This is a genomic window from Nonomuraea solani (assembly GCF_900108335.1).
Classification (GTDB): Bacteria; Actinomycetota; Actinomycetes; order Streptosporangiales; family Streptosporangiaceae; genus Nonomuraea; species Nonomuraea solani.
The window spans coordinates 114,621-171,589 of sequence record NZ_FNVT01000021.1; the positions used below are offsets into that span (position 1 = coordinate 114,621).

52 protein-coding genes (2 of these 52 cut by a window edge) are annotated in these 56,969 nt (G+C 71.2%); 26 read left to right on the forward strand and 26 right to left on the reverse strand.

Annotation, left to right across the window (positions count from 1 at the left end):
- The 7 genes from C4V41_RS47940 to C4V41_RS47970 all read left to right on the forward strand — a co-directional run.
- Positions 1-916, forward strand: the 3' end of a protein-coding gene (locus C4V41_RS47940; protein WP_103962732.1) for a type I polyketide synthase. It extends 4,556 nt beyond the left edge of the window; only the last 916 of its 5,472 coding nucleotides appear in the window; its start codon lies beyond the left edge, outside the window; the stop codon is at positions 914-916.
- Positions 913-2,211, forward strand: coding sequence for a crotonyl-CoA carboxylase/reductase (ccrA, locus tag C4V41_RS47945; protein ID WP_103962733.1), 1,299 nt, complete (start codon positions 913-915; stop codon positions 2,209-2,211). Before C4V41_RS47940 ends, ccrA begins: the two co-directional genes overlap by 4 nt.
- Positions 2,212-2,303: 92 nt before the next feature.
- On the forward strand, positions 2,304-3,695 hold the full coding sequence (locus C4V41_RS47950; RefSeq protein ID WP_103962734.1) for an ATP-binding protein: 1,392 nt from the start codon (positions 2,304-2,306) through the stop codon (positions 3,693-3,695).
- Positions 3,692-4,882 carry a tetratricopeptide repeat protein gene (locus tag C4V41_RS47955; RefSeq protein ID WP_146104055.1) on the forward strand — a complete coding sequence of 397 codons (1,191 nt, stop codon included), beginning with the start codon at positions 3,692-3,694 and terminating at the stop codon, positions 4,880-4,882. The genes C4V41_RS47950 and C4V41_RS47955 overlap by 4 nt, the downstream gene beginning before the upstream one ends.
- A 308-nt stretch (positions 4,883-5,190) precedes the next feature.
- Entirely contained in the window at positions 5,191-5,391 is a 201-nt protein-coding gene (locus C4V41_RS47960; protein ID WP_103962736.1) for an EF-hand domain-containing protein, read from the forward strand.
- Between the two features lie 64 nt (positions 5,392-5,455).
- Complete coding sequence (locus C4V41_RS47965; protein ID WP_235030846.1) at positions 5,456-6,628, forward strand: helix-turn-helix domain-containing protein; 1,173 nt, start codon at positions 5,456-5,458, stop codon at positions 6,626-6,628.
- A gap of 87 nt (positions 6,629-6,715) precedes the next feature.
- A complete protein-coding gene (locus C4V41_RS47970) occupies positions 6,716-7,648 on the forward strand; it encodes a nucleoside hydrolase (protein WP_103962738.1) in 933 nt (310 codons plus the stop codon).
- A gap of 44 nt (positions 7,649-7,692) precedes the next feature.
- On the opposite strand, the gene C4V41_RS47975 is transcribed toward C4V41_RS47970, so the two are convergent.
- Both C4V41_RS47975 and C4V41_RS47980 read right to left on the reverse strand, forming a co-directional pair.
- The gene (locus C4V41_RS47975; protein WP_103962739.1) at positions 7,693-8,037 is read right to left on the reverse strand and encodes a hypothetical protein; all 345 of its coding nucleotides are present in this window, start codon (positions 8,035-8,037) and stop codon (positions 7,693-7,695) included.
- A 172-nt stretch (positions 8,038-8,209) separates the two neighbouring features.
- A complete protein-coding gene (locus C4V41_RS47980; RefSeq protein WP_103962740.1) occupies positions 8,210-10,324 on the reverse strand; it encodes an alpha-galactosidase in 2,115 nt (704 codons plus the stop codon).
- A 143-nt stretch (positions 10,325-10,467) separates the two neighbouring features.
- On the opposite strand from C4V41_RS47980, the gene C4V41_RS47985 reads away from it, so the two are divergent.
- Positions 10,468-11,598: an ROK family protein gene (locus C4V41_RS47985; protein WP_103962741.1), complete on the forward strand. Its 1,131-nt coding sequence runs from the start codon at positions 10,468-10,470 to the stop codon at positions 11,596-11,598.
- Positions 11,599-11,665: 67 nt separating this feature from the next.
- Here C4V41_RS47985 and C4V41_RS47990 read toward each other — a convergent pair whose 3' ends face one another.
- Genes C4V41_RS47990 through C4V41_RS48010 form a run of 5 tightly spaced genes read right to left on the reverse strand, consistent with a single transcriptional unit; the run spans position 11,666 to position 19,628 of the window.
- Positions 11,666-12,958 (reverse strand): hypothetical protein, encoded by a 1,293-nt coding sequence (locus C4V41_RS47990; protein WP_103962742.1) that lies wholly within the window; start codon positions 12,956-12,958, stop codon positions 11,666-11,668.
- A 53-nt stretch (positions 12,959-13,011) separates the two neighbouring features.
- Entirely contained in the window at positions 13,012-14,211 is a 1,200-nt protein-coding gene (locus tag C4V41_RS47995; protein WP_103962743.1) for a glycosyltransferase, read from the reverse strand.
- Positions 14,208-15,548 carry an MFS transporter gene (locus C4V41_RS48000; RefSeq protein ID WP_235030847.1) on the reverse strand — a complete coding sequence of 447 codons (1,341 nt, stop codon included), beginning with the start codon at positions 15,546-15,548 and terminating at the stop codon, positions 14,208-14,210. Before C4V41_RS48000 ends, C4V41_RS47995 begins: the two co-directional genes overlap by 4 nt.
- Entirely contained in the window at positions 15,545-17,956 is a 2,412-nt protein-coding gene (locus C4V41_RS48005; protein WP_103962745.1) for an MMPL family transporter, read from the reverse strand. Before C4V41_RS48005 ends, C4V41_RS48000 begins: the two co-directional genes overlap by 4 nt.
- Positions 17,949-19,628 carry a fatty acyl-AMP ligase gene (locus C4V41_RS48010; RefSeq protein ID WP_103962746.1) on the reverse strand — a complete coding sequence of 560 codons (1,680 nt, stop codon included), beginning with the start codon at positions 19,626-19,628 and terminating at the stop codon, positions 17,949-17,951. The genes C4V41_RS48005 and C4V41_RS48010 overlap by 8 nt, the downstream gene beginning before the upstream one ends.
- 188 nt (positions 19,629-19,816) lie before the next feature.
- Here C4V41_RS48010 and C4V41_RS48015 point away from each other — a divergent pair, with 188 nt between their 5' ends.
- Complete coding sequence (locus tag C4V41_RS48015) at positions 19,817-21,109, forward strand: MFS transporter (RefSeq protein WP_103962747.1); 1,293 nt, start codon at positions 19,817-19,819, stop codon at positions 21,107-21,109.
- Here the strand turns inward: C4V41_RS48015 and C4V41_RS48020 are convergent.
- The 3 genes from C4V41_RS48020 to C4V41_RS48030 form a co-directional block, all read right to left on the reverse strand.
- A complete protein-coding gene (locus tag C4V41_RS48020) occupies positions 21,091-21,558 on the reverse strand; it encodes a hypothetical protein (RefSeq protein WP_103962748.1) in 468 nt (155 codons plus the stop codon). The genes C4V41_RS48015 and C4V41_RS48020 overlap by 19 nt on opposite strands.
- Before the next feature lie 97 nt (positions 21,559-21,655).
- Positions 21,656-22,786 (reverse strand): NAD(P)/FAD-dependent oxidoreductase, encoded by a 1,131-nt coding sequence (locus C4V41_RS48025; RefSeq protein ID WP_103962749.1) that lies wholly within the window; start codon positions 22,784-22,786, stop codon positions 21,656-21,658.
- 39 nt (positions 22,787-22,825) lie between these two features.
- On the reverse strand, positions 22,826-23,452 hold the full coding sequence (locus C4V41_RS48030) for a hypothetical protein (protein WP_146104056.1): 627 nt from the start codon (positions 23,450-23,452) through the stop codon (positions 22,826-22,828).
- A gap of 93 nt (positions 23,453-23,545) precedes the next feature.
- On the opposite strand from C4V41_RS48030, the gene C4V41_RS48035 reads away from it, so the two are divergent.
- From C4V41_RS48035 to C4V41_RS48070, 8 genes are all read left to right on the forward strand, one after another.
- Positions 23,546-24,175, forward strand: a complete 630-nt coding sequence (locus tag C4V41_RS48035) for an IclR family transcriptional regulator (RefSeq protein ID WP_103962751.1) — start codon at positions 23,546-23,548, stop codon at positions 24,173-24,175.
- A gap of 91 nt (positions 24,176-24,266) precedes the next feature.
- Positions 24,267-25,436 (forward strand): homogentisate 1,2-dioxygenase, encoded by a 1,170-nt coding sequence (locus tag C4V41_RS48040; RefSeq protein ID WP_103962752.1) that lies wholly within the window; start codon positions 24,267-24,269, stop codon positions 25,434-25,436.
- Positions 25,433-26,200 carry a hypothetical protein gene (locus C4V41_RS48045; RefSeq protein WP_235030848.1) on the forward strand — a complete coding sequence of 256 codons (768 nt, stop codon included), beginning with the start codon at positions 25,433-25,435 and terminating at the stop codon, positions 26,198-26,200. The genes C4V41_RS48040 and C4V41_RS48045 overlap by 4 nt, the downstream gene beginning before the upstream one ends.
- A gap of 55 nt (positions 26,201-26,255) precedes the next feature.
- A complete protein-coding gene (gene fahA / locus C4V41_RS48050; protein WP_103962753.1) occupies positions 26,256-27,359 on the forward strand; it encodes a fumarylacetoacetase in 1,104 nt (367 codons plus the stop codon).
- A gap of 71 nt (positions 27,360-27,430) precedes the next feature.
- Positions 27,431-28,600, forward strand: a complete 1,170-nt coding sequence (locus C4V41_RS48055) for a L,D-transpeptidase (RefSeq protein WP_103962754.1) — start codon at positions 27,431-27,433, stop codon at positions 28,598-28,600.
- 73 nt (positions 28,601-28,673) lie between these two features.
- Positions 28,674-29,105 (forward strand): NfeD family protein, encoded by a 432-nt coding sequence (locus C4V41_RS48060; protein ID WP_103962755.1) that lies wholly within the window; start codon positions 28,674-28,676, stop codon positions 29,103-29,105.
- A 3-nt stretch (positions 29,106-29,108) separates the two neighbouring features.
- Complete coding sequence (locus tag C4V41_RS48065) at positions 29,109-30,185, forward strand: SPFH domain-containing protein (protein WP_103962756.1); 1,077 nt, start codon at positions 29,109-29,111, stop codon at positions 30,183-30,185.
- A gap of 196 nt (positions 30,186-30,381) precedes the next feature.
- Positions 30,382-31,782 (forward strand): MFS transporter, encoded by a 1,401-nt coding sequence (locus C4V41_RS48070; protein ID WP_103962757.1) that lies wholly within the window; start codon positions 30,382-30,384, stop codon positions 31,780-31,782.
- Position 31,783: 1 nt separating this feature from the next.
- Here the strand turns inward: C4V41_RS48070 and C4V41_RS48075 are convergent, their stop codons facing one another.
- Genes C4V41_RS48075 through C4V41_RS48085 form a run of 3 tightly spaced genes read right to left on the reverse strand, consistent with a single transcriptional unit; the run spans position 31,784 to position 34,155 of the window.
- Positions 31,784-32,365 (reverse strand): hypothetical protein, encoded by a 582-nt coding sequence (locus C4V41_RS48075; RefSeq protein ID WP_103962758.1) that lies wholly within the window; start codon positions 32,363-32,365, stop codon positions 31,784-31,786.
- Complete coding sequence (locus C4V41_RS48080; RefSeq protein WP_103962759.1) at positions 32,362-32,949, reverse strand: RNA polymerase sigma factor; 588 nt, start codon at positions 32,947-32,949, stop codon at positions 32,362-32,364. Before C4V41_RS48080 ends, C4V41_RS48075 begins: the two co-directional genes overlap by 4 nt.
- Positions 32,950-32,961: 12 nt before the next feature.
- Positions 32,962-34,155, reverse strand: coding sequence for a Gfo/Idh/MocA family protein (locus C4V41_RS48085; protein ID WP_103962760.1), 1,194 nt, complete (start codon positions 34,153-34,155; stop codon positions 32,962-32,964).
- 160 nt (positions 34,156-34,315) lie between these two features.
- Here C4V41_RS48085 and tdh point away from each other — a divergent pair, with 160 nt between their 5' ends.
- The 5 genes from tdh to C4V41_RS48110 all read left to right on the forward strand — a co-directional run bounded on the left by tdh (position 34,316) and on the right by C4V41_RS48110 (position 39,306).
- Complete coding sequence (gene tdh, locus C4V41_RS48090) at positions 34,316-35,416, forward strand: L-threonine 3-dehydrogenase (protein ID WP_200824745.1); 1,101 nt, start codon at positions 34,316-34,318, stop codon at positions 35,414-35,416.
- Positions 35,416-36,585 (forward strand): glycine C-acetyltransferase, encoded by a 1,170-nt coding sequence (locus C4V41_RS48095; RefSeq protein WP_103962761.1) that lies wholly within the window; start codon positions 35,416-35,418, stop codon positions 36,583-36,585. The genes tdh and C4V41_RS48095 overlap by 1 nt, the downstream gene beginning before the upstream one ends.
- A gap of 120 nt (positions 36,586-36,705) precedes the next feature.
- Positions 36,706-37,836: a LysR family transcriptional regulator gene (locus C4V41_RS65625; protein WP_103962762.1), complete on the forward strand. Its 1,131-nt coding sequence runs from the start codon at positions 36,706-36,708 to the stop codon at positions 37,834-37,836.
- A 61-nt stretch (positions 37,837-37,897) separates the two neighbouring features.
- A complete protein-coding gene (locus tag C4V41_RS48105; protein WP_103962763.1) occupies positions 37,898-38,443 on the forward strand; it encodes an RNA polymerase sigma factor in 546 nt (181 codons plus the stop codon).
- Positions 38,440-39,306 (forward strand): hypothetical protein, encoded by an 867-nt coding sequence (locus C4V41_RS48110; RefSeq protein WP_103962764.1) that lies wholly within the window; start codon positions 38,440-38,442, stop codon positions 39,304-39,306. Before C4V41_RS48105 ends, C4V41_RS48110 begins: the two co-directional genes overlap by 4 nt.
- Here the strand turns inward: C4V41_RS48110 and C4V41_RS48115 are convergent, their stop codons facing one another.
- From C4V41_RS48115 to lhgO, 6 genes are all read right to left on the reverse strand, one after another.
- On the reverse strand, positions 39,307-40,932 hold the full coding sequence (locus C4V41_RS48115) for a YfjP family GTPase (RefSeq protein WP_103962765.1): 1,626 nt from the start codon (positions 40,930-40,932) through the stop codon (positions 39,307-39,309).
- On the reverse strand, positions 40,929-42,698 hold the full coding sequence (locus C4V41_RS48120; RefSeq protein WP_235030849.1) for a dynamin family protein: 1,770 nt from the start codon (positions 42,696-42,698) through the stop codon (positions 40,929-40,931). Before C4V41_RS48120 ends, C4V41_RS48115 begins: the two co-directional genes overlap by 4 nt.
- Positions 42,699-42,727: 29 nt before the next feature.
- Positions 42,728-43,384: a response regulator transcription factor gene (locus C4V41_RS48125; protein ID WP_103962830.1), complete on the reverse strand. Its 657-nt coding sequence runs from the start codon at positions 43,382-43,384 to the stop codon at positions 42,728-42,730.
- Positions 43,385-43,449: 65 nt separating this feature from the next.
- Positions 43,450-44,862, reverse strand: a complete 1,413-nt coding sequence (locus tag C4V41_RS48130; RefSeq protein ID WP_103962766.1) for a sensor histidine kinase — start codon at positions 44,860-44,862, stop codon at positions 43,450-43,452.
- On the reverse strand, positions 44,862-45,554 hold the full coding sequence (locus tag C4V41_RS48135; RefSeq protein ID WP_103962767.1) for a response regulator transcription factor: 693 nt from the start codon (positions 45,552-45,554) through the stop codon (positions 44,862-44,864). Before C4V41_RS48135 ends, C4V41_RS48130 begins: the two co-directional genes overlap by 1 nt.
- A gap of 17 nt (positions 45,555-45,571) precedes the next feature.
- Entirely contained in the window at positions 45,572-46,762 is a 1,191-nt protein-coding gene (gene lhgO, locus C4V41_RS48140) for an L-2-hydroxyglutarate oxidase (protein WP_103962768.1), read from the reverse strand.
- Between the two features lie 70 nt (positions 46,763-46,832).
- Between lhgO and C4V41_RS48145 the strand changes: the two genes are divergently transcribed.
- Positions 46,833-47,192, forward strand: a complete 360-nt coding sequence (locus C4V41_RS48145; protein WP_103962769.1) for a hypothetical protein — start codon at positions 46,833-46,835, stop codon at positions 47,190-47,192.
- On the opposite strand, the gene C4V41_RS48150 is transcribed toward C4V41_RS48145, so the two are convergent.
- Together C4V41_RS48150 and C4V41_RS48155 are read right to left on the reverse strand one after the other, a co-directional pair.
- Entirely contained in the window at positions 47,193-48,197 is a 1,005-nt protein-coding gene (locus C4V41_RS48150; protein ID WP_103962770.1) for a hypothetical protein, read from the reverse strand.
- Positions 48,198-48,226: 29 nt separating this feature from the next.
- The gene (locus C4V41_RS48155; RefSeq protein WP_103962771.1) at positions 48,227-49,492 is read right to left on the reverse strand and encodes a polysaccharide biosynthesis C-terminal domain-containing protein; all 1,266 of its coding nucleotides are present in this window, start codon (positions 49,490-49,492) and stop codon (positions 48,227-48,229) included.
- 68 nt (positions 49,493-49,560) lie between these two features.
- Here C4V41_RS48155 and C4V41_RS48160 point away from each other — a divergent pair, with 68 nt between their 5' ends.
- Positions 49,561-50,529: an aldo/keto reductase gene (locus tag C4V41_RS48160; protein ID WP_103962772.1), complete on the forward strand. Its 969-nt coding sequence runs from the start codon at positions 49,561-49,563 to the stop codon at positions 50,527-50,529.
- Positions 50,530-50,630: 101 nt separating this feature from the next.
- On the opposite strand, the gene thpR is transcribed toward C4V41_RS48160, so the two are convergent.
- The 4 genes from thpR to C4V41_RS48180 all read right to left on the reverse strand — a co-directional run bounded on the left by thpR (position 50,631) and on the right by C4V41_RS48180 (position 54,572).
- Entirely contained in the window at positions 50,631-51,188 is a 558-nt protein-coding gene (gene thpR, locus C4V41_RS48165) for an RNA 2',3'-cyclic phosphodiesterase (RefSeq protein WP_103962773.1), read from the reverse strand.
- 92 nt (positions 51,189-51,280) lie between these two features.
- Complete coding sequence (locus tag C4V41_RS48170; RefSeq protein WP_103962774.1) at positions 51,281-52,504, reverse strand: MFS transporter; 1,224 nt, start codon at positions 52,502-52,504, stop codon at positions 51,281-51,283.
- Positions 52,505-52,527: 23 nt separating this feature from the next.
- Entirely contained in the window at positions 52,528-52,956 is a 429-nt protein-coding gene (locus tag C4V41_RS48175; protein ID WP_103962775.1) for a MarR family winged helix-turn-helix transcriptional regulator, read from the reverse strand.
- Positions 52,957-53,108: 152 nt separating this feature from the next.
- The gene (locus C4V41_RS48180) at positions 53,109-54,572 is read right to left on the reverse strand and encodes an NCS2 family permease (protein WP_103962776.1); all 1,464 of its coding nucleotides are present in this window, start codon (positions 54,570-54,572) and stop codon (positions 53,109-53,111) included.
- A gap of 59 nt (positions 54,573-54,631) precedes the next feature.
- Between C4V41_RS48180 and C4V41_RS48185 the strand changes: the two genes are divergently transcribed.
- Entirely contained in the window at positions 54,632-54,844 is a 213-nt protein-coding gene (locus C4V41_RS48185) for a DUF2530 domain-containing protein (protein ID WP_200824748.1), read from the forward strand.
- A gap of 115 nt (positions 54,845-54,959) precedes the next feature.
- Entirely contained in the window at positions 54,960-56,447 is a 1,488-nt protein-coding gene (locus tag C4V41_RS48190; protein ID WP_200824749.1) for an alpha/beta hydrolase, read from the forward strand.
- A 48-nt stretch (positions 56,448-56,495) separates the two neighbouring features.
- Here the strand turns inward: C4V41_RS48190 and C4V41_RS48195 are convergent, their stop codons facing one another.
- A protein-coding gene (locus C4V41_RS48195) for a sacsin N-terminal ATP-binding-like domain-containing protein (RefSeq protein WP_103962778.1) crosses the window boundary here: on the reverse strand, positions 56,496-56,969 show its 3' portion. The gene runs 2,604 nt beyond the window's last position; the window shows 474 of its 3,078 coding nt (coding positions 2,605-3,078); the start codon falls outside the window, past its right edge — the gene reads right to left on this strand; its stop codon occupies positions 56,496-56,498.

The window sequence follows — 56,969 nt, forward strand, 5'->3', positions numbered from 1 at the left end:
GGAGCCCGTCGCGCCGGATCTGCTGCCGGAAGCCCTCGACCTGCTCGCCCGCGAACTCGGCGGCCCACTGACCGTTCCGGCCGGGCAGGTCGGCGTGGCGGACCTCGCGGACGCCGTACGGGCCGCCGACGACGCCGGGGGCGAGATGATCCGGCCGCTGAACGGGAGCGCCGGTGGGAGGCCGCTGTTTCTCGCGCATCCCGCCGGCGGGACCACCGGCGTCTACGGGTTGCTGGCCGATCGGTTGCCCGTTCCGGTGCTCGGGCTTGAGCGGCTGGATGAGGGCGGGATACCGGAGCGGGCGGCTCGCTACGTCGAGGCGATCAAGGGTGTCTGCGCGGGGCCGTACCGGGTGGGCGGGTGGTCGTTCGGCGGGATTCTGGCCTTTGAGATCGCGCGGCTGCTCGGCCCCGACGTCGAGTTCGTGGCGATGATCGACTCGGGGCTGCCCGAGCCGGTGCGGCGGGAGGCTGCGGTTCAGCGATATGTGGATTTCACGGCATATCTGCGGGCGACCTATGGCGTGAACGTGCGACTCAAGCCGGAGGAGTTGCTCAACCTGCCCGAAAGGGCTCGGGCGGAGCTCGTGCAGCGGCGGATGGAGGAGGCCGGGGCTCTTGAGGCGTTGCCGGCGGCCATTTTGCGGCATCAGGTCACCTCTTTTCAGGACACCCAGGCCATCGAGAGTTATCGGCCCGTTCCTTATGACGGCAGGGTCGTTCTCTATCGGTCCACGGAACCCACGCCGTGGGCGGTGCGGGACGAGCGGTATGCGCATGAGGGGGATCCGGCGCGCGGGTTCGGGCCGTACTGCACGTGGCTGGAGGTCGTCGAGGTTCCCGGGTCGCACCATCTCAACCTGCTCGATCCCCCGCACTTCGAGGTCATCGCCGAGCATCTGAAGGGACTGCTATGACGCTGGCACAGGCAGTGGTGGCGGGCGCGGAGCCCGCCGAGCTGGAGCGGCTGGAGGTGCCCTCGGTCTATCGGGCGGCCCACCTGCGCAAGGACGAGGTGGGGACGTTCGAGCAGGACGCCGTGGACAAGGACGTGCGCAGGACCCTGCACGTCGGCGAGGTGCCCATGCCGGAGCTGGGCGAGGACGAAGTGCTGATCGCGGTGATGGCGAGCGCGATCAACTTCAACACCGTGTGGTCGGCGATGTTCGAGCCGATCCCGACGTTCGCGTTCCTGGAGCGGTTCGGGCGCACGGACCCCCGGCACGACCTGCCGACGCACGTGCTCGGCTCGGACGCGGCGGGGGTGGTCGTCAGGACCGGCCGCGCGGTACGCCGCTGGCGCGTCGGCGACCGGGTGGTCACCAGCCCCGCGTACGTGGACGGCGAGGACCCCGTCATCCAGCACGACGGCATGCTGGCCGCCGACCTGCGGGCCTGGGGCTTCGAGACGAACTTCGGCGGGCTGGCCGACTACGCCGTCGTCAAGGCCACCCAGTTGCTCGCCAAGCCCCGGCACCTGAGCTGGGAGGAGGCCGCCTGCAACATGTTGTGCGCCTCGACCGCGTACCGGATGCTGGTCGGCGAGCGCGGCGCGCGGATGAAGCAGGGCGACGTGGTGCTGCTGTGGGGCGCGACGGGCGGCCTCGGCGGCTACGGCGTGCAGCTCGTCAAGAACGGCGGCGGCATCCCCGTCGGCGTCGTGAGCTCGCCGGAGAAGGCCGAGCTGCTGCGCCGGATGGGCTGCCCGCACGTCGTGGACCGCTCGCAGTTCGAGGACCTGACCGACGAGAAGGCGTGGCGGCGGCTGGGGGCGGAGGTGCGGCGGCTGGTGGGCGAGGATCCGGCCATCGTGTTCGAGCACACGGGCAGGGAGACGTTCGGGGCCTCCGTCTATGTCGCCAGGCGCGGCGGCGCGGTGGTGACGTGCGGGTCGTCCACCGGGTACGCCCACGCCTACGACAACCGCCACCTGTGGATGAAGCTCAAGCGCATCATCGGCTCCCACGGCGCGAACTACCAGGAGTGCCACGAGGTCAACCGGCTCATCTCGCTCGGCCTGGTGCACCCCACGCTGTCGTCCGTCTACCCCCTGGCCGAGGCGGCGCGGGCGGCCAGGGCCGTGCAGCTCAACCAGCACGTGGGCAAGGTCGGCGTGCTGGCCCTGGCCCCGGCGGAGGGTCTCGGCGTCGAGGATCACGCGCTGCGCGAGCGGGTGGGTGAGGAGCGGCTGAGGTTGTTCCGTACGTCATGACCGCAGGCGCCCGGCCCCGGTCGATGCGATGATATTTCGATATCTTGCGTAGTTTGAGACCGACCGAAACCTGCGACAGAAGGGAACGGCACGTGTCCAACGATGCCGGCCTTCAGGCGCTCCGCGAGGCGGCGCGTCTATCTCCGGACAACCTCCCCCTGCGCCGGCACCTCGCCGGGCAGCTCCTGGCCATGGGCTACCTCGCCGACGCCGAGGCGGAATTCCGCGCGGCGCTCGTGCTCTCACCCAAGAACCCGGACATCCTGGCCGGGCTCGCGGAGGTCTTCGTCCGGCAGAGCGCCTTCGGTGCGGCACTCGCCGCGCTCGAACCGCTGCTGGAGACCCCCGGCTACCCGCCCAGGCTGGGCGTGCTGGCGGCCAGGGCGCTGATGGGCGAGGGCGACATGGGGCGGGCGGCGTACCGGTACTTCGAGGCGATCTCCAGGGACGCGTCCCTGGCCGACGCCGACCTCGCCGCCCGGCTGACCCCGGCCCCTCAACGACCGGCCCCTGCCCCTCAACAAGCGGCGCCTCAACAAGCCGCCCATCAACAAGCCGCGCCCCTCTACGCCGCGCCCCAGCAGGCGGCGGCGGATCAGGGCGGCACGGCCGAGGTCGAGCGCGCCGGGCTCACGTTCGCCGACGTCGCCGGGATGGAGACGGTCAAGGAGGCGCTGCGGATCAAGCTGCTGCTGCCGATCCAGCAACCGGACCTGTTCGCCGCCTTCGGCAAGCGGGCCGGCGGCGGCGTCCTGCTCTACGGCCCGCCGGGAGCCGGCAAGACCCACCTGGCCAGGGCCGCCGCCGGCGAGCTCGGCGCGGCGTTCGTCAACGTGGGCCTGGCCGACATCCTGGACATGTACGTCGGCTCCAGCGAGCGCAACCTGCACGCCACGTTCGACCTCGCCCGCCGCAACCGCCCCTGCGTGCTGTTCTTCGACGAGGTCGACGCCCTGGCCGCCCGCCGCTCCGACATGCGCCAGGCGCACACCCGGCAGCTCGTCAACCAGTTCCTGGCCGAGCTCGACGGCGTGGACCAGAGCGCCAACGAGGGCGTCCTGGTGCTGGCCGCCACGAACGCCCCCTGGTACGTGGACGCCGCCTTCCGCCGCCCGGGCCGCCTCGACCAGCCGGTGTTCGTACCGCCGCCGGACACCTCCGCGCGCGCCGCCATCCTGCGCATCCTGTGCCGCGACAAGCCGCTGACCGAGATGGACTTCGACGCGGTGGCGCGGGCGACCGAGCACCTGGTCGGCGCCGACCTGAAGGGCGTGGTGGACCGGGCGGTGGAGGCCAAGCTGCAGCAGTCGATCAGCGCCGGCCGCCCCATCCCGCTGACCACGCCCGACCTGCTGGCCGCCGCCAAGACCGTGAAGCCCACGGCCGTACGCGAGTGGATGGCCACCGCCCGCAACTACGTCATGCACGCCAACGACTCCGGCGCCTGGGACGAGCTGATGCCCTGGGTCAAGGGCAAGTGGTGACGGTCGCCGATCCGATCGAGCGGGCGCGTACGCTCCTGCGGATGCGCCGCCCGGCCGAGGCGGAGCGGGAGCTGCGCGGCCTGCTGGCCCAGGAGCCGCAGCACATCGGCGCGCACGCCCTGCTGGGCCTGGCCCTGATCGAGCAGCGCCAGGTCTCCGAGGCCCTCGACGAGGCCCGCGCGGCGGTGGGGCTGGCGCCCGACCAGTGGTTCACCCACTACGCGGCCGCCCAGGTGTACTACCGGGCCCGCCTGCCCGAGGAGTCCCTGGCGGCCGTCCAGGCGGCGCTGAACCTGCAGCCCGAGTCGGCCGACACGTGGGAGCTGCTGTCGCGGATCCACATGCTCAGGGACGAGTGGCCGCAGATGGCCGACGCCGCGCGGCGCGGGCTGAGCATCGATCCGCAGGACTCCGACCTGGTCAGCCTGCTGGCGCTGGCCTGCACGAACCTCGGGGACGCGCACCAGGCCAGGAACGCCGCCGCGCACGCCGTACGGCTCGACCCGGAGAGCGCCACCGCGCACTTCGTCGTCGGCACCGCGGCGCTGAGGTTCGGCGACCCGCGCGGCGCGGCGGACGCCTACCGCGAGGTGCTCCGTCTCGACCCCGGTTACGCCCGGGCCAGAGATCTGCTGGTCGCCGCGCTGAAGCAGCGCAACCCCCTGTTCAGAGGGCTGTCCAAGCTGCGGGGCAGGTTCCCCGGCGGGTGGCGGCTGATCTTCCTGCTGCCCGCGGTCCCGCCCGTCATCGCCGTCTTCGTCATCATGGCGGTACTGCACTGGGTGGCCTGGATCGCCGAGGCGTGGACCACGTTGCGGCTGGCCCGCGCCAGGGCCACTCAACTGCTCTTCGAAGGCCCCGAGGCGCGCGTGGCGCTGGCCTGCTGCGGCCTGGTGGTCGCGGGCGCCGCGCTGCTGACGCTGGGCATCGCGCTCGGCCAGGACGCGATCGGCACCGCGGGCGCGGCCGTCATGACGCTCGTCACCCCCGTCCAGGAGGCCGCGCACACCGGCGCGCCACGGGGACGCCAGGTCCTGTACGGCTGGGCGGGCCTGCTCGCCGTGGCCATCGTCGTCTCTATGGTCATCGGGTCGCCGGTGGTGGCGCTGCTCAGCGTGTACGCCGGCCTCGCCACGGTCTGGCTCGCCACCCTCGTCCGCGGCAGACCGGTGGGCTCGGGACTCTAGAGCAGTGTCCCGCCCATCACCTCGAACCTGGCCAGCCGGTCGTCGGGGTCACCGCCAACACGCCCGAAGAGGTCTTCGAGGCGGTGACCAGCGGACTCGGCGTGGTGCTCGTGGCGAAGGGGAACGCCACGCTGTACAACAGACCGGGAATGACCTACCGGCCCGTTACAGGGCTGCCTCCCGGGGAACTGGCGATTGCCTGGCGCGAAGGTGATATGAGCCCACAAGTCGTGGCATTCATCGACGCGTTGCGACATGTCACTACTAAGGTCTGAACGCGATATCGGACCACGCTGAAGGGCGACCCAATGAGCGACTACACGATCACCTTCGACCTGATCGACGCCGACAAGGACGGCCGGATCTCGGCGGTCGAGCTCGTCCGGCTGATGGAGGTGCTCGGCCAGCCCGTGACGCTGGACGCCGCCCAGGAAGGGGTACGGAAGCTCGACAAGGACGGCGACGGCCTGATCGACGTGGAGGAGTTCGGCGCCTTCCTCCAGAAGTGACAAAAAACAAGCGATTGCTCCACATACTCTTGTTGCCTGGGTCACAATGGCGGCAGGAGGGACGATGGCCATCAAGAGTGACATCAGCGAAAGCCGGACACCCGCGGACATCGTGAAAACGCTCAGGGCGGGCATCGGCCGGGTCTCAGAAGAGGTGATCGAGGAGATCCAGGCCCGGATCCCGGAATATGCCCGGCCCTCGGACGAGATCTACATCAAAGTCGTGCGCACGGCGGTCGAGCAGGCCATCGAGGGCTTCCTCGACCGCATCGAGAGCCCGGACGCCCCCTGGAACCCCGAGCCGTTCCGCATGATCGGCAAGGGGGAGGCGGCCGAGGGCCGCAACCTGGAGCCGCTGCAGGCCGCGATGCGGCTAGGAGCCCGGGTCGGCTGGCGGCGGCTGACGGAGATCGCCGAGCCGATGGGCCTGACACCCCAATCCCTGTACGACCTGGGCGAAGCCATCTTCGTCTACCTCGACCAGCTCGCCGACGCCGCCGCCGAGGGCTTCGAAGAGGCCAGGGCGCACGCCGCCGGCGAGATCGAACGCCGCCGCGGCCGCCTGCTCGACCTGCTCCTCACCCAGCCGCCCGCGAGCGCCGAGGCCATCTCCGATCTGGCCAAGGCGGCCGGCTGGCGACTGCCGAGGACCGTCGCCTGCGTGGCGCTCGACGACCAGCACGGCACCCGCCGCGTTCCCCCGCTGCCGCCCGACGTGCTGACCGGCCTGGGCCGCCCCACGCCGTGCCTGCTCGTGCCCGACCCGAGCGGTCCAGGCCAGGCGCAGATGCTGGAGCACACGCTGCGCGGCCACCGCGCGGCCATCGGCCCCGCCGTACGGCTGGCCGCCGCCGCGACGTCGCTGCGGTGGGCCGGGGAGGCGCTCGAACTGTCGCGGCGCGGCGTCCTGCCCGCCGGGCTGCTGCGGTGCGAGGACCACATGGCCACGCTGGTGGTGTTCAAGGACGAGGAGCTGGTCAGCGCGCTGGCCGAGGCCCGCCTTGCGCCCCTGGCCCACCTGCGCCCTGGGCAGCAGGACCGGCTGGCCGAGACGCTGCTGGCCTGGCTGCGGCACGGCAGGGGCGCCGGCGAGGTGGCCGCCAGGCTGCACGTCCATCCGCAGACCGTGCGCTACCGGCTGCGCCAGCTCGAAGAGCTCTACGGCGACCAGCTCGCCGACCCCGACATCCGGTTCGAGCTGGAGATCGCGCTACGGGCCCGGCAGGCGAGCCGCTGAGCCCTCCTCTGCCGGTGGACGATCCTTCGCATCGAATATCAGTTTTTCCCTTCGTTGGGATCGTCACCCCATCGGTAGCCTGTTCCCATGCCGACGCCGGTGATTCTCGACTGTGACCCCGGTCATGACGACGTCTTCGCGATCTGGCTGGCCGCCGCGAACCCCGAGATCGACCTGCGCGCCATCACCACCGTCGGCGGCAACGGCCGGCTGAGCCACACCACCTACAACGCCCGGGTGGTGACCGAGCTGGCCGGGATCACCGGGGTGCCGATCTCGCCGGGCGCCGACGCCCCGCTGGAGCGGCCGCTGTCGCCGGCCGAGTGGATCCACGGCGCCAACGCGCTGGGCGGCCCCGAGCTGCCGGTGCCCACGGTGGAGGCGGATCCGCGCACCGCGATCGAGCTCATCAGGGACACGCTCGACGCGCCTGGTGAGCCGGTGACGATCGTGGCGACCGGGCCGCTGACGAACCTGGCCCAGTTCGTACGGGCGCATCCGGAGCGGCTGTCCCGGATCAGGGAGATCGTGTGGATGGGCGGGTCCACGGGCCGGGGGAACATCACCCCGTACGCCGAGTTCAACGCCTGGACCGACCCCGAGGCGGCGGCCATCGTGCTCGGCTCCGGGCTGAGGTTCACGATGATCGGCCTCAACGTCACCCACCAGGCGCTGGCCACGCGCGAGGTGATCGCCAGGATCGGCGCCGTCGGCACCAGGGCGGCCGCGTTCGGGGTGGAGCTGCTCACCTTCTTCAACTCCACGTACGAGATCGACCAGGGCATGCCGGAGGGCCCGGTGCACGACCCCGTCGCGATGGCGCTGGTGGCCCGGCCCGCGCTGGTGACCACGGTGCCGGCCAGGATCGACATCGAGCTGCGCGGCACGGAGACGGCCGGGGCCACCAGCGTCGACCTGCTGAACAAACTGAAACGCCCGCCCAACGCCCACGTGGCGACGGGCCTCGACGTCGAAGGCTTCTGGGACCTGATCGAGGACGCGCTCCGCGCGCTGTCCTGAACGAGCCGGGGCGCGGCCGGCCGCGCCCCGGCCCAGACGGTGACCTACGGAACTTCGAAGGTCTTACGGGTGTTGGCGCCGATCACCTCGATGCCCTTGGTGCCGATGATGCCGTCGAGCGGCAGCGACACCGTGTAGGGCGCGGTGGCGGGCAGCCCGACACCGGGCAGCGAGCCGACGACCTCGATTCCCCAGAACTCCGGCTGCCTGATGTAGACCAGCGGCGACAGCTCGACCTTCATGTTGAGATAGGGCTTGGTGCCGCTGACGATCAGGATGAACGTGTTGGGCACGATGCCCGGCACGACCCTGGCCTCTTCGAAGTCGATCAGCTTGACGGACGCGGGCGCCGGCAGCTCGGCGAACTGCTCGGCCTGGTTCTCGGACATGATGAATCCCCCTTGCGAAATGGACGAACCCCCAACGGTCACGATCAGCGACGCTGAGTTACCGGCCGGTGACCGTGTCTTCGTGGCTCCGAAACTCTCACGGGCCGTACAGGGGAGCAATGTCCACTCCGCGGGGGTCACGGGACCCTGGCGGTATGGCCAGGGCCAGTGATCAGACCCGTCTGAGGACCACCATGTCGCTGCGGTAGTCGGCGCCGATCGGCTCCCACGCGGGCGGCCTGATGCCGGTCGCCATGAGCACGGAGCCGTGCCAGCGGGTGCCGTCCAGCTCGTAGAGCGCGTCGGGGTCCAGGCCGGTCAGGCGGAGCCGGCGCGGGCCGCGCTTGCCGTCGCCGATCGGGTTGTAGACCAGGACCACGACCTCGTCGCCGAGGACGTACTGCACGGCCGAGCGCTCGATCCCGGGCGTGCCCGCCAGCCGGTACTGGCGGCCGTGCTGCACGGTCGCGCGCACCTCCTTGTACCGCTCGACCAGCTCGGCCGCCGACTCCAGCTCGGCGGTGCTCCACTCCGACAGGTCGCCGCCGATCCCCAGGACGCCGGCCATGGCCACGTGGAAGCGGTAGCGCAGCGGCATCGCCCGCCTGGTGCTCGGGTTGGGCGAGTCGGTGACCCAGACCGACATCGTGCCGGCCGGATAGAGCTGGGAGAACCCGTGGTGGATGCCCTGCCGGTCGCGGGCGTCGGTGTTGTCGGACGGCCACACCTCGTCGGTGTGACGCATGATCCCGAAGTCCGTACGGCCGCCGCCGCCGGCGCAGGACTCGATCCGCAGCCCCGGGTGGCGCTCGCGCAGCGACTCCATGACGCGGTAGACGCCGCGCGTGTGCTCGATCCAGACCCGGTCCTGGGCGGCGCCCCGCTCCGGCCAGCCGGCCTGGGTGAACGGGCGGTTCATGTCCCACTTGAGGTAGTCGAGACCGAGTTCGGTGACCAGCCGGTCGAGCAGGCCGAGCGCCCAGTCGCGGACGTCGTCGCGGGCGAAGTTGAGCACGAGCTGCCGGCGCTTCTCGTCCCTGCGCCGGTGCTCCATGTGCAGGGCCCACTCGGGATGCGCGCGGTAGAGCTCGCTCTCCTTGCTGAGGCCCTCGGGCTCCACCCACAGCCCGGTTCGCAGACCCAGGTCGCGGATGCCGTCGAACATGCCGCGCAGCCCGTCGGGGAAGCGTTCGCGGTGTGGGAACCAGTCGCCCAGCGAGGTGGTGTCGTCATCGCGCGCGCCGAACCAGCCGTCGTCGATCACGAACAGTTCGACGCCGATCGAGGCCGCGATCTTGGCCAGGTCGAGCTGCCCCTCCTCGGTGACGGCGAACGTGGTCGCCTCCCAGGAGTTGTACAGCACCGGCCGCTCCTCGAAGGGCGTGGGCAGCACGTGGGCGCGGGCGTAATCGTGCCAGGACCGGCTGGCCGCCCCGAACCCGCCGCCGGAGTAGAGGCCCAGCGCGACCGGCGTGACGAGCTCCTCCCCCGGGCCGAGCGTCCAGCGCAGGCCGTCGTGGCCGAAGCCGCCCGAGACGCAGACCCCGCCCTCGGACCGGTGCGTGGTGGTCAGGCGCCAGCTTCCGCTCCAGGCCAGGGCGACGCCCCAGACCTCGCCGTGCTCCTCGGTGGCCTCGCCCGCGTCGATCATCACCCACGGGTTCGCGATGTGGCTGGTGATGCCCTGGCGGCTGGTGAAGGTCAGCTCGCCGACCGGCAGCGGCCCGCGCTGGAGCCGCATCTCCTCGGACCAGGCGCCGTGGACGCCGCTGTAGCGGTACGCCGCCGCGTCGGGAATGAACCAGTTGCCCGAGTCGAGCCGGGTGACGGCCGCCTCTGAGCCCGTCCTGACGGTGGTCCAGCGTTCGATGACGTCGGTGTCATCGTGGGTGCGTACGGACAGCACGACCTCGAACGGGTGGTGCGCGTCGGCCAGCGCGAGGTCGAGCCGCTGGGCGCCGCCCTCGTCGTGCACCTGCGCCCCAGTGAAGCGCAGTTCGAGCGAGCGCGCGTGGCCGAAGGTGACCTGCAGCGACGGCGAGCCCCACCGCGTGCCGCCGTCCACCGGCAGCAGTTCCTCGATCTCGGCGGGGGTGGCGAAGCTGGAGACGTGCCGCGCGGGCACGGTGGTGACCTGGCGGGCGGCCTCGGGCGTGAGCCTCGGGCCCCAGTACGTCTGGCGCGGCGTGGCCTCCCCCGTCCGGGGGTCTGTCTCCACGCCGAGCACGTACGTGGTGGCGGGCGTGATGACCGCCCACTGGTGATCGTCGAGAGGAATGACAGGCATCGGCGTCCCCAGAGCTGCTGGATCGATCAGGCCGCAGGAGGTTAACCCGCATTCGTGCACTAGGTCAATGAATTGAGCGCCGTTTCGGGCAGATCGAAGAGTGCTGTCTCCTTCTTACTTGACGTCATGAATAAAATGGCCGCGTGTTCCCACAGATCGGGCGGCTCACGGACGCCATGCGGTCGGTGTTCGTCGAGCTGCTCGTGCACGGCCCTCTGTCCCGGGCGGAGGTGGCCCGCAGGCTGTCGTTGTCGCCGTCCGCGCTGACCAAGGTCACCAGGCCGTTCATCGAGGCCGGCTACCTGCTGGAGGCGGCCGGAGAGGGGCCGGCGACCGTCGGGCGGCCGTCGCAGCCGCTGCGGGTGGACGCCTCAAGGATGTCGTTCGCGGGGATCAAGCTCACCGCCGACGACCTGTTCGCCGTGCGTACCGACCTGGGTGCCAGGGTGGAACGGGAGACCTCCAGGCCGCTCGCGAGCCATGACATCGGCCACGTGCTCGGCCAGATCGTCGAGGTGGTCGAGGAGCTGACCGTGCCGGGGCGGCCGCTGTCGGCCGTGGGCATCAGCCTGGCGGGCACCGCCACGCCCAGTGATCCCGTGGTGCACACCTCGCCGTTCCTGGGCTGGAGCCGGCTGCCGCTGGGGCGGCTGGTCGAGGAGGCCGTGTCGGTGCCGACGGTGCTGGACAACGACGTGCGGGCGCTGACGGCCGTACAGCAGTGGTTCGGCGAGGGTGTGGGGCACTCGTCGTTCGCGCTGCTCACGGTCGGGGCGGGGATCGGCTGCGGGCTCGTCATCGACGACCGGCTGGTCTCCGGGCGGTCCGGGCTGGTCGGTCACCTGCGGATCGACGACCGTGGCCCCATGTGCGAGCGGGGGCACCGGGGTTGTGCCCGCGCCTACGCCAGCTCGCCGTCCATCCGCCGCTCGATCGCCTCGACGCTCGAGCGGCCCGAGCTCACCTTCGACGACTGCCTCACCCTGGCGGCCGACGGCGATCCTGTCGCACGCCGCGTCCTGGACGAAGCCGGAGCCGCCCTGGGCCAGGTGGCCGCCACCGTCGCCAACCTCACCGCGCCCGAGCTGATCGTCCTGTCCGGAGAGTCGGTCCACATGTACGACGTCTGCGCCCCCGCCTTCGACGCCGCCCTCGCCCACCACACCCACTGGACGGCCACCCCCGTACGAGTGGCCGTCAAGCCCTTCACCTTCAACGAATGGGCCAGAGGCGCCGCCGTGACCGCCCTCCAGCACCTGCTGCTGAACCGCTGAGAGCCGGGGCGGACAGCACTGTGGCCGGCCACGCACCAGCGTGCGTGAACCGGCCACAACGAGAGGTTCAGGAAGCGTGCAGGTAAACCTGTCCGAAGACCTCCGACAGGTTCTTCAGGTCGGTGGCAAGGTCCACCTCGGGCTTGGCCGGGTCGTAGACGGTGGCCAGCCGGGGCCGAACGGTGGCGAGCTTCTTGAGCTGCTCCCAGGTGACGTTGGCCGCCCACTTCTCGCCGTACACCCGGCTGACCTGCCCCTGGTCGTTCTGCCAGCGGGTCCACAGCGTGACCGTCTCGGCCGCGTCGTCCTGGAGCGGCGTCGCGATGCGCTCGGTGATCGCCTTGGTGGCCTGCTCCTCGGTGAGCTTGGCGGTGCCGGTGGCGGCGAAGGAGGCGTCCTCGGCGGCGATCTGCGCGTAGGCGTCCCAGGCGCGGGCGCGGACCTGGATCCACTGGTTGCGCTGGGCCTCGGCGGCGTCGATCTTCCAGGTGGCGAACTCGGTGCCCAGGTGGCCGCTGTCGAGGGAGAGCTGGTCGATGGTGCCCTTGGCGAGCCAGCTACCGATGCGGTCGGGGTCGATCAGCGGGTACTTCTTGGTGATCTCGGCCTTGCAGGCGTCGTTCGCGCCGCAACCGAACACCGGCACCACCGTGTGCGCGGCCATCTTCTTGCCCGGCAGCAGCGCCCGCAGCGCGGTCGTGGCCTCGGTGACGAACTTGTCCAGCTCCTCCGCCGTGGCGAAGTTCTGGTTGTAGCCGAGCTGCGAGGTGAACCTGACGCCCACGACGTTCGGCTGCTCGACGGCCAGCGCGGCGATCTTCTTGGCGGCCTCGGCCAGCTTGCCGGCCTTGAAGTCGTCGGCCAGCTCGGTCTCGATCCAGACGCGCATGCCCGTCGGCGCGACGGTCTGCGTGGCCTTGCCGGCCGGGGTCTCCATGGCGGCGGCCTTCTCGGCGGCGCTCAGCCCGTTGCCGTCCACGAAGCACGACTCGCCGTTCTGGCACTCGGGGGTGCCGCCGTCCTCGGCGCCCGGGACGTCGGGGCCGTCGACGTCGTGCAGCTCGCCGTCGCCCTCGGAGTCGGTCGGGCAGACGTTGCCGTCCTCGCTGCAGTCGATCAGGATCGGGTTCAGCGGCCCGGCCTCTTTGAGGTTCTCGCTGTCGTTGTCCAGCCAGAACTTCGCGATGTCCAGCGCCTCTTCCGGCGTGGCCATCCAGGTGCAGACGACGTACGCCGGGGTGTCGGCGGACAGCAGGTCGTTACAGCTCTTGGGATCGTCCTGGGACCAGGCGGGAACGCCGATGCCAAGGAGCGAGAGGGTGAGTCCGATGACGAAGACCTGCCGTAGCCGGAGTCTCATGGCACCTTACTTCCAGGGGGTGATCGCGGGCATATCGCACAATATCTGGACGATCAACAACGTTCAATGAGATCTATGGCGTTCTTCACGCCATTCTCGACGCGAAGTAGCCGTCCCAGTTGCGCCGATTTTTCGCGATATTTCGGTACGGCGAGCAGCCGCGCCGCCAACTCGTCCCTGGTCAGCGCCTTGATCGGCAACGGCGCCGGCCCCACGCCCAGCGCCGCCACCCTGCGTCCCCAGAACGGCTGGTCGGAAAAGAACGGGCACACCACGTTGGGCACTCCCGCCGTCAGCCCTGTTCCCGTGGTCCCCGCGCCTCCGTGGTGAACAATCGCCGTCATTCGCGGAAACAACCCATCGTGCGCCACCTCGCCCACCACCCGCACGTCGTCGTCCGCCGCCACGGGCAGGCCCTGCACCACCCCGCGCAGCCGCGCCCGCCGCAGCGCCGCGACCACCTCGCCGGCCACCCGCTCCGGCTCGTCCGGCGCCATGCTCCCGAACCCCACGAACACGGGCGGCGCCCCGGCGTCGAGAAAGTCCTCCAGCCCGCTCTCCCGGGGTCCCGGCAGCCGCCAGTAGCCGGTCATCCGCACGTACGCGGGCCAGTCCGCCGGCATGGGCACCACCAGCGGGCTGACCCCGCAGAGCACCGGCACCCGCGCCCGCCGGTCGGCCGCGAACGGGCTGCCCCGCAGCGGCCCCAGCCCCAGCACGCTCGCCCGCAGCCGGTTCACCATCCGGCCGAGCATCAGCCAGCCGAGCCGTTCGACGAGGGCGTAGCTGGCCCGGTTGGCCAGCGGTCCGAGGGTGGCGAGGGGCACCAGCGGGTTGGGGAACTCGCGGGTGGGCTCGCTGGGCTGGAAGTGCAGGATCCGGTACGGCATGCCGTACCTCTCGTGCAGGTGCCGGCCGAAGGCGCCCAGGGCGGGGGCGAGCACCAGGTCGGCGTCGGCACACGCGGCGTCCACCTCGGTGACCAGCCTGGCGGCCAGCGGCTCCACCACGGTCCTGAACCCCCGTACGAACCCCAGGGGCCCGCTCCGCAACCACCGCCGCCCCTCCTCGCTCGTCACGACCGCTTCGGGGTCCACGCCGAGCGGCACGAACCGCACGCCCTCCCCCAGGCCCGCGTACCGGCCGGCCGCGACCAGCGTGACGTCGTGCCTCCGCCCGGCCAGCCCCCGAGCCAGCGCCGCGCAGGGCTGTACGTCCCCCCGCGACCCGACCCCGAGCACCGCCACCCTCATGGCAGGCTCACCAGGCTGACCAACGCCCCGGCCAGCACGAGCCCGGCCGCCACCAGCAGCCCGGCCGCGTACCCGGTGGCGAAGCTCCCGGCGCCCTGCACGATCACCCCGACGGCAGCAATCCCGAAAAGTCCAGAAATTTCGCGGCTTACCGAGAAAACGCCCCCGGCCACCCCCGCCCTCGACTCCGGCACCGCCCCCAGCACCGCCGACCCCAGCGGCATCGTCAGCGCCGACCCCACCCCGATCGCGCACACGGCGGGCAGCAGCCGCTCCCACCCGTCCCCCATCTCCAGCGTGGCCGCCAGCACCATCCCGAAGGCCACGAGCACGAGCCCGGCCGCCACCGTCCGCCCGGCCCCCAGCCGCCGCTCCACCGCCGGCACCAGCGGCGTGACCAGCACCACCAGCAGCGCCAGCGGCACGAACGCCAGCCCCGACGCCGTCGGAGTGAACCCGAGCACCCCTTGCAGGAAGATCGCAGTGTAGAAGAACACCCCGTTCACCCCGAGCCCCCACAGCACCTGGGCGACCACCCCGCCCGCGAAGCTCCGCACCGCGAACAGCCGCGCCTCCACCATCGGATCCCGGGCCTCCCGCTCGGCCACCACGAACGCCACCGCACCTCCTGCGCAGGCGAGCAGGGCGACCAGGACGACCGGCGACCCCCAGCCGTACTCACCGCCATGGATCAGCGCGAACGTCCCCGCCGCCAGGAACACCACCGAGGCCACCACCCCGGGCACGTCCAGCGGGCGGCCGTCGCCCCGCGCGCCGGGCACCACCACGGCGGCCAGCCACATGATCGCCAGCCCCATCGGCACGTTGACCAGGAACACCCAGCTCCAGTGCGCGTGCTCGCTGAGATACCCGCCCGCCACCGGCCCCAGTGCCAGCGCCGCCGCCCCGGAGGCCATCCAGACGGCCACGCCCATCGACCGCTGCCGCTCCTCCCGCCCCGCCAGCACGGCCAGCGTCGCGGGCAGGATCAGCGCCGCCCCGGCCCCCTGCGCCAGCCGGGCGGCGACCAGGACCTCGATGGAGCCGGCCAGCCCCGCCGCGAGCGAGGCCGCCGTGAAGACGCCGAGCCCGGCCAGCAGCACCCGCCGGTGCCCGTGCACGTCGGCCAGCCGGCCGCCGGCGAGCATGAGGCCCGAGAAGGTCAGGATGTACGCGGTGGCCACCCACTCCAGGGCGGCCAGCCGGGCGCCGAGATCCCGCTGGACGCTGGGCAGCGCGACGGTGACGACCGTGTTGTCCAGCGTGGTCATGAACCCGGCCAGCCCCACGACCGCGAACAACGGCCCGGCCCGGCGTACCCGGAGGTCGACGCTCACTCGTCCACCCACGTCCACCCGGCGCCGCCGGGGTCGGCCCGCACCCGCCGGTCCCGCCCGACCGCCACCTTCACCCATGTGGGCCGCGCCGGATCGGCGGCGGGCAGCGGCACCGGATCGGTGTCGGCGCCGAAGATGGCCGGCCGCCCCCGGAGGGTCAGCCGGGACGGCACGTCAACGACGACAGGCGGGGCTGGGGGTAGTGGTGGTGGCGGGGGCGGTTCGGGCTCGTGGATCTCGATGCGCCGGTGGAAGCGCCGCCACGGCCTGGGCAGCCACCAGTTCGCCCCGCCCAGCAGCCGCATCGAGGCGGGCACCAGCAACGCCCGTACCAGGGTGGCGTCCACCACGATCGCCACGAACATCCCCACCCCGAGCAGCTTCACGATCGTGATCCCGGCCGTCGAGAACGCCCCGATCACCACCAGCAGCAGCAACGCCGCACTCGTGATCACCCCGCCGGTCTGCTGCAGCCCCGCCGCCACCGCCGCCGTGTTGTCCCCGGTCCGCAGCCACTCCGCCCGCACCCGCGACAGCAGGAACAGCTCGTAGTCCATCGACAGCCCGAAGACCACGGCCAGGATGAGCACGGTCACGGTCGCCTCGATCGACCCGGTGGAGGTGAAGTCCAGCACCGAGGCCAGGTGGCCGTCCTGGAAGGCCCACACGATCACCCCGAACGAGGCCCCGATCGACAGCACGTTCATCAGCAGCGCCTTCACCGGCAGCACCAGCGACCCGAACGCGGCGAACAGCAGCACCCCGGTGACCGAGCAGACCACCAGCCCCATCCATGGCAGCGTGGCGAGCAGGCTGTCCTGTAAGTCCAGTTGGGCGGCGGTGATCCCGCCGACGACGACCCGGCGGGTGTTCGGCTCCAGCGGCATGGCCCTGATCGACCGGACGAGCTCCCTGGCCTCGGCCGACATCGGGTCCCGGTCGTAGCGCACGGCCAGCCGTACCGCGCCGTCGTCCTGCGACAGCCCGGCCACCTCGACCGCCGTGACGTGCGGCAGCTTCTTCAGCCGGCTCACGAGGGGCCGCACGTCGGCGGGGGTCACCGACGTGACGGCGCTGATCGGCGTGTGCCCCTGCGCGAGGGGCCCAGGACGGGCCGGCGCCTCGGTGAAGGAGCGTTCGACCAGGACGTGGACGTCGATCGGCGCCATGGAGTTCTTGGCGAAGTCCCGGTCGAGGGTCTCGGCGACCCGGCGGCCCTCGGAGGCGGCGGGCAGCACCCGGTGGTCCACGTTCCCGAACGAGACGTGCAGGAACGGCAGCGCCAGCGAGACCAGCACGGCCGTCACCACCACCAGGTACAGCAGCGGCCGCCGCATCACGCTCGACGCCACGGCGTGCCACAGCCCACCCTCCCGCCGACCGAAGTCGGGGGTGAGCCGCAGCGCGTTCACACGCGGCCCGAGCACCCCCAGCACGGCGGGCAGCACGACCAGCGCGGCGACCATCGCGACCAGCACCACGGCGGCCGCGCCGAGCCCGATCGAGCGCAGGAACATCTGCGGGAACAGCAGCAGCCCGAGCAGCGCCGTGGCCACGGTCAGCCCGGAGAAGGCCACGGTGCGCCCGGCGGTTGCCATCGTGCGCACCACGGCCCGCTCGTTCGAGGCCCCGGCCGCGATCTCCTCCCTGAACGCCTTGAGCACGAACAGCGAGTAGTCGATGGCCAGGCCGAGGCCGAGCATGGTGACGACGTTCAGGGAGAAGACGGAGACCTCGGTGACCTCGGTGAGCAGCCGTAACAACACCAGCGCGCCGAGCACCGCGAGCAGCCCGACGACCAGCGGCAGCCCGGCCGCGACCAGGCTGCCGAACACCACCACGAGCAGCACCAGCAGCACCGGCATGGCGATGGCCTCGGCGCGGGCGAGGTCGGCGGCGGTCTGGTCGTTGAGCTCCGTCAGCAGCGGCACCGAGCCGCCGACGGAGACATAGAGGTTGGGGACGCCTCTGAGCCGCCGCTCGATCGCCGCGTAGCCGTCCCGCTTCGTCTGCGGGCCGCCCTTCAGCGTGACCAGCGCGTACGTCGAGTGCCCGTCCCTGGACACCATCTTCTTCGACCCGGTCGTCCAGTACGTCGTCATCGCCCGCACGTACCGGCCAGGCAGCCGGCGCAGCGAGTCGTGCACCGCCTTCTTGAAGCGCGGGTCCCTGGCCTTGACCTTCGGGTGCCGGTAGAGGACGACCACGTCGGGGGCGTGGCCGCCGTACCAGTCGTCGTTCCAGCGGGCGGAGGTCGTGGAGTCGGCGCGCGGGTCCTCGAAGCCGCCGTCGGCCATCCGCCCGAACAACTGCAGCCCCAGCGGCGCCAGCAGGACCGCCGCCGCCAGGCTCAGCACCAGCACCGTCCACCGGCTGCGGTAGACCAGCCGGCCCACCCTTTCAAACAAAGGCGCCCTCCTGGTACGCCCGCAGGCACGCCCGCCGGGCGATCTTCCCGCTGGACGTCCTCGGCACGGCCCCGGCGGCGGTCAGCACGAAGTCGTGCACCGCCAGTTCATGAAATCTCCGGACAGCGGCCCGCACCGCCCGCCCGACCTCCTCCGCGTCCGCTTCCCACCCTTGCCGCGACCGCTCGGCCACCACCACGAGCCGCTCCGTTTCCTCCCCCGGCACCGCGAAAGCCGCCACCCGGTCCCGCCGGACCGCCGGGTGGGCCTCCTGCACGGTGGCCTCGATGTCCTGGGGATAGTGGTTGCGCCCGTCCACGATGACCAGGTCCTTGATCCGCCCGGTGACGTACAACCGGCCGTCGTACAGCACGCCGAGATCGCCCGTGCGCAGCCAGGTGCCCTCGGCCCCGTCCAGCACCGCGCCGAACGTCTCCGCGCTGCGCGCCGGATCCCGCCAGTAGGCGCGGGCCACGTTCGGCCCCTGGACCCAGATCTCGCCGACCTCGCCGCCGGGACGTTCGCGCCCGTCGTCGCCGGCCACGCGGACCAGCGCGCCCTCGGGACGCCCGCAGGCGACGAGCGTGCTGCGCGGGCCCGTGCCCGTGTGCGGCACCGCCCGCCCATCCCGCAGCGCGTCGCGGTCGAAGCCGGTCACCACCGGCCGTTCGCCCCGGCCTGTCGCGGTCACGAAGACGGTGGCCTCGGCCAGGCCGTACGCGGGCGTGTGCGCCTCGGGCCGCAGCCCGCACGCGGCGAAGGCGGCGTCGAACGCCTCGATGGCGGCCGGCCGCACCGGCTCGGCGCCGTTCAGCATGACCTTGACGCCGGACAGGTCGAGCCCGGCCTTGTCGGCGGCGCTCACGCGGGCGGCGGTGTACTCGTAGGCGAAGTTGGGGCCGCCGGTGAACACGTCGTCGAACTCCGACAGCAGCCGCAGCCACCGCACCGGGCTCATGACGAACGCCACCGGGTCCATGAACGCCGCCTGGTTCCCGCCCACGATCGGCATCGCGACGGTGGCGACCAGCCCCATGTCGTGAAAAAGCGGTAACCACAGCGCCGCCACCGAGGTCCTGGGCATGGCCCGGAACGACTCCCAGAGCTGGAGGGCGTTGGCCGTCAGGTTCGCGTGGGTGATCTCGACCCCGGCGGGCGCGCGGGTGGAGCCGGAGGTGTACTGCAGGTAGGCCAGGTCATCGGGGCGGATCCGGGTGGGCTCCCACTCGTCGGCGAGCAGGTCGGAGATGGTGTCCACGGTGACCACCCGCTTGGGCGCGGGCGCGGTGGCCAGGAAGTCCGTGACGCCGGGCAGCGCGGCGGTGGTGGTCAGCACGACAAGGGGGTCGGCGTCGGCGTAGGCCCCGGCCAGCCGCTCGGCGTGACCCGGCAGGCCGGGCGCGAACAGCGGCACCGCGACGAGCCGCGCGTACATCGTGCCGAGCATCGCCACCACGTAGTCGAGCCCCTGCGGCGCGAGCACCGCCACCCGGTCGCCGGGACCGGCCAGCTCCCGCAGCCGCACGGCCAGGGCCCTGGCCTTGAGGTCCGCCCGGCTCCAGGTGAGCGTGCGCCGCGAGCCGTCCCCGAGGTGATCGACGAACGTGTACGCGGGCGCGCCCGGGATCTCCCGAGCCCACCGGGCCACCTGAGCGATCAGCGGGTCGCGCATTCCTGGCTCCCCTCGCCGTCTGCAGGGACCTAGCAAGGTAGCGGGAGAAGCGGGCGCGATTCTTGCCAACCGCCTGCACATTCCGCGACCGGTCTTGTTGGCAGAGTGACAAGAAATAACCGCACGACAGGGCGCGGGACACCAGGCAGAATGGTGTGGTTTGGCGGTTTTTCAGGGGGTTCTCGCCGGTGCACACTTCACTCAACGATCTCGGCCTGCTCCGGGACCACCGGTTCACGCTCCTGCTCTCGGCGCGCACGATCTCCGTTCTGGGCAGCGCGTTCGCCCCCGTGGCCCTGGCGTTCGGCATCCTCGGCCTGCCCGGGGCCACCGCCTCGACCCTGTCGGCGGTGCTCGCCGCCGAGGCGCTCCCGATGATCGCGTTCATGCTGGTCGGCGGCGTGATCGCGGACCGGCTGCCGCGTCAGCGGGTGATGATGGCCGGTGAGTTCCTCATGGCGGCCGGGTTTCTCGCGCTGGCGTTCATGCTGCTCACCGGCTGGACCCCGCTGTCCGCGATGGTCGCGGCGGCGGCGCTCACCGGGATGGCCACGGCGGTCACGTTCCCCGCGCTGACCGGGATCATCCCCGAGGTCGTGCCCGCGGATCGGCTGCAGACCGGCAACGCGCTGCTCGGGCTGGGCGCGAACGCCTCCCGGGTGGCCGGCGCGGTGCTGGGCGGCGGCACGGTGGTGCTGTTCGGGGGCGGCTGGGCTCTGGTGGTGAGCGCGACCATGTTCGCGGTGGCGGGCGTGCTGGTCGCGCTGCTGCGGTTGACGCCGGACCCGCGGCCGCAGGACGAACCGCCGTCGAAGCCGGGCGAGCAGCCGCGGGCCGAACGGCACTCGGTCCTGAAAGACCTGCGTGACGGGTGGCGGGAGTTCAGCTCACGGCAGTGGATCTGGGTCGTGGTGGCGCAGTTCTCGCTGATGGTCATGGCCATCCAGGCCGGGCACGGGGTGCTCGGCCCGCTGATGGCGAAGGAGACGCTGGGCGGGCCCGTGGCCTGGTCGGCGTTCCTGGTGGGCGAGGCGGTCGGGACGATCGCCGGGGTGGTCGTGTCGATCCGGGTGCGGCCGCGCCGGCCGATCCTGGTGGCGGTGCTGCTGTGCCTGCCGACCGCGCTGCCCTACCTGCTACTCGGGCTCGACGCGCCGCTCTGGGCGATCGTGGCCGGGGCGTTCGTGTTCGGTGTGTGCTTCGACGTGTTCGGCGTGCTGTGGCAGACGACGATGCAGCGCGAGGTCCCGGCCGACGCGCTGTCGCGGGTGAGCTCGTACGACATGCTCGGGTCGATGATGTTCGGGCCGATCGGGCTGCTGCTGGCGGCGCCCGCGGCCACCCTGTTCGGTACGGAGCAGGCGCTGCTCGGCTGCGGTGTCCTCGTCGTGGTGTCGACGCTGGCCACGCTGCTGTCCCCGGGCGTGCGCAACCTGCGCGCGCCCGAGCCGTTGGGAGCGGTTCACGCCGACCTGAAGTAGGCGTTGGCCCTGGGCTGGAACATCAGGGCCAGTGCCCCCAGCACGGCCAGGACGTGCAGGATCCTGCTGCCCGCGAAGACCAGCTCCATCGCGTCCGCCGCCGCGACGGCCTCGCCGATCGAACCGCCCGCCAGCAGCCACCTGACGGGCTCGATCACGAGCGACAGCGTCCCGAACACGCCCAGCGTGCCGGCCAGCGTCCAGCGCGCCCAGTTCGCGCCGTCCTTCAGCCGGAGCGCCAGGAAGACCGCGCCGGCGAACACGGCCAGCCGGAACCCGGCCTGGGGCAGCAGCTCCAGCACCGGGGTGCCCTCGAACAGCAGGCCGCCGATCATCAGCACGGCCTCGAACGCGCCGAACGCGACCGCCGCCAGCCAGAGCATGGCGGCGGTGTGCACGACGGGCGGCGGGACCTGCTGGGTCGTACGGGACTCGATGAGGGTGCTCATGACGGACCTCCAGGGACGTGGGGTGACCTATGAAGTGTCCGTCGTGAGCAGGGCTCGTATCATGCCCGTCATCCCCCGAGTACGGGTAAGGCCCGCCCTACCCGATCCGGCCGCTCGTCCTCAGTCCGCGGGTGGGGGTCCGCTCGTGGAGACCGAAGCGCGGCTCGGGCGCGTACTCGCCGTCGAGCGCGCCCGCCACGTAGCCGGCCAGCGCCGGGGCGTGCTTGAAGCCGTGGCCGGAGTCGCCGCCGAGCAGCCACACGCCGGGCGACGCCTCGGCGAACAGCCATTCGGCGTCGGGGGTGAGGGCGTACTGGCAGACCTGGGTGAACAGCACCGGCGCCGACGCCAGCGCGGGGAACCTGCGCGCCAGATAGCTCCTGGCCTGCTCGACGCTGCCCGCGTCGACCACCCGGGGGCCCTCCTCCGGCTCGTACGGCGGCCCTTCCGCGTCGGAGGTGGCCTTCATCCCCACCCCGTCCACGTCGCCGTGCCCGTAGGCGGAGGTCCCGTGGTCGACCCAGGCCGGGGTCTCGGGCACCGACCACGCGGGCGGCACCGCGAAGTGCAGCGTGTCCTGCTTGGTCACGGTCAGCGGCAGCCCGTCGAACAGCGCCGGCAGCCACGCGCCGCACGCCCACACCACCCGGTCGGCGTGCCGCACCTCGCCGTCGATCTCGACCGCGCTCAGATACGGCTCCGCGTCCCCCTTCACGGGTGCGGCCCGCCCTCTGACCAGCCGGACGCCCGCGGCCACCGCCAGCGCGGCGGTCACCTGAGTGGCCCGCCGAGCCCTGATCACGCCCGCGTGCGGCTCCCACAGCAGAAAACTGAGATCGTCGCCACGGAAGTCGGGGAAGAACCGGCCGCAGTCGGCGGGGTCGAGCACCTCACACCCGATGTCCAGATTTTTCAGGACCTGGGCGCTGGCGTGCTCCCACCCGTCCGGCCGGCCGGCGAACCAGACCATGCCCGACTCCAGGTAGAGCTCCTCGCCGGCCCGCTCGCCCAGCCGCCGCCAGCCGTCCCTGGCCTGCCAGGCGAGGCGGGCGTACCAGTCGTCCGCGCCGTGCGAGCAGCGCAGCAGCCGGGTCTCACCCGCGCTGGCCTGGCGTACGTGGCCCGGCCTGTGCTGCTCGACCAGCGTCACCCGCCACCCGGCGTCGGCCAGCCGCAACGCCACCGATGAGCCCCAAATGCCCGCTCCGACCACAATGACCGATTTCATGTGACCACGGTGACCGAAAGGGGACGGCGCACGCAAGACTCACACGATGATGAGCCGCACGACGACCCCCGCGCAGTTGCCCGCGACGCAGATCCGCACCGGGACCTCGGAGATGCCGGGCTTCTCGGGAACGCCGCCCACCTGCCCGTCGGGGCCGATGCTCACGCCTTCGGGCAACTTGTCGAAGTCGGTCACCGTGAAGGTGGGCACCACCCCGGTGGGGCCGCCGTTGATGCCGATCTCGCCCTTCAGCGCGGTGCCGGCCTTGCCGGGGAAGGTCAGCTCGCGCGGCTCCCACGGCACGTTGCCGAGCACCACGAGCGTGAGGTCCTGCACGCGGCACGCCTGACCGGCGCAGACCTGGACGGGGGCGACGTAGGTGCCCGAGCGCTGCGGCCTGCCGGTCAGGTGGCCGCTCTCGTCGACCTTGACGCCGACGGCGAGGTAGGCCGGGCGGAACCTGACGCCTTTCGTGGTGGGCAGCAGCCACTGGCTCACCTCGATGCCCTCGGTGAGGTAGAAGGTGTCCTCCACCAGGCTCTCGCCCGCGGGGTCGAGCGGGGTCTGCCGGGCCATGGGAGTCATGGGCAGGGTGATCGCGGGCACGGCAGGGGAAAGCGCGCACACGGCCAGCCCGGCAAGCAGGAGAACCCACCTTTGCCGCATGATTACCCCCCGGCGTCTCTACGCGGTACGTACCCTCTTCACCGCCTGCTTATGGCCTCACTTCGCCAGGTGAGCCCCTGGATAATCGAGCCCATGGCCGCTGAATCCGCCCAGACCCTCGAACGCGGGCTTCGCCTGCTCCGACTGCTCGCCGACGGCAAGGGCGGGCGCACGCCGACCGAGCTGAGCACCGAGTTGTCGCTGAGCCGGCCCGTGGTCTACCGGCTGCTGACGACGCTGCTCGGCGAGGGGTTCGTGCGCAGGGACGCCGAAGGGCGGGTGCACCTGGGGTTCGGGGTGCTGGCGCTGGCGCAGGCCGTACAACCGTTGCTGCGCGCGGCGGCGGTGCCGACGCTGCGGCGGCTGGCCGAGCAGGTGGGCGCGACCGCGCACCTGACCGTGGCCGAGGGTGACGACGGGCTGGCCGTGGCGGTGGTGGAGCCGTCCTGGACCGACATGCACGTGGCCTACCGCGAGGGCTCGCGCCATCCGCTTGCCAGAGGGGCGGCGGGGCGGGCGATCCTGGCGCTGCGCGAAGGGCGGCACGACTACTTCGTCACGGAGGGGCAGTTGCAGGAAGGGGCACGAGGCGTCGCCGCGCCGGTCACCGGGCTGCCGTGGCTGGAGGCGTCGGTGGGGGTGGTGACGTTCGGGCCGCTGGAGGAGTCGGCCGGGCCGCGGGTGGTGGCCGCGGCCGCGGAGCTGGCCGCCGCGCTGAGTTGACATCTCCAGACCGATAGCGGACGGTAGTTACATATAGAGGACATCGTTGTCCGCTTATCGGACACTTCGGTGTGACGGTCAGGAGGGGCGGATGCCGTACTACCGCGTCGTGGGAGAGGTGCCGCGCAAACGGCACGTGCAGTTCAGGCGGCCGGACGGCGGCCTCTACGCGGAGGAGCTGATGGGCGAGGAGGGCTTCTCGTCCGACTCCTCGCTGCTCTACCACCGCCACCTGCCGACCGCGATCATCAAGGCGGAGGCGGTCACGCCCACCGCGGAGACCCGCCTGGAGCCCAACCTGCCGCTCTCGCCGCGCCACTTCCGCACCCAGGAGCTGGCCGGCGCGGGCGACCTGGTCACGGGCCGGGTGCTGCTGGCGGGCAACGGCGACGTCCGATTGTCGTACGCCACCACCGACCAGCCCAGCGAGCTCTACCGCAACTCCATGGGCGACGAGTGCGTCTACGTCCAGAGCGGGCGCGTGCGCTTCGAGTCCACCTACGGCGCGATCGAGGCCGGCGAGGGCGACTATCTCGTCGTCCCGACCGGCACCATCCACCGCTGGGTGCCCGACGGGCCGGTCAACGTGCTGGCCATCGAGGCGTCGGGGCACATCAGGCCGCCCAAGCGCTACCTGTCGCAGTACGGGCAGCTCCTGGAGCACGCGCCCTACTGCGAGCGCGACCTGCGCGGGCCCGCAGAGCCGCTCATCGTCGAGGGCGAGGAGGTGCCGGTGCTGGTGCGCACACGGGGCGGGCTGACCAGGCTCGTCTACCGCGACCATCCGTTCGACGTGGTGGGCTGGGACGGCTACCTCTATCCGTTCGCGTTCAACATCAACGACTTCGAGCCGATCGTGAAGCGCACGCACGCGCCGCCGCCGGTGCACCAGACGTTCGAAGGGCCCGGGTTCGTGGTGTGCTCGTTCTGCCCGCGGCCACTGGACTACCATCCGGAGGCCATCCCGATCCCGTACAACCACCACAACGTGGACTCCGACGAGTTCATGTTCTACGTGGGCGGCGACTACTCCGCGCGCAAGGGGTCCGGCATCGACGTCGGCTCCATCTCCCTGCATCCCGCCGGGTTCACGCACGGGCCGCAGCCGGGGGCGGTCGAGGCGGTGATCCGGGCGGTCGCGGAGGGCGTCACGACGACGAACGAGATGGCCGTCATGGTCGACACGTTCCGCCCGCTCGACCTCGGCCAGGGCGCGCTGTCCTGCGAGGACGCCGGATATGCCTGGACCTGGGCACGATGAGCCTCTACAGCGCGCTGGTCGACGACGCGGGCCTGTTCCCGCCGACCTCCCTGCACATGGACGAGGCCCTGGCCCGCAACCGGCGCGACGCCGAGCGCGGCGGCCGGGTCCTCACGCACCGCTTCCTCTGCCCGTCCAGCCGGCTCGACCGGCTGCGCGGCAAGGACTACCGGCCGCTGCGGATCGGGCTGATCGTGGACACCGAGAAGCTCCCCGACTTCGGCGACCTGCCCATCGACTTCGTCGAGGCGCCGCTGCCGGCCGACACGCCCGTCGAGGCGCTGGCCGACCGGTTGGCCCTGCCGGCCGGCATACGGCTCTTCGCCGAGGTCGTGCCCAGGAAGGGCATCATCGACGTGCCGCCGGGCGCGGGGCTGAAGGTGCGCTGCGGCGGCACGACGGCCGACCGGTTCCCGACGGCGGAGCATCTCGGGCTGTTCATCAGGCAGTGCGTGGAGAGCGACGTGCCGTTCAAGGCCACGGCCGGGCTGCACCACGCCGTCCGCCACTTCGACCCGACGCTCGGCGTCGACCGGCACGGCTTCCTCAACCTGCTGCTGGCCGTCTGCGAGGCTGTGGACGGGCGCGATCCGGTGCCCGTCCTGCGCACGACCGACGTCGGCCACCTCGTACGGATCGCGCACGCCGTACAGGAGGACACCGCCAAGCGGGCGCGGCGGCTGCTGGTGAGCTACGGCTCCTGCAGCACCGCCACCCCCGTCGAGGACCTGCGCACACTCGGCCTGATCGAGGAGGATTCGTGAGCGAGTGGACAATCAGACACGGCACCTTGCTCGCAGGACCGGCGAAGGAGGGCCTGTGAGCTGGGGAGTCGACAACCTGCCTTACGGCGTCTTCTCCTGTCCGGGCGAGGAGCCCCGGGTGGGCGTGCGGTACGGCGACAGGGTGCTCGACCTGGCCCGCGCGCTGCACGACGAGGTGTTCGCCGCTCCCACGCTCAACCCGTTCATGGCCAGGGGCCGCGCGGCCTGGCACGACACCAGGACGCTGATCCGCAACAAGCTGACCAGCGACCTCTCCGTCACCGAGCGGCACCTCGTCCCGCTGGAGAACGTGCGGCTGCACCTGCCGTTCGAGGTGGCCGACTACGTCGACTTCTACTGCTCGATCGACCACGCGAGCAACATCGGCAAGATCTTCCGCCCCGGCTCCGAGCCGCTGCAGCCCAACTGGCGGCACCTGCCCGTCGGATACCACGGCAGGTCGGGCACGGTCGTCGTGTCGGGCACGCCCGTCCGGCGGCCGCAGGGACAGCTCGGCGCGGGGACGTTCGGGCCGTGCCAGAAGCTCGACATCGAGGCGGAGCTGGGGTTCGTGGTGGGCGTGCCGACCACGATGGGCTCGCCCGCCGGGGCGTTCGAGGACCACGTGTTCGGGGTGACGCTGCTCAACGACTGGAGCGCGCGCGACATCCAGGCATGGGAGTACGTGCCGCTCGGGCCGTTCCTGGCCAAGTCGTTCGCCACGTCGGTGTCGCCGTGGGTGACCCCGCTGGAGGCGCTGCCCAGGATCCCCGGCCGGGCCCAGGATCCCGAGCCGGCCGGATATCTGCGCCGGCAGGGCGACTGGGGGCTGGACATCTCCCTGGAGGTCCTGCTCAACGGCGAGGTGGTGTCGCGGCCGCCGTACTCGGCCATGTACTGGACGCCGGACCAGATGCTCGCGCACATGACGGTGAACGGCGCCTCGCTGCGGACGGGAGACCTGTTCGCCAGCGGCACGATCTCGGGGCCCGAGCCCGGTGAGCGCGGCTCGCTCATCGAGCTGACCTGGAATGGGAGCGACCCCATCAAGCTGGCGGGCGGCGAGACCCGCGCGTTCCTGCAGGACGGCGACACGGTGACCATCCGGGCCACGGCGGGCGACCTGACGCTGGGGGAGGTTTCCGGAACTGTCGGATAAGTGACTCAGCGTGCTTGAACATTGACTCACCGCTACCCTGGGAGGCCCCTTCCCTCGGAAAGCAGGAGCCAATGCGCCGTGTCGCGATGCTTTGTGTCGCCTTCCTCCTGGTCTGCGGCTGCGGCTCCGTCACGACCGAGACCCCTGCCGCGCCGCCCGTGGTGCAGGTCTGGCCGCCGTTCGACACCAAGCGCGCCAGGACCGACCGCGGCCTGGTGGTCAAGGCGCAGGGCGGCACGCTGAGCCAGGTGCTGGTCTACGAGGGCGGGGAGCCGGTGGCGGGCCGGCTCGACGACTCGCGCACGTTGTGGCGTACCGACTGGACGCTCAAGCCCGCGGCCGAATACACGGTGACCGCCACCGCCGCGCGCGCGGGCGCGCCCGCCACGGTCGCGATGGGCCGCTTCCGCACCCGCGCGGCCGAGCGCACGTTCCAGGTGGCCTCGACCGCGCCCCTGCCCGGCGAGACCGTCGGCACCGGCATGCCGATCATCATCGACTTCGACACTCCCATCGAGGAGAAGGCGGCCGTCGAGCGAGCCCTGGAGATCACGGCGGCGGCCCCGGCCGAGGGTGCCTGGCGCTGGACCAGCGACACCCGCGTGGTCTACCGCACCCGCCGGTTCTGGACCGCCAGGCAGCAGGTCACGGTCACCGCGCACCTGGCGGGCGTGCGCGCGGCCGACGGCCTCTACGGCGCCGCCGACTCCACCTTCACCTTCTCGGTGGGCCGCAGGCAGACCAGCGACATCGACACCAGGACGCACCAGATGATCGTCCACCGCGACGGCGCGATCGCGCAGCGCATGGCCATCAGCGCGGGCATGGCCACCACTTTCGAATACACCACGACCAGCGGCGTCCATCTGACCATGGACAAGGGAAACCCGGTCCGCATGATCTCCCCGGGCCGCAAGAAAGGCGACCCCGGCTTTTACGACCTGATGATCGACCACGCCGTGCGCATTTCCAACAGCGGCGAATACGTGCACGCCAAGGACAACGTGTGGGCCCAGGGCAAGGAGAACGTCAGCCACGGCTGCATCAATTCGCGGCCCGACCAGGCGGCCTGGTTCTACGACAGCTCCCTGCGCGGCGATCCGGTCACGATCACGGGCACCGGGCGGGAGCTCGAATGGGACAACGGATGGGGTTTCTGGCAACTCCCGTGGGAGAAATGGAAACAGGGCAGCGCCATCGCCGAAACGGACACCGCAGGTGGACGGGTGCCGAAGCGCTGATATCGGGATTACCGTAGAGGAGGGGGGAACCACCGGCGGACGCAGGCCCGTTGTCCATATAGGAGGGCCGGACATGGATGAATGGATCATCTGGGTAATCCTCGCAGTCGTTCTCGGCGTGGCCGAAATATTCACACTCACGGCCTCGCTCGGGCTTCTCGGCGCGGCCGCCCTCCTGACCGCCGCGACCGCGGCCCTCGGGCTGCCCGTCCCCCTGCAGTTGCTCTTCTTCGCCGTGTCCTCCGCGGCGGGGCTTCTGGTGCTCAGGCCGATCGCCATGCGCCACATCATCCAGCCGCCGGCGCAGCGCTTCGGCGTGGAAGCGCTCGTCGGAAAGCCCGCCTACGTCATCGCCGAGGTGACGGGCCGCGACGGGCGGGTGCGCATCGGGGGCGAGGAATGGTCGGCGCGGGCCTATGACGAAACCCTGGTGATTCCCACGGGGGCGACCGTCGACATCATCGAGATCGAGGGGGCGACAGCCCTCGTCTATCCCCGGGAGTGACTCATGGACCCGCTGTTGCTGGTCGGATTGTTCGTCATACTGTTCGCGGCGATCACCCTGCTCAAGGCCGTCCGAATCGTCCCGCAGGCCAGGGCGCGCAACGTCGAGCGCCTCGGTCGCTACCATCGCACGCTGAAGCCGGGTCTCAGCTTCGTCATCCCGTACATCGACCGCGTCTACACCATGATCGACCTTCGCGAGCAGGTCGTCTCCTTCCGCCCGCAGCCCGTCATCACCGAGGACAACCTGGTCGTCGAGATCGACACCGTCCTCTACTTCCAGGTGACCGATCCGCGGGCGGCGGCGTACGAGATCGCCAACTACATCACGGGCGTCGAGCAGCTCACCGTCACCACACTGCGCAACGTGGTCGGCTCCATGGACCTGGAGAAGACCCTGACCTCCCGCGACACCATCAACAGCCAACTGCGTGGCGTCCTCGACGAGGCCACCGGAAAGTGGGGGCTGCGGGTCAACCGTGTCGAGATCAAGGCCATCGACCCGCCCAAGACCATCAAGGACGCGATGGAGAAGCAGATGCGGGCCGAGCGCGACAAGCGGGCCGCCATCCTGAACGCCGAGGGCCAGCGGCAGTCGCAGATCCTCACCGCCGAAGGTGACAAGCAGAGCCGCATCCTGCGGGCCGAGGGGCAGCGCACGGCGGCCATCCTGGAGGCCGAGGGTCAGTCGCGGGCCATCGACCAGGTCTTCCAGGCGGTCCACCGCAACGACCCGGACCCGAAGCTGCTGGCGTACCAGTATCTGCAGGTGCTGCCGCAGCTCGCGCAGGGTGACAACAACACGTTCTGGGTGATCCCGAGCGAGGTCACCTCGGCGCTGCAGGGTGTCTCGAAGGCGTTCACGGAGGCGCTGCCCAGGTCGGCGGCGACCCGCGACGAGCAGCCGGACAGCTCGGCCGCGGAGCAGGAGGCCGCGGCGGCGGCGGAGGCGGCCGCCGAGGCCGTGGCCGACGCCCAGGACGCCGAGAGCCCCAACGGCCCCCGCCAGCTCACCCAGGCCGTCCAGGAGCCGTCACCGTTCCCGATCGTGGACCGCGAGACCAAGGAGGCCGAACACTGACCTCATGAACGAGGTGCCCGCCTTCCGCGGTGGGCACCTCCGGCCGGCCGTGTTCTGACCTTGCGACAGCTCCACCGCTGGATCGCCTGCTCCCGGGTGCGGGTCGGGTTCTACGCGCGATTGAGGCTTTTCGGGGGCCGGCCTGTGGGGTGGCGGGGAAAGTCTCCGGGGCCTGTACAGCGACACGCTTGAAGTCATGAGTGTTCGTGACAATGAGCTCGGAGCGCCCTCGTGGCGTGAGTTGCTGGGTCCAGAGCATGCCGGGGCGGCCATCGTGCTGGCCGTCGGGGTGCTCGTCGGCGCGGTCAACATCTATCTGGCCTCCAGCCTGCTGCCGACCGCGGTGGCCGACATCGGGGGTGCCGGCTTCTACGCGTGGAACATGACGATCTACCTCGTCGCCATGGTGATCGCCACCATGCTCGTCAGCCGTCTTCTGGCCCGCTGGGGGAACGTCGGCGCCTACCTCGCCGGTTTCGGCGTGTTCCTGGCAGGGTCGCTGGCCTGCGCCGTGAGCCCGGTCATGCCGGTGCTGCTGGCCGGCCGCGGGCTGCAGGGGCTGGGTGCGGGGCTGCTGTCCGGGCTGGGGTTCGCCGCCGTGCGGTCGGCGCTGCCGCAGCGGCTCTGGGCGCGCGGGAACGCGCTGATGTCGGCGATGTACGGCGTCGGCAACTTCGCCGGTCCCGCGCTCGGCGGGCTGTTCGCCGAGTTCGGCGGGTGGCGCCTGGCGTTCGTGCTGATGGCGGTGATCGCGGCAGTGTGCGCTCTGGTCGTGCCCCGGGTGCTGCCTCCCGGCGAACGCGGCCAGGAGCGGGCGCCGGTTCCGGTCGTGTCGCTGCTGCTGGTCACGGCGGCCACCGCGTCGGTGAGCCTGGCCGGGGTGCTGTCCGGCACCGTGGCCATGGCCGCCGCCATCGGGGTGGCGCTGCTGCTGGTGGCCGGGTTCGTCGCCGGTGAGCGGCGGGGTGAGCCGCGGGTCTTCCCGCGTACGACGTACCGGCCCGGGTCGCCGTTGAAGTGGGTGTACCTCACGCTGGCGCTGCTGGCCTTCGGGGTCGCGGTGGAGTCGTTCGTCCCGCTGTTCGGGCAGCGGCTGGGCGGGCTGTCGCCGGCCGCGGCCGGGTTCTTCGGGGCGGCCATCTCGCTGGGGTGGTCGGCGACCCAGCTGGTCAGCGCCTCGGCCGTCAAGGAGGGCACGATCCGGTTGTTCCGGGTGATCGGGCCGCTGCTGCTCGCGGCCGGGTTCCTGGTGCAGGGGCTGCTGCAGCGGGAGGCGGCGCCGGGGTGGCTGGTGCTCGTCTGGGTGCCGGTGCTGTTCGTCGCCGGGGCCGGCGTCGGGCTGGCCTATCCGCACCTGTCGGTGGCGGCCATGTCGAGTACGTCGGATCCGGCGGAAGGACGCCGGGCGGCCGCCGCGATCGCCACGGTGACGAGCCTGTCGATCGCGTTCGGTACGGCGGTCGCCGGCGTCCTGGTCAACCTGGGCGGGCGGTCGATGCTCGACTCGGCCCGGTACCTGCTGTTCGGGTTCGCGGTGATCTGCGCCATTGGGGCGATCACCGGCTACCTGTCCAACCGGCCGGGCCGCGCCCGGTAGGTCAGTGGGAGAGCGGGGCGTCCGTGGTGTCCACCAGCTCACATGCGGCGATCTGTCCCTCGCCCACCCTGGCCCAGATCCCGGCGACCACCCCGCCGTTGTTCTCCGAGACGCTGAACTCCAGGACCCCCGTCTGACCCGCGCCGATCACGCGGGGGTCGATGGCGAAGCCCGGCTCGCCGTCCTCCGGCGCGTGGAACACCAGCAGCGGCGCCTCCTCACCGGTCAGGAAGTGGCCGCTGCGGGGCTGCGGGCTGCACTTCTTGCCCTGGGGGATGTAGTCCACCTCCACGTTCGCCCCCATGGCGCGGATCTTGTCCTCCAGCCCCTGCGGGTCCTTGGCCTCGTTGATGGTGATGTGGATCAGGCCGTCAGGGGTCTTCGTCACCGCGTACGCGGGGGTGCCGCCGAACAGCAGCGGTACGGCCACCGCGGCCGCGGCCGCCAGGCCCAGCGCGGGTGCCAGGATGGCGAGCCGCGGGAAGGCGCGCTTCTTCTCCGACCTGTCGATCTCGGTCATCACGAACTCCTTGAGCAGTCGGTGACGGCCCTCGGGGAGATCGCGTTCAGCCTGCCAGTTCATCGGATCTCCTCCTTGTCGGGGCCTCGGTCACCTATTACCTGTCGAGCCGGTGGCGGCGGTTCCCCCGCGTTCGCGAGTTTCCTGCGGGCCCTCGACAGGCGGGATCTGACCGTGCCCACCGGGATGCCGAGTGCCTCGGCCGCCTGGGCGTAGTCGAGGCCCGACCACACGCACAGCGCGAACACGTCCTGCTCCTGGCGCCGCAGCCGCCCGTACGCCTCGCGTACGGCGGCCAGGCGTTCGGCGTCGTCGATGCGGCCCACCACCTCGTCGGCGAAGTCCGGCACCTGCTCGCCCCCGGGCATCCTGGCCAGCGCGTCGTCGTGCCGGCGGGCGGCCCTGCGCTGGTTGCGGGCCACGTTCGTGGCGATGCCGAGCAGCCAGGGCCGCAGGGAGCCGCCCTCGGGGTCGATCCTGCCCCGTAACCGCCACGCTTCGAGGAACGTCAGCGCCATCACGTCCTCGGCCGTGGACCAGTTGGCGGTCAGGCGGAACGCATGGTTGTAGACGGCTTTGGAGCACTCGTCGAAGAGCCGGCCGAACTCGGCTCTGTCCCCGTCACGAATACGGGCGCGTATCGACATATCCACATATATCTACTGTCCGATCGTCCCCCCGGGTTCCGTCTGGCCCCGGTCGAAGTACGCCGCCAGCCCGGCGTCCAGCTCCGGCACGTCGTACGGCATGCCGCCGTTCCGCAGCGACATCGTGGCCATGTAACCGGCCGCCACGCTCATCCGCGCCGCCACCGGCGAGGTGTCCGTCGCCCCGCCCTCCCGGACGAACCTGACGAACTCGGCCATGATCTCCACGTCCGCGCCCCCGTGCGTCCCCGTCGCGGGCGGCACCTTGTACGCGATGTCGCTGTCGTCCCGATACCCCGTGGGCCCGGTGTTCCAGACCTTGACCGTGTCGCCCGGCCCGTCCCCGAAGTTCTCCAGCCGGCCCTCCGTGCCGATGACCGTGTAGTTGCGCACGTAGTCGGGCGTGAAGTGGCACTGCTGGTAGGCGGCGATCACCCCGTTGTCGAGCCGCATGTTCATCACCGACACGTCCTCGACGTCCACGACGTGGTGCAGGCCGGTCCTCGTGGGCGGCGGCCACTCGAACTCCTGCAGCCATCCGGCCGGCCGGGGCGTGCCGGGCTCGCGGCGGGGCAGGTCGCCGTAGAGCATGAGATCGCCTAACGCGTTCACCCGGGTGGTGTAACCGCCGGCCAGCCAGTGGATCACGTCGAGGTCGTGCGCCGCCTTCTGCAGCAGCAGTCCCGTCGTACGCGCGCGGTCGGCGTGCCAGTCCTTGAAGTAGTAGTCGCCGCCGTAGGAGACGAAGTGGCGCACCCAGACGGTCTTCGGCTCGCCGATGACGCCCCGCTGGATGATGTCGCGCATCAGGCGGACCACGCCCATGTGCCGCATGTTGTGGCCCACGTACAGGCGAGTGCCGGTCCTGCGCGCGGCGCGCAGGATGTTGTCGCAGCCCTCCACCGTGATCGCGAGCGGCTTCTCCAGGTAGACGGCCTTGCCCGCCTCCAGGCAGTCGATGGCGACGCGCTCGTGCGTGTCGTCGGGCGTCAGCACGATCACCGCGTCGAGGTCGCGCCTGGCGAGCAGCTCGCGGTGGTCCTCCGTGACGAACGCCGCCTCGAACAGCCCCGCCCGGCTCTTGATCGCGGCCGGGTCGGAGTCGCACAGGGCGGTCACCACCGAGCCCTTACCGGGCCGGTGGGCGGTCAGGGCCAGGCTCGCGCGGAGGCCGAGACCGATGACGCCGATACGCAGATCGTCCATTGGTGTCCTTTCTGGGCGTGCTACGAACTCATTTAATCAAGAGCCGCACCTCCGGGCAGCGCGTGAAGCAGAGCTGTGGGGGCACTTAAGAATCCCTCGATGGACACGTCCCAAGCGGAGCGGGCACAGTGCGTTAGGTTCGGATAGGGGGAATGAGGCCATGAAAGCGCTGGTCAAGGAGTCGGCCGAGCCTGGGCTCCGGCTGATGGACGTACCGGAGCCCGAGGTGGGGCCGGGCGAGGTGAAGATCCGGGTGCTGCGGACCGGCATCTGCGGCACCGACCTACATATCCGGAAATTTGATGACTGGGCGCGACACACCCTGAAACTGCCGCTGATCGTCGGGCACGAGTTCTCCGGGCACGTGGTCGAGGTGGCGCCGGGCGTCGAGGACATCTCCGTCGGCGACCTCGTCAGCGGCGAAGGACACATCGTGTGCGGCAAATGCCGCAACTGCATGGCCGGCCGCCGGCACCTGTGCCGCAACACGGTGGGGCTCGGGGTCAACAGGGACGGCGCGTTCGCCGAGTTCGTCACGCTGCCCGCCTCGAACGTCTGGGTGCACCGCGTGCCCGTCCATCCCGACGTGGCGGCCATTTTCGACCCGTTCGGCAACGCCGTGCACACCGCGCTGTCCTTTCCCCTGGTCGGCGAGGACGTGCTGATCACCGGGGCGGGGCCGATCGGGCTGATGGCGGCGGCCGTGGCCACGCACGTCGGCGCGCGCAACGTGGTGATCACCGACGTCAGCGACGAGCGGCTCGACCTGGCCGGCAAGCTCGGCGTCGCCCTCGCGCTCAACGTCTCCAGGTCCTCGATCACCGAGGGCATGCGCCAACTGCACCTGCGCGAGGGGTTCGACGTGGGGCTGGAGATGTCCGGCAACCCCGTCGCGATGCGCGACATGATCGCGAACATGACGCACGGCGGCAAGATCGCCATGCTCGGGCTGCCCGCCGAGGAGTTCGCGATCGACTGGGCCACCGTGGTGACCTCCATGATCACCATCAAGGGCGTCTACGGGCGGGAGATGTACGAGACCTGGTACAACATGTCCGTCCTGCTGGAGAAGGGCCTCGACCTCGCCCCGGTGATCACCGACCGGTTCCCGTACCAGGACTTCGACGCCGCCTTCGACACCGCCGCGAGTGGGCGTACCGGCAAGGTCATTTTGGACTGGAGCGGAGGGGCTCGGCCGGAGAGAGCGAGGAACGAGCCAACGGAGGCCGAAGCGGCCGCGACCATGAACAGGAGCGATTGATGTTCACGAACGTGCGCGAGCAGCTGCGTACGACGCTCGACGAGATCACCGAGGCCGGGCTGCTCAAGCCCGAACGTGTGATCACCACCCCGCAGAGCGCCCAGGTGGGCGTGGCCGGCCGCGAGGTGCTCAACTTCTGCGCCAACAACTACCTGGGCCTCGCCGACAACCCCGCCGTGGTCGAGGCGGCCAAGCGGGCGCTCGACCAGTGGGGCTTCGGCATGGCCTCCGTACGCTTCATCTGCGGCACCCAGGAGGTCCACAAGGAGCTGGAGGCCCGGCTGTCGGACTTCCTCGGCATGGAGGACACCGTCCTCTACAGCTCCTGCTTCGACGCGAACGGCGGCGTCTTCGAGACCCTGCTCGACGCCCAGGACGCGGTGATCTCCGACGCGCTCAACCACGCCAGCATCATCGACGGCATCAGGCTCTCCAAGGCCACACGATTCCGGTACGCCAACCGCGACATGGCCGAGCTGGAGGCCAGGCTGAAGGAGGCGTCGGAGGCGCGGCGGCGGTTGATCGTGACCGACGGCGTGTTCTCCATGGACGGATATTTCGCGCCCTTGGCCGACATCTGCGACCTGGCCGAACGATACGACGCCATGGTCATGGTCGACGACTCCCACGCCGTCGGCTTCGTCGGCCCCACCGGCCGCGGCACACCCGAACTACACGGCGTCACCGACCGGATCGACATCATCACCGGCACGCTGGGCAAGGCGCTCGGCGGGGCCAGCGGCGGCTACGTCTCGGCCCGCAAGGAGATCTGCGACCTGCTGCGGCAGCGCTCCCGCCCGTACCTGTTCTCCAACTCCCTCGCCCCCGTCATCGCCTCGGCGTCGCTGCGCATCCTCGACCTGCTCGAAACCTCCAGCGAGGCCCGCGAGCGACTGCGCGCCAACACCACGCGCTTCCGTGACGCGATGACCGAGGCCGGGTTCGACATCCTGCCGGGCGAGCACCCCATCGTGCCCGTCATGATCGGCGACGCGGCGGCGGCCGGCGCGATGGCCGAACGCCTGCTCGACCTGGGCATCTACGTGATCGGCTTCTCCTACCCGGTCGTGCCGCACGGCCAGGCCAGGATCCGGGTGCAGCTCTCGGCCGCCCACTCGGAGGAGGACGTAGACCGCGCGGTGCGCGCGTTCGTCCAAGCCAGAGGGTGAGTATCCTCGCGCGAGGGAGTGCCGTCGCCTGGAGGAGCGGCGGGAGCGCAGCGACCAGAGCGGGGGAAGGCGGCGGCATATGGCTAACGAGCCCGCCTCACGGAGTGAGGCCATGGGTAGGTGATAGACACGCGGCGGCTGCGTACGCTGCGGGCGGTGGCCGACCATGGCACGGTCACCGCCGCCGCCGCGGCGCTGCACCTCACCCCGTCGGCCGTGTCCCAGCAGCTCGTCGCCCTGGAGCACGAGGTGGGGCACCGGCTGTTCACCCGTGACGGGCGCGGCGTGCGCCTGACCGCGGTCGGCAAGATCATGCTGAGCCACGCCAACGAGGTGCTCGCCCAGCTCGAACGTGCCGAGGCGGAGGTGGCCGCGTACACGACGGGCGAGGCCGGCGAGGTCACCGTGGCCTGCTTCGCCACCGCGATCAGCGCCGTGCTCTCCCCCGCCATCGCCGCCTTACGCGCCACGGCCCCCGGGCTGCGCGTCCGCGTGCTCGACGCCGAGGGCGACCACAGCCTGGCGCTGCTGCTGGACGGGCGGGCTGACCTGGCCATCACGGTCGAATACCGCGGCGCACCCGACGCCACCGACCCCCGCCTGTCCCGCCGCCCCCTGTACGCCGAACCGTTCGACCTGGTCCTCCCCCGCGACCACGCCCTGGCCGAGCCGCTCAACCCGGCGCTCCCCCTCGACCCGGCGCCGCCTCTCGCCGCGCCGACCGGCCCCGCGCCGCCTCTCGCCGCGTCAATCGACCCGGCGCCGCCCCTCGCCGTGTCGATCGACCCGGCGCCGCCCCTCGCCGCGTCAATCGACCCGGCGCCGCCCCTCGCCGTGTCGATCGACCCGGCGCCGCCCCTCGCCGTGTCGATCGACCCGGCGCCGCCCCTGGACGAGCCGGTCGCGCTGGTGTCGCTGGCCGGGGAGACCTGGATCGGGCCCTATCCGGGCAATCCGGTGCACGACATGATCACGTTCGCGTGCCAGCAGGCGGGCTTCACGCCCGATCTGGTGCACTGCTCCGACGACTTCCGCGCCGTGGTCGCGCTGGTGGGCGCGGGGGCCGGGGTGGCGCTCGTGCCGCGGCTGGCGCTGCGGGACATGGCGCTGCCGGGCGTCGTCGTCCGCCGCACGCCGGGCCCCGAGCGCCGCGTCTTCGCCGCCGTACGCCGCGGCTCCGACGTCCATCCTCTCCTGCGCCCCCTCCTCTCAGCCCTCCGTACGGTCGCGGAATCTCTCGGGAACGGGTGAAACACCCCCCACGTATCCGGACATCTCCTCAAATGTGTTCGCCGATCGGAAGGAACTCCGCATGGGCCCGTCTGAGGCCGAACAACGCTTCGAGGAGATCTATATGGCGCACTATCCCGCCATCGCCAGCTATGTGCGGCGCCGCGCCGGGTCGCCGGACGACATAGCGGACGTCATCGCGGAGACCTTCACCACGGCCTGGCGCCGCCTGAACGCCGTCCCGAAGGGCGACGAAGCCAAGCTCTGGCTGTACGGCGTCGCCAGGCGCGTACTCGCCAACCACTTCCGCGCCGAGGAACGCCGGATCGCCCTGGCCGTACGGCTGCGCGAGGAGGTCACGACCTGGTCCGAGCCCGTCACCGCGCACGACTCGGCCCACCAGGCCTTCCAGCGGCTCACGGACGACGACAAGGAGCTGCTCTCGCTGGTCGCCTGGGAAGGGCTCAGCGGACCCGAGATCGCGAAGGTGCTCGGCTGCTCACGCGGAGCCGCCCGGCTGCGCCTGCACCGCGCCCGCAAGCGGCTGGCCAAGGAGCTGGCCGCCCTCGACCCCGACCTCAACGACTACGGCCACCGAGCCGTCTCGCTCGCGAAGGGACAGTCATGAAGCAGGACACCGACCGCGTCGTCGCCCGATTCGCGGCGCCCCCCGTCACCGGCGTGAGCGAGGGCGCCCGCGCGCTGATGCACGAGATCATGACGAACGAGCCCGCCCCCGCGCCCGTCAGGGCCCGCAGGCTCCCGAGCCTGCGGCTGGCCATCCCCGCGGGCGCCCTGCTGGCGGGCGGGGCCGTGGCGGTCACCTGGCTGCTTCCGGCCTCGCCCGCCGCCGCGCTCGACATCAAGGAGGAGAACGGCTACTACGTCATCGAGGTCAAGGACCTCTACGCCAACCCGAAGATCTACGAAGAGCAGTTGCGGGCCGCCAGCCTGGACATCACGCTGAGGGTGATCCCCGCGACCGCCGCCTTCGAGGGCCAGGTCTTCCCGACGTCTCCGGACAACCAGTACCTGACCGAGATCAAGGGCATCTATCCCCCGGGCCCGTGCGAGCGGGTGGACGGCTGCGCCATCGGCGTGAAGATCCCCATGAACTTCAAGGGCACCGCCAACATCGACGTGAGCAGGAAGGCGCGGCCGGGCGAGAAGTACGAGAGCACCACCTCGTTCGCCGCCAAGGGCGAGCCGATGCACTGTGTGCCGTACCGCAACAAGACCGTGCCCGAGGTGCGGGCATTGCTGAAGGAGCGCGGGGTTCGCGTCAGTGAGTACGTCGATGGCGACCTCGTCGGGAAAGACGACGGCAGCGGCATCATGAGCTCGGCACCCGACACCTGGCGCGTCTTCGGCGGCGCCCTCAGCGAACCGGGCGTCGCCACCCTCTTCGTGTTGGAGAAGCCGGAGGCGGAAGAGAAGATCGCCATGTTCAACAAGAAATACCAGCAGATGAACGGCTGCTCGGTCTCCTGATCAGGTCTTGGTCCTGGCCAGGTCCAGGGCCTCGGTGAAGCGGGCGTGCCGGTCCAGCTCCGCCGCCACGGGTGCGATCACGAGCTCCTCGCCGACCTGGCCGATGGACGCGCGCAGGGCCTTGCCCGTACGGCGGGCGCGGCGTCTGCCACCCGCCCAGGCCGCCAGCCGTGACAGCAGCGCGATCAGCACGCCCGCCAGCGCCCCACCGCCCAGCAGCACCGTCGGCCACGGCACCACGCCGGCGGTCGGCAGCGGCGGCTGGGGCAGACGCAGGTAGTCCATCCCGAACAGCGCGCCCAGCCACAGCGCGCCGGACAGCATGGTGGCGAACACCAGCCACTGCAGCACGTTCACGGCCCGCCACCACCTGGGCCGTCTGGTGGCGCCGACCGACGTCGTGGCCACGGCCCGGTCCACGGCGTCGGCCAGCTCGCGGGCATGGGCCCTGGCCGCCTGCCGCACCGCCCCCGCCCACGGTCCCGGCACCCCGGACGCGGCCACCTCGCCGACGTCCCTGAGCGCCGTCTCGACCTGAGCCCGCTGTACGGCCGACGCCGCCGGCACGGACGTCCGCCCCACGATCTCCCGGCCCCCGGTAGCGGCGGTGGCGGTGCCGAGGCGCAGCCTGCGGAGCGGGTCGGGCCGGAACCTCCTGACCCACCTCGTGACCGGCCACCCGGTGGCGACCACGGCCCGATGCCGATGCCCCTTGGCCACGGCCTCCACCACCAGCGGCACGCCGGCCGCCGCACACAATGCCCCGGTGAGCGCCCGGCCGGCCCCGTCGATCCGCTTGCTCTCGTCCTCCGCCTCACCGCCCCCGGCGGTGGCCAGGTGGTCGGCGGCGGTGGTGATGTCGGCGGCCAGCCGGGCGGACCACGACTTGCGCTCCGAGACGCGGTCGCCGAGGACCGAGCGCAGTTCGGCCAGGCCCCGCCCCGTACGGGCCGAGACCGCGAGCACCGGCACCCCCGTCAGCCCGTCGTCGTCCAGCAGCCGGCGCAGGTCGGCCAGGCAGCGCTCCACGGCCTGGGCCGGCAGCCGGTCCACCTGGTTGAGCACCACCAGCATCACGTCCGCGTGCCCGGCCAAAGGGCGCAGGTAGCGCTCGTGGAGGGCGGCGTCGGCGTATTTCTGCGGATCCACCACCCACACCAGCAGATCGACCTGCTCCACCAGGCGATCGACCTCCAGCCGGTGGGACAGCCGGATGGAGTCGTGGTCGGGCAGGTCCAGCAGGACCAGCCCCGACAGGTCGGTCTCGGGCGTGGTGGCGTGGCGCCGGGGCACCTCCAGCCAGTCCAGCAGCGGGCCCGCGCCGTCGCCGTCCCAGAGGGCGGCCTGGGCGGCCGAGGTCGTGGGCCTGGTGACGCCCACGGTCGCCAGCTCCTCACCGGCCAGGGCGTTGTAGAGGGAGGACTTCCCGCTGCCGGTCGCTCCCGCCAGCGCGGCCACGGTGTGGTCGATGGACAGCTCACGGCGTACGCCCGCACGCTCGGCCACCGCCCGCGCACCGGCCACGGCCTCGGCGGACAGCCGCCCCTCACCCAGCGTGGCCGCCTCCAGCAGGGCGGCCAGCCTGGAGTCGAGCGACGGCCCCTCCTTGCGGCGCAGCAGCCTCACGACCTCTCCTCCGGCCCCTCGCCACCCCGGCGTGTGACCGGAGCCGGCAGCTCGGCCGTCCGGGCCGTCGTGGGCAGCTCGGAGCGGTGGTCGTGGATGCGCCGGGCGGCGGTGCGCAGCATGCCCGCCGTGCCCTTGGGCGGCTCCACCGTCTCCAGTTGCGCCGTGAACCGCGCGGCCTCCTCCGCCAGCAACCCCCGCACCCGTTCCCGCAGGTCCTCCCGCGCCCGCACGGTCAGCGACCGCACCGCCTGGTCCCCGAACACGGCCTCCAGCAGCTTCTGCGACAGCACGCTCGTCCCGCCCGCGATCCCCACCTCGATCCCCGTCAGCCCACCGGTCGAGGCGAACACCGCCAGCATGAGCAGCAGCCCGGCCCCGTTCACCCCGAAGGAGGCCACCCGAGCCGTCGTACGCCGCTCGGCGCCCTCTTCCCGCACCAGGTCCAGCACGTAGTCCTGCCACCCCCGCACCGCCGCCTCGGCCCGTTTGCCCAGGTCGGGCGAGGCCCGGCCGAGGCGGGCCGACTCGACGACGCCGAGCCGTTCGAGCAGCCCCGGCCCGCCGGGCGCGGCCGACCAGCCGTCCAGACCGCGTTCGGCGGCCCCGTCGGCGGCGCCCCTGATCAGCGTCTCGACGCCGCTCTCCAGCGCGTCCCTGAGCCGGGCCTCCGGCACCCGCCCCGTGAAGAAGCCGACGACCCGGTCGCGCAGCCACCCCACCCGGCTCTCCAGGGAGCGCATGAGGTCGCCGGTGCCGATGAAGTCCTGCCAGCGGGCCAGCACCTCGCCCCGCAGCAGCGACCCGTCGCGCATCCCCTCGTCGAAGTCGGCCATCCCGCCCGCGTAGGCCCCGGACACGATGGAGCGCAGCCCGTCGAAGGCGTCCTGCTGGCGTTCGACGGCCGTGGCCAGCGACGGCACCCGGGTGGCCAGGCTGTCGAGCGCTCCCGACAGGGTTTGACGTACGACACGGGCCCGTTCGGCGGCGTCGGCGGCCAGCCCGGTGAGCCAGGCCGAGATGGGCTCGACGCAGGAGGCGGGCAGGCGGGCCTTCTCGTCGGGCAGCGCGGCCTCGGGGACGGTGAACAGGCGCGTGCCGGCCAGGCCGTTCTCGGTGAGCAGGCGTGACAGGTCGCGTGAGACGGGCTCGACGGCGTCGGCGGGCGCCCGGTCGAGGACGACGGCCAGCGCGGTGCTGCGTTCGCGGGCCGAGCGCAGGAAGCTCCACGGCACCTCGTCGGCGTAGCGGGCTGCGGTGGTGACGAACAGCCACAGGTCGGCGGCCGCCAGGAGCTGGGCGGCCAGTTCCCTGTTGGCGGTGACCACCGAGTCGATGTCGGGTGCGTCGAGCAGCGCCAGCCCCGAGCCCAGCGCGTCGGAGGTCACCACGCGCAGCGCGCCGGGGCCGTCGCCGGTGGCGCGGGACAGGCCGGGCAGCACGTTCTGACCCATGAACCAGGCCCGGTCGGCCGGGCTGGCGACGAGCGTGGGCACCAGCGTGGTCGGGCGGAGCACCCCCGGCTCGGCCACATCGGCGCCGACCAGCGAGTTGACCAGTGTGGACTTGCCCGCCCCAGTGGAACCGCCGACGACGGCGAGCAGCGGCGCGTCGAGGGCGCGCAGCCTGGGCAGCAGGTAGTCGTCGAGCTGCCCGGTCAGCTCCCGCAACGCCCGCCTGTCGGCCGCCGCCTCGCCCACGGCCAGCGGGAACAGCTCCCCGTCCAGCGGACGGCGCAACGACTCCAACGCGCCCAGCAGATCCATACCACCCACGCTACCCAGGGCGCGGGCGCCTAGCCCGCCGGTGGCTCCCTCAGGACGTAGCCGACGCTGCGCAGGGTGTGGATCAGCCGCGGCTCGACGTCGTCGACCTTGCGCCGGAGGTAGGAGACGTACGACTCGACCACCCCGGCATCGCCGCCGAAGTCGTAGTTCCAGACGTGGTCGAGGATCTGCGCCTTCGACACCACGCGGCCGGCGTTGACCATGAAGTAGTGCAGCAGCTTGAACTCGGTCGGCGACAGCCGTACCTGACGGCCGCCGCGCCAGACCTCGCGCGCGTCCTCGTCCAGTTCGAGGTCGGCCACCTTCAGCCTGGTGACGGGCGCGGCCTCGCCCCGGGTGCGCCGCAGCACGGCCCGGATCCTGGCCTGCACCTCCTCCAGGCTGAACGGCTTGGTCACGTAGTCGTCACCCACCCGCAGCCCGGTGATCTTGTCCTCGGTGGCCTCGCGGGCGGTCAGGAACAGCACGGGCGCGTCGATGCGCTTGGCCACCTCGAACCCGTCCAGGTCGGGCAGCATCACGTCGAGCACCACGAGGTCGGGCGAGGCGCGTACGGCCACTTCGACGGCCTCCTCGCCGTCGGCGGCGGTCAGCACCTCGAACCCGGAGAAGCGCAGGCTGGCGGAGAGCAGATCCCTGATGCTGGGCTCGTCGTCCACCACCATGATCAGCGCCTCGGGTTTCGTCACCTACTTAGAGTGACGCAGACACCTGAGGGTTAGCTGAAGGGTCACTCCAAGGCGAGTGGGAGTTCGACCCGGAAGGTGGAGCCGTTCCCCGGCGAGCTCTCCAGGGTGACGGTGCCGCCGTGGGCCAGCACGAGGGCCCGCACGATCGCCAGGCCGAGCCCGCTGCCCCGGTCCTCGGCGGAGCGGCGGCGCGAGCGGGCGGAGTCGGCCCGGTAGAAGCGTTCGAAGACCCGCTCGACCTGCTCGGGGGTGAGTCCTGGGCCGGTGTCGACGACCTCGATGAAGAGCCGGTCCGTGCTCGCCCCGGCCCGCACGATGATCGGGGAGCCGGGCTCGGTGTGCACGATCGCGTTGGTGACGAGGTTGCTGATGACCTGGCGCAGGCGCACCTCGTCGCCGGAGACGATCAGCGCCGCGCCGCCGACCACGTCCAGCTTCACCAGCCGGTCGGGGGCGAGGATCCGGGCATCCTGTACGGCGTCCGCCGCCAGCGCCAGCATGTCCACCGGCTGCATCTGCAGCGGCCGCTGCTGGTCCACCCTGGCCAGCAGCAGCAGGTCGTCCACCAGGACGCTCATCCGGCCCGCGGCCTTCTCCACGCGCTGCATCAGCTCGGCCGGGTCGGCGCCGGGGTTCTGCCTGGCGTACTCGGCGAAGCCCCGGATCGAGGTCAGCGGCGTGCGCAGCTCGTGCGAGGCGTCGCCGACGAACTGGCGCATCCGGTCCTCGGAGCGCCGGGCCGCCGCCTCGGACTCCGACCTGGCGGTGAACGCGGCCTCGATCTGGGCCAGCATCCCGTTCAGCGACCTGGCCAGGCCGCCCACCTCGGTGCGGGGGTCGCCGTCCGGCACCCGGCGGCCCAGGTCGCCCGCCGCGATGGCCTCGGCCGTGCGCTCGATCTGGCCGAGCGGCCGCATGCTGCGCCGCACGATCGTGACGCCCACGACGGCCAGGATGAGCAGGATGCCGCCGCCGCCCAGCAGTTCGATGAGCACGAGCCGCCGGGTGATCGCGTCGACCTCCTCTAGGTCCACCGCGACCACGAGTGTGCGCCGCTGGGTCACGTTCTCCAGCACCCGCCACTCGCCGCCGCCGCTCAGGGCGGGCGCGGTGTAGTGCTCGTCGCCCGGCGAGGGGGCCAGCACGGGCTTCGGCTTCAGGTCCACGTCGCGATGGGTCAGCATCGGGACGAAGTCTCTGCCGGGCTCCCTGACCAGGGCTATCGCGTCGGACTCGATGAGGATCGGCCGGTCGGCGGTCTCCAGGTCCTTGCGCCAGTCGCTCCTGACCTTCTTGTCCATGCGCGCGCCGAGCAGCGTGAGCTGGCTGTCCACGCGGTCCAGCAGGTAGCCGTGCAGCACCGAGACGCTCACCAGCCCGATGAAGGTCATGCCGAAGCCGAGCAGGGCCAGCATCGACGCGATGAGCTTGATTCTCAGCGGCAGGCCGCGCATTAGGGACTCGGCGGCAGTCTGAGGACGTATCCGACGCCCCGGAGGGTGTGGATGAGTCGCGGGCTGCGGTTGTCGATCTTCCGGCGCAGCACGGACACGTACGACTCCACGATGCCCACCTCGCCCCGGAAGTCGTAGTCCCACACGTGGTCGAGGATCTGCGGCTTGGACAGGACGCGGCCGGCGTTCGTCATGAAGTATCGCAGGAGCTTGAACTCGGTCGGCGACAGCGCCACGGCGTTGCCCCCGCGCCACACCTCGTGGCTCTCCTCGTCCAGCTCGATGTCGGCGAACGTCAGCCGGGGCGGTGCGGCCTGCGCGTCCCCGCTCGTACGGCGCAGCACGGCGTGGATCCTCGCGACCACCTCCTCCAGGCTGAACGGCTTGGTCACGTAGTCGTCGCCGCCGATCGTGAGCCCGCGGATCTTGTCCTCGGTCTCGTCACGAGCGGTCAGGAACACCACCGGCGTGTGCAGCCCACCGCCGCGCAGCCGCCTGACGATCTCGAATCCGTCCAGGTCGGGCAGCATGACGTCGAGCACGACAAGGTCGGGGCGGTGTCGTTGCACGGCGGCGACGGCGTCGAGGCCGCTCTTGGCCGTGGTCACCTCGAAGCCCGCGAACCTGAGGCTCGCGGCGAGGAGTTCGAGGATGTTCGGATCGTCCTCGACTATCAGCAGGCGTGATTCCATCACAGTCAAGGATGCCCTCATCGGACGAGTGCTGGGACAATTCCGGCAATGTGCCGGGCAATGGCGAGACTCGACGTGGCGGCGGGAGAGGGCGCGTTGCGGACGAGGACCACCTTTCCGTGCACGTCCACCACGAAGTCGTCGACCATGCGGCCGTCTCTGGCGACGGCTTGCGCGCGGACGCCGCCTGGGGCTCGTTCGAGGTCAGCGGCGGTGAGCTCGGGAACGTAGCGCCGGGCCTCCCGGACGAAGACGCTTTTGACGAGCGATCCGTAGATTTCCTTGAAGCCGGTACGCCAGTGGGTTCTGGCCAGTCGGAGGGTGCCGGGCCAGCCAAGAATTTGCCCTACATTACGGAAATTTCGCCTTTTGTAGCCTTCGTAGGCCAGCGCCAGCACCGCGTTCGGCCCCACCAGCACCCCGCCGCCGATCTGCCGCGTCAGGTGCACGCCCAGGAACGGGTAGCGGGGGTCGGGCACCGGGTAGATCAGCCCTCGTACCAGGTCCCTGGCCGCGCCCTTGAGGGCGTAGAACTCACCCCTGAACGGGACGATCCGCACGTCACCCGGCGCCCCCACCATCCTGGACACCGCGTCGGTGCCCAGGCCGCCACAGACCACCAGGCGGTCGAAGGCGAACTTGCGCCGTCCGGCCAGCACCTCCACCCTGCCCGGCCGCTCCCTGATCGCCCTGACGGGGTGCGAGAGGCGGACGGATCCGCCCATCTCGGCCACGTCGAGCGCGAGCCGGCCCGCGACGGCGGGGAAGTCGCAGATCGCGGTGTGCGGCGAGTGGATCGCGCCGACGCCGATCGCGTGCGGCTCGATCTCGCGCAGGGCGAGCCCGTCCAGCTCGGCGATGCCGGGCACCCCGTTGGCGCGGGCCCGCTCGGCCAGCGCGCGCAGCGGCGCCCGCTCGGCGCGGGTGCTCGCCACGACCAGCTTCCCGGCCTCCTGGTACGGCAGCCCGTGCGCCGCGCAATATTCCTTGAGCAGCGCCACGCCCTCGCGGCAGAGCCGGGCCTTGAGCGAGCCCGGCGGGTAGTAGATGCCCGCGTGGACGACACCGCTGTTGTGCCCGGTCTGGTGGGCCCCGACGCGGCCCTCCTTCTCCAGCACGGTCACCTCGGCGCCCCTGACGGCGGCCAGCTCGCGCGCCACCGCCAGCCCGACGATGCCCGCGCCCACGACTCCGATCTTTTCCGTCACACGTTGATTTTCCGGCTAACCAGCCGCCCCCGCCATATCCGGGCGAATCGAACATGAGTACGATGCCCCTATGTACGTCCCACCGGAATGGCCGGCCGAGGTCCGGCCGCCCAGCGTCCCCGACTGGGAGACCTCGGCCGTGGCCTGGCTGCTCGACGCGGTGCCACCGGACTACCGGGCGTACGAGGTGCTGCGACGGCACCCGATCGCGCTGGCCAGCATGGCCAGGCACCACGTCGGCTCGGCCGTCCAGGCGGCCCGCGCGGGCTACCGGGCGGCGGCGGTGGACCTCAAGGGGCACCTGCCGCCGCACGCGATCGAGGCGGTCCTCGACACCTATCGCGAGGAGGGCCCGCGCCTGGTGCGCCTGTCGCGCTCGATCGAGGTGGTCGAGCGCGCGCTCAGGGGCGACATGATGACCTTCCGCTAGTCATCGCGTCCTGCGCGCCAGGAAGGTGATCACCCCGGTGGCCGCCACGGCCGCCGCGAGCCAGATGAACACGTCTTTGGCCGTCAGCCCGGAGGCGGCCGGGCTCGCCTCTTCCTTGGGCTCCTTGCGCTCCGCCCTGACGGGGCTCGGCGTGGGCGTGGCCGGGCGGGCGTCGCCCGGGATCGGCACCCGGTAGACCGGGCTGCGCGGCCCCTCCGTGCCCGTGAGCAGGGCCTTGCCGTCGGCCGTGTACGCGATCGACTCCGCCTGCTTCAGCTCCGGCATCGACACCTTGGCGATCGTCTCCCCCGACGGCCGGAACAGGGTGGCCGAGAAGTAGGTGCGGACGACGTACGACGAGCCGTCGGGCGCGTAGGCGGCGTCGGTGGCCATGATGGGCGCGCCCGTGACCTTGCGCAGGACGTTGACCCGGTCGGCCCGCAACTGCTTGGGCGCCGCGTAGACCGACCCGGCGAACTCCTTGGACACGACGTAGAGGCGCCCGGTCTTCGGGTTGATCATGATGCCCTCGGCGTTGCGCCCGCCGTCCGCGTAGCGGAACCGGTAGCGGGTCGCGGGCAGCGCCGCGTTCCTGAGCGTCCGGGGCTCCATCACCTTGTAGACGGAGACGTTGGGCCAGGCGCCGTCGAGATTGTCGCCGATGTCGGCGAACCACAGCACGCCCCGCCCCGTCGCCGGGTCCTTGGTGGCCGCCATCGCCTCCCAGTCGCGCGCCTGCGCCCCCTGCACCTGGAACGTGGCCCGCGTGCGCCCCTGCCCGTCCACCGCGTAGAAGGTCGGCGTGGCCGAGCTGTCGTTGTGCGTGTAGTAGACGCCTTCGTGGGTCGGCGACACGGCCAGCCCGCTCGACTCCGTGATCGCCGGATCCTTGAAGGTGAAGAACTTCTCCATCCCGTCGTCGGCCGGCGCCGCGTAGGCGGGCGCGGCGGCTAGAAGACAGCTCGCCGCCGCGACGGCGAGCACCCTGATCACGACATCCCCCACCTCGCCATCATGCCTCAGCTTCCGGGCCGTTAGGCGGCGAGGGCGACCACCCTGGCGCTGTGGCGGCGGAAGCCGGTGCCCTGCAGCACCACCAGCAGCGCGTTGGCCACCGCCATGGCCACCCACAGCCCGGTGATCCCCCAGGTCCTGGCCACGGGTACGGCGGCCACGACCAGCAGCCCGTACCCGATCGCGAAATACATCAGGCTGGACGCCGAGCGCTTGAGCGCGGTCAGCCCGATCCCCTGCACCGCCTGGGCCGCGTCGAAGGCCGAGGCCAGCAGCATCAGCGGCAGCAGCGCCAGCACCCGCTCCCGCACCGCCACGTCGTCGCTGAACAGCATCAGCAGCCGGTCCCCGAGCCCGAGCAGCAGCGCGGCGCCCACGAGCGTCCCCAGCACGGCGAGCAGCGCCGCGCTCCGGTTGGCCCGGCGCGCCCCTGCCACGTCCGTGGCGCGCGCCACCTCCGGCACCGACGCCTGCCCGATGGCGATGGAGGCCGTCATGATGAAGCCGGTCAGCGTGGTCAGCACCGCGTGGGCGGCGGTGTCGCGCGTGCTGGTGGTGCTCGCGGCGAACGTGACCACGCCCAGCACCCCGAACTTGATCAGCACGGTCCCGGCCAGCGGAATGCTCACCTTCGCCAGGTTGACGATCTCGCCGATCCTGGGCCTGGCCTGCCCGATGGGCCGCCCGAACGCCCGGCGCAGGCAGAGGCTCGACACGACCGCCGCCACCGCGATCGCGACCACCCAGGCGATCCCCACCCCGGTCAGCCCGAGCCGTGGCACCAGCGCGACGGTGAGGGCGGCGAGCACGAGCCCGAAGGCCAGGTTCGACCAGAGCACGTCGCGGCTGCGTCCCAGCGCGACCAGGATGGTGCTCGCGCCGCCGGTGGAGGCGAAGATCAGCAGGTACGCCGCCAGGAAGAACGGCAGCAGCCCCAGCTCGCGCACCACCTCGCCGGGCACCCCCGACACGCCCGCGAGCAGCGGCACGCAGAGCACGGCCACCGCCCCCAGCGCGCCCGTGGCGAGGCTGAGCCAGCGCGCGTCCCGGACGATCGGCACGGCCACCCCCGGGTCCTCGCGGTGCGGGGCGACGAAGGGCCCGAGCCCGCGCAGCGCGCCCTGCACGGCGGCGGTCGCGGGGGTGAGAACGGCGGTCATGACCGCGAACGCCGCCAGCGTGACCGTGTCATGCTTGCCGAGCACCGAGGTGACCACCAGCGAGCCGATCATGCCCATGACCATGGCCAGGAAGAGCGGCACGGCGGCGCGGAGCAGGACGATCACGCTTCACCCAAGATCATGAAAATTCAGTCTATGGCCTGGAGTGCACTCCAGGTCTTTAGGGTTGGGTCATGGACTATGTCAACCTCGGACGCACCGGTCTCCTGGTGAGCCCGCTCTGTCTCGGCACCATGAACTTCGGTCCGCGCACGACGGAGGATGACTCCTTCGCCATCATGGACCGGGCTCATGAGCTGGGGCTCAACTTCTTCGACTCCGCCAACGTCTACGGCGGGAAGAAGGGCGAGGGCATCACGGAGACCATCCTCGGCAAGTGGTTCGCCCAGGGCGGCGGCCGCCGGGAGAAGACGGTCATCGCGACCAAGGTCTACGGCGACATGGGCGACTGGCCGAACGAGCGCGGCCTGTCCGCGCTCAACATCCGCCGGGCCTGCGACGCCTCGCTGAAGCGCATGCAGACCGACTACATCGACATCTACCAGGCCCACCACGTCGACAGGAACACCCCCTTCGAGGAGTTCTGGGAGGCCATGGAGGTCCTGCGGCAGCAGGGCAAGATCCTCTACGTGGGTTCCTCCAACTTCGCGGGCTGGCACATCGCCAAGGCCCAGGAGGTCGCCAACCGGCGCAACTTCACCGGGCTCGTCAGCGAGCAGTCCCACTACAACCTGCTCACGCGCGCGCCCGAGCTGGAGGTGCTGCCCGCGTGCGAGGACTACGGCCTCGGCGTGATCCCGTGGAGCCCGCTGGCCGGCGGCCTGCTGGGCGGCGTGCTACGCAAGCTGGACAAGGGCCGCTCGGGCGCCGACCACATGGTCAAGCAGCTCGAGAAGCACCGCGACGCGATCGAGCAGTACGAGAAGTTCTGTGACGAGCTGAACGAGGAGCCGGCCAACGTGGCGCTGGCCTGGCTGCTCAAGCAGCGGGCGGTCGCCGCGCCGATCATCGGCCCGCGCACCATGGAGCAGCTCGAAGGCAGCCTGCGCGCCGTGGAGATCGAGCTGGACGAGGCCGCCCTGGCCCGTCTCGACGAGATCTTCCCCGGTCACCGCACCGCGCCGGAGGACTACGCCTGGTAACGAGGCGTCAGGTCAGCAGGGCGCCGACGATCACGATCAGCAGCAGCAGGCCGAGCACGACGGGCAGCAGCCAGGAGCGAGGACGATCCACGTCCTGGAGCCTAGCTCCGCTCGGCGGGTGCGAGTGCCCATTCGGCGAGTGACTCGTACCTCACCTGAGGCCCGGTGTGGCTGCGGACGAGACGGACGGACTCCGCCCGCCACGGCGAGCCGCTGAACCCGGTCAGCGACTCGACCAGGGGGCGGAGGTCCGTCTCCGTCTTGGCCCTGGCCAGCGTGAGGTGCGGGTGGAAACGTTTCTCGTCCGGGTGCGGGGCTCCGGCCCGCCGGGCGCCCGCCTTGACGGAGTCGGACAGCCTGACCATGGAGTCGCCGGTGACGCCCGCCCAGAAGACGCGGGCCCGGCGTACGGAGGAGAAGGCCCCGAACCCGTCGAAGGCCAGGTCCAGGGCGGAGTGGCGGTGCACGGCGCGGGCCAGGCGCTCCTCCACCTCGGGCAGCAGGTGATCGGGCACCTCGCCGAAGAACCCGAGCGTGATGTGCCACGTGGCCCGGTCAGGCCAGCGCAGCCCCGGCACCTGCCCCACGTGCGGCGCGATCGCGTCCGAGATCTCGTCCAGCACCGTGTCGGGCGGCACCAGAGCCGCAAAAAGCCTCATGCCATCAGATTCTCACCGACTGACGGCACCGTTCACGCCAGCGCTCATGCCATCGCTCTGGTCGGCGCTCATGCCATTGCTCTTGTCTGCGCTCAGGCCATCGCCAGCACCGGCCGGCTCACCCGTGAGCTGATCAGGCGCGTCATGAGCACCGCCAGCCCGGTGCCGACCAGGACCAGCACGCCGGACAGGACCACGCCCATCCGGGGCCCGCCCAGCTCGGACAGCCACCCGATCAGCGGCGCGCCCAGCGGGGCGCCGCCGGTGAACACCAGCATGTAGATCCCCATGACCCGCCCCCGCATCTCCTGCGAGGTCGCGAGCTGAACGCTCGCGTTGGCGGCCGTGTTGATCGTGATCAGCGCGATCCCGGTCGGGATCAGCAGCAGCAGGTACGCGGGATAGAACGGCGCCAGCCCGGTCGCGATCTGGAACACCCCGAACCCGATCGCCCCAGCGAACAGCACCTTCTTCGACAGCCGCGCCCGCCGCGCGGCCAGCAGCGCCCCGCCGAGCGCCCCCACCGCGAACATGCTGGAGGCCAGGCCGAACGAGGACGCCCCCGCCTTGAACACCTCGCGCGCCATCAGCGCGATCGACATCGAGAACGACTGCGAGAACATCGACACGAACCCGATCAGCAGCACCGGCATGAGCAGCTCTTCACGCTGCACCACGTACCGGAGCCCTTCGCGGAGCTGCCCCTTGGCCCTGGGCACGCGCTCGGAGACGTTCAGCTCGGACTTCCGCATGAAGACCAGGCTGGAGATCACGCCGCCGAAGGTCAGCGCGTTGATCAGGAAGAGCGGCCCGGTTCCGGCGAACACGTAGATCAGCACGCCGGCCAGCGCCGGGCCGACCACGCGGGCCAGGTTGAAGATGGAGCTGTTGAGCGCGATCGCGTTGGGCAGGTCCTGGCGGCCGACCATCTCGACCACGAACGCCTGCCGCGTCGGCACCTCCACGCAAGAGATCATGCCGAGCGTGAACGCCATCACGTACACATGCCAGACCTGGGCGGAGCCCGTCATCGTGAGCACGCCGATGGTGAGGGCCAGCCCGGCCATCAACGTCTGCGCGGCGATGAGGATGGGCCGCTTGGGATAGCGGTCGGCGAGCACGCCGCCGAACATCCCGAACAGCAGCATCGGCAGGAACTGCAGCGCGGTCGCCATTCCGAGCGCCGCCGCGCTGCCGTTGGTCAGGTCGAGGATCAACCAGTCCTGGGCGGTGCGCTGCAGCCAGGTGCCGACGTTGGAGACGGTGCCCCCGGCTGCGAACATGCGATAGTTGTGAATCCTGAGTGACCGGAACATCCCGGTCCTGGGTTCCTCAGGCTCTAGATCTTGCTGAGCTTCTCCAGGATCGGCGCCGCCTGCCGCAGGATCGACCGCTCCTCGGGCGAGAGTTCCTTCACCCGCTGGGTCAGCCACGCCTCCTTGCGGCGGCGTTCCTCCTTCAGCAACTTCTGGGCGGCCTCGGTCACGGTCACGGTCACCTGGCGCCGGTCGGTCGGATGCGGGGTACGGGCGAGCAGGCCGCGTTCCTCGAGTGCGGCGATCACGCGCGTCATCGAGGGCGGTTGCACCTTCTCGAGCTCGGCCAATTCGCCGGGGGTTATCCCGGAATGCCGTTCCACGGCGGCGAGCGTCGCGAACTGGGTGGGCGTCAGCGGGTGAGCCGCCGCCTGTCGTCGGAGGCGCCTGGTCAGCCTTGCCAAGGAAACGCGCAGGGCTGAAGCCAGGCCTGCGTCGCTGCGCAGGTCCATCTTGGGCTGGGTTTTGGTTAGCACGTGTCATTACCTTTGCTAACTATACGGCATGGCAAGATATTTCCCTAAATAACGGTCGTTTCACGCGTTGTACCCCCTTGATACCCCGAAGCCGCCCCGCGTGCGCAGGGCGGCTCCGACCTGCTCGCTCAGACGCCGAGCAGCGCCCTGATCGGGCCGATCGCGAAGTAGATCGCGAACAGGATGGCCACGCCCCACAGCAGCGGATGGATCTCGCGGGTCTTGCCGCTGACCACCTTGATCAGCACGTAGCTGATGAACCCTGCGCCGATGCCGTTCGAGATCGAGTACGTGAACGGCATGATCACGATGGTGAAGAACGCCGGGATGGCGATCTCGAAGTCGTTCCAGTCGATGTCCCGGATCGCGGTCATCATCATGAAGCCCACCAGGACCAGCGCGGGAGCGGCGGCCTCGTACGGCACGACCGTGACGAGCGGCGCGAAGAAGATGGCCACCAGGAACAGCAACCCCGTCACCACGCTGGCCAGGCCCGTGCGAGCACCCTCGCCGACGCCCGCCGCCGACTCGATGTAGGTGGTGTTCGAGGACACCGAGCCCGCGCCACCGGCCGCCGCGCCGATCGAGTCGACGAGCAGGATCTGCTTGGTACGCGGCAGCGTCCCGTCCTCCTGCACCAGGTCCGCCTGGCGGCCGACGCCCACGATCGTGCCCATGGTGTCGAAGAAGTCCGTGATCAGCAGGGTGAACACGAGCAGCGCGGCCAGCAGCACGTCCACGCGGATGAAGGCGCCGAACGGGTTGAACTCGTTGAAGAGCACCAGCGGGTTGTGGAAGCCGAAGATCTGCTCGGGTACGGCGGGCAGGTTCAGCATCCAGCCCCCGGGGTTCTGGGGCGTGAAGTTGCCCGCCTTGGCGAGCAGTTCGACGATGACCGCCAGGACCGTGGTCCCGACGATGCCGATGAGGATGGCGCCCCGGACCTTCCGCGCCACCATCGTGGCCGTCGCGAGCAGCCCGATGATGAACACGAAGATCGGCCACGAGGTCAGGCCGCCGCCGATGCCCATCTCCAGGGGCGTTCCTGCGCCCTTGCGCACGAAGCCCGCGTCCGCGAATCCGATCAACGTGATGAACAGCCCGATGCCCACACTGATGGCGGTCTTGAGCTGGGCCGGGATGGCGTGGAAGACCGCCGTCCTGAGCCCCGTCAGCACCAGGACGGCGATGATGACGCCTTCGAGGAAGACCAGGCCCATGGCCTCCTCCCAGGTCATCACCGTGGCGATCTGGAAGGTGACGAAGGCGTTCAGGCCGAGCCCGGCCGCCATCGCGAAGGGCACCTTGCCGACGACCCCCATGAGGATCGTCAGCACGCCCGCCGCAAAGGCCGTACCGGCCGCGACGAGCGCCACGTTGGGCGTCGTGCCGTCGCCGATGAACTGGCCCTGGACGTCCTTGCCGTTGGCGATGATCAACGGGTTCAGGACCACGATGTACGCCATGGTGAAGAACGTGGCCAGGCCGCCGCGTACCTCACGGGAGAAAGTCGAACCTCGTGCGGAGATGGCGAAGAAACGATCTATCGCGCTACGTGTGTTACTCACGACGCGAAGGGTGACAGTCGTCATGAGCTGCGAAAAGAGGCGGTGATGAGATCGAGACCCGATTGGAAGCTAGGCTGGACAACGTGAAGCAGGAGTGGCATCCCGACCCGGAGCCGATCAAGACCAACGACACCGTCGCCATCGCCGCCGGCACGGGTGTGTGGGCCGTCGCGCTGATCGCCCTGTTGATCTTCCGGCCCGCCCCCGAGAACACGTGGTGGATCTGGACCTGCATGACCGGGGTCGGCTTCGGCCTCTTCGGCATCTGGCTCGTCCGGCGGCCCAAGCGCCGCTGACAGGAGTCCCCCGCCGGAGCTGACATTCGTCATCTCCGGCGATTCGCCGAAGTCACCCAGAAGTGGTGTTTGCACCCACTACATCGGCATACGCCCCCGAACCATGCTTGTACGCATGAAGAAGCCCATAGTGACATTCCTCCTTGGGGCGGTCGTCCTCACCGCCTGTGGCACCACCGGCGAGCCGGCGGCCAGGAGCACGGCCACCCCGGCGAAGAGCACTGCGGCACCGGCCACCGGGACGATCGCCTGGAGTCCCTGCACCGACCTGATCACCCCCGACGGCAAGCCGGCCACCCCCGGCGCCAACGTCGAGTGCGGCAGGATCCCGGTCCCCCTGGACTACGCGGAGCCCGGCGGCGAGAAGATCGACCTCGCGCTCATCCGCGTCAAGGCGAGCGGCGACCGCCTCGGTTCGCTGGTCTTCAACTTCGGCGGCCCCGGCGCGTCGGGCGTGGACACGCTCGCCCTGGCCGCCACCGCGTTCGGCAAGCTAGGCAGCCGCTACGACCTGGTCAGCTTCGACCCGCGCGGCGTCGACCGCAGCTCCGGCGTCAAATGCGGAGACGACCTCGACAAGCTCCTGGCCGCCGGCGCGGACGATGACGCTGACAAGCTGGCCAAGGAGTTCGCGGCGGCCTGCGAGAAGGACTCGGGCAAGATCCTGCCGCACGTCGGCACCGTGAACGCGGCCAAGGACCTCGACGTCCTGCGGGCCGCGCTCGGCGATGAGCGGCTCAACTACTTCGGCCTCTCCTACGGCACCCACCTCGGCGCCGTCTACGCCACCCACTTCCCGAAGAAGGTCGGCCGCTTCGTCCTGGACAGCGCCTTCGACCCCACGGTGACGTTCGAGGAGCGGGCGGTGATCCAGGCGACCGGCTTCGACCAGGCGTTCGAGGCGTTCGCCAAGGACTGCGTGGCGCAGAGCTGCGAACTGGGCGACAGCCCGGCCGCCGCCGAGAAGAGCGTCGAACAGCTCCTGAACGGCCTCAAGACCAAGCCGCTCAAGGTGGGGGACCGCGAGCTCACGTACGGCCTGGCGCAGCTCGCCGTCATCACTCCCCTGTACGCCAAGCAGACGTGGCCCATGCTCGAACAGGCGGCCGCCGCCGCCATCAAAGGCAACGGCGCCACGCTGCTGTCCCTGGCGGACGCGTACACCGGGCGCAGGGCGGACGGGACCTACTCGACGATGATGACGAGCCTGGCCGCGATCAACTGCGCCGACAACGCCGAACGCCCCACCACCGCCGAAGCCGCCAAGATGAACGACAAGGTGAAGAAGATCTTCCCCATCCTGTCGGTCGAGGGCGTCAGCGGCTCCTGCGCCCACTGGCCGGTCCAGGGCGACGACGCGGCCAAGCGCATCGACGCCACCGGCTCGGCCCCGATCGTCGTCGTCGGCGGCAAGGGCGACCCCGCCACGCCGTACCGGTGGGCGACGACCCTCACCGAGCAGCTCAAGACGGGCGTCCTGGTCACCTATGAGGGCGAGGGACACGGCGCCTACCTGACCGGCAACGCCTGCGTCATGCGAACGGTGGACGCGTACGTGCTGGAGGGCAAGGTCCCGGCCGCGAACACCACCTGCGCCGCCTGACAGGGGCTCACCCGGAGTCGTGGTCCGGCAACCGGACCACGACATCCGTCACGACAGATCGGCCTCGGCCAGGAGCAGCGGGACCGCGCCGGGGTCACGGAGCAGCGCGGCCACCGCGAGGCGGTCGTTCCACTGCCCGGTCGCCCAGGCCAGCCCGCGAGCCAGCCCATCGACCCCGGTGCAGTGCACGGCCCCCTCGAAGTAGCGCCAGGCGCACTCCACCCCGTCGACCAGCAGCTTCTCGTGCTCCACATACGTCCGCGGCACCGTGGGCAGCAGGGACCGCACCTCGGCGGGCACGTCGCGCACGGTTCCCTCGGACGTGACCTCTCCCGAGGTCAGCTCCCCGGCGAGCGGCAGGTCGAGCAGCTCGGACAGCGCCTCGGCCAGATCGTACGAGGCCAGCACCAGCGGCCGCTCCGTGACGAGCTGCAGCAGGTCGGGAGCCTCCACCACCACGGCGTCGTCCGCCGAAGCCACCACGATCGTCCCGCCGAGCACCGCCCGCACCCGGGACGGCGG

Coding starts and splice junctions, on each gene's coding strand:
- ccrA (WP_103962733.1), top strand. CDS start 913: ATGACGCTGGCACAGGCAGTGGTGGCGGGCGCGGAGCCCGCCGAGCTG.
- C4V41_RS47960 (WP_103962736.1), top strand. CDS start 5,191: ATGAGCGACTACACGATCACCTTCGACCTGATCGACGCCGACAAGGAC.
- C4V41_RS47965 (WP_235030846.1), top strand. CDS start 5,456: ATGGCCATCAAGAGTGACATCAGCGAAAGCCGGACACCCGCGGACATC.
- C4V41_RS47970 (WP_103962738.1), top strand. CDS start 6,716: ATGCCGACGCCGGTGATTCTCGACTGTGACCCCGGTCATGACGACGTC.
- C4V41_RS47975 (WP_103962739.1), bottom strand. CDS start 8,037: ATGTCCGAGAACCAGGCCGAGCAGTTCGCCGAGCTGCCGGCGCCCGCG.
- C4V41_RS47980 (WP_103962740.1), bottom strand. CDS start 10,324: ATGCCTGTCATTCCTCTCGACGATCACCAGTGGGCGGTCATCACGCCC.
- C4V41_RS47990 (WP_103962742.1), bottom strand. CDS start 12,958: ATGAGACTCCGGCTACGGCAGGTCTTCGTCATCGGACTCACCCTCTCG.
- C4V41_RS47995 (WP_103962743.1), bottom strand. CDS start 14,211: ATGAGGGTGGCGGTGCTCGGGGTCGGGTCGCGGGGGGACGTACAGCCC.
- C4V41_RS48010 (WP_103962746.1), bottom strand. CDS start 19,628: ATGCGCGACCCGCTGATCGCTCAGGTGGCCCGGTGGGCTCGGGAGATC.
- C4V41_RS48020 (WP_103962748.1), bottom strand. CDS start 21,558: ATGAGCACCCTCATCGAGTCCCGTACGACCCAGCAGGTCCCGCCGCCC.
- C4V41_RS48025 (WP_103962749.1), bottom strand. CDS start 22,786: ATGAAATCGGTCATTGTGGTCGGAGCGGGCATTTGGGGCTCATCGGTG.
- C4V41_RS48030 (WP_146104056.1), bottom strand. CDS start 23,452: ATGCGGCAAAGGTGGGTTCTCCTGCTTGCCGGGCTGGCCGTGTGCGCG.
- C4V41_RS48035 (WP_103962751.1), top strand. CDS start 23,546: ATGGCCGCTGAATCCGCCCAGACCCTCGAACGCGGGCTTCGCCTGCTC.
- C4V41_RS48040 (WP_103962752.1), top strand. CDS start 24,267: ATGCCGTACTACCGCGTCGTGGGAGAGGTGCCGCGCAAACGGCACGTG.
- C4V41_RS48045 (WP_235030848.1), top strand. CDS start 25,433: ATGAGCCTCTACAGCGCGCTGGTCGACGACGCGGGCCTGTTCCCGCCG.
- C4V41_RS48055 (WP_103962754.1), top strand. CDS start 27,431: ATGCGCCGTGTCGCGATGCTTTGTGTCGCCTTCCTCCTGGTCTGCGGC.
- C4V41_RS48060 (WP_103962755.1), top strand. CDS start 28,674: ATGGATGAATGGATCATCTGGGTAATCCTCGCAGTCGTTCTCGGCGTG.
- C4V41_RS48065 (WP_103962756.1), top strand. CDS start 29,109: ATGGACCCGCTGTTGCTGGTCGGATTGTTCGTCATACTGTTCGCGGCG.
- C4V41_RS48070 (WP_103962757.1), top strand. CDS start 30,382: ATGAGTGTTCGTGACAATGAGCTCGGAGCGCCCTCGTGGCGTGAGTTG.
- C4V41_RS48075 (WP_103962758.1), bottom strand. CDS start 32,365: ATGAACTGGCAGGCTGAACGCGATCTCCCCGAGGGCCGTCACCGACTG.
- C4V41_RS48080 (WP_103962759.1), bottom strand. CDS start 32,949: ATGTCGATACGCGCCCGTATTCGTGACGGGGACAGAGCCGAGTTCGGC.
- C4V41_RS48085 (WP_103962760.1), bottom strand. CDS start 34,155: ATGGACGATCTGCGTATCGGCGTCATCGGTCTCGGCCTCCGCGCGAGC.
- tdh (WP_200824745.1), top strand. CDS start 34,316: ATGAAAGCGCTGGTCAAGGAGTCGGCCGAGCCTGGGCTCCGGCTGATG.
- C4V41_RS48095 (WP_103962761.1), top strand. CDS start 35,416: ATGTTCACGAACGTGCGCGAGCAGCTGCGTACGACGCTCGACGAGATC.
- C4V41_RS48105 (WP_103962763.1), top strand. CDS start 37,898: ATGGGCCCGTCTGAGGCCGAACAACGCTTCGAGGAGATCTATATGGCG.
- C4V41_RS48110 (WP_103962764.1), top strand. CDS start 38,440: ATGAAGCAGGACACCGACCGCGTCGTCGCCCGATTCGCGGCGCCCCCC.
- C4V41_RS48120 (WP_235030849.1), bottom strand. CDS start 42,698: ATGGATCTGCTGGGCGCGTTGGAGTCGTTGCGCCGTCCGCTGGACGGG.
- C4V41_RS48125 (WP_103962830.1), bottom strand. CDS start 43,384: ATGGTGGTGGACGACGAGCCCAGCATCAGGGATCTGCTCTCCGCCAGC.
- C4V41_RS48130 (WP_103962766.1), bottom strand. CDS start 44,862: ATGCGCGGCCTGCCGCTGAGAATCAAGCTCATCGCGTCGATGCTGGCC.
- C4V41_RS48135 (WP_103962767.1), bottom strand. CDS start 45,554: ATGGAATCACGCCTGCTGATAGTCGAGGACGATCCGAACATCCTCGAA.
- C4V41_RS48145 (WP_103962769.1), top strand. CDS start 46,833: ATGTACGTCCCACCGGAATGGCCGGCCGAGGTCCGGCCGCCCAGCGTC.
- C4V41_RS48160 (WP_103962772.1), top strand. CDS start 49,561: ATGGACTATGTCAACCTCGGACGCACCGGTCTCCTGGTGAGCCCGCTC.
- thpR (WP_103962773.1), bottom strand. CDS start 51,188: ATGAGGCTTTTTGCGGCTCTGGTGCCGCCCGACACGGTGCTGGACGAG.
- C4V41_RS48170 (WP_103962774.1), bottom strand. CDS start 52,504: ATGTTCCGGTCACTCAGGATTCACAACTATCGCATGTTCGCAGCCGGG.
- C4V41_RS48175 (WP_103962775.1), bottom strand. CDS start 52,956: ATGGACCTGCGCAGCGACGCAGGCCTGGCTTCAGCCCTGCGCGTTTCC.
- C4V41_RS48180 (WP_103962776.1), bottom strand. CDS start 54,572: ATGACGACTGTCACCCTTCGCGTCGTGAGTAACACACGTAGCGCGATA.
- C4V41_RS48190 (WP_200824749.1), top strand. CDS start 54,960: ATGAAGAAGCCCATAGTGACATTCCTCCTTGGGGCGGTCGTCCTCACC.